The organism is Megasphaera massiliensis (genome assembly GCF_036305205.1).
Lineage (GTDB): Bacteria > Bacillota > Negativicutes > Veillonellales > Megasphaeraceae > Megasphaera > Megasphaera massiliensis.
The window spans coordinates 1-57,671 of the sequence record NZ_JAXIXE010000042.1 but is presented as its reverse complement, the minus strand read 5'-3'; the positions used below and the strand labels follow the sequence as shown (position 1 = coordinate 57,671).

Here is a 57,671-nt window from a genome sequence, read left to right as displayed (position 1 = left end):
CCGGATTTGGTCGTCATGGATACGGTCTATGCTCCGCGTCAGACGAAGTTGATGAGATGGTGCGATGAAGTGGGCTGCAAAAACTTCAACGGCCTAGGCATGATGCTCTATCAGGGCGCCGCTGCCTTCAAACTTTGGACGGGGAAAGAAATGCCCGTAGACTTCATTAAAGACGTCCTTTTCTAAACCGTCCTAACCCCCGAGAGACGTTGTCAGGCTGCCGGCCGTCCCCCTGACGATAGGGCCAGCTGCCGGCCGTCCCCCTGACGATAGGGCCAGCAGCCGCCGGCCCTGACAAGTTTTCTCATTGTCTGCATCATCAACGTGCGTTATAATAGCGTCATGAAAGCATAGGAGGATTTAAAATATGGTTAAAATTGGCAACGTCACTCTCGACAACGGGATGCCTAAAATCTGCGTCCCCATCGTCGGCCATTCTGTCGATGAGCTCGTTCAGGAGTGCCGTTATCTCCAAGATAAAATTTACGATGTCGTCGAACTCCGTATCGACTTCTTAAAGGACGTCACGTCCCTCGAAGCCGTCGGCGAAGCCCTGGATGCCGTTCGCCGGGAACTTCCCAACGGAGCCATTCTGTTCACCTTCCGTACAAAGGAAGAAGGCGGTGAAACAGCCGTTCCGGAAACTTACTACTTCGACCTCATCAACTACGCCATCGAAAGCGGTAAAGTCGACGCCGTTGATGTCGAATACTTCCGCAGCCGCGAAAGCATCGAGAAGACCTTGGCTGCTGCCAAAGCCCACAACGTCACCGTCATCATGAGCAACCATGATTTCGACAAGACGCCGTCTTTCGATGACATCACCGGCCGCTTGACGGGTATGAAAAAGCTCGGCGCCGACGTGGCAAAATTGGCCTGTATGCCGACGTCTGCCAAAGACGTCCTGACCTTGCTGTCGGCGACGGAAGCCGTAAAAGCCCAGTATCCGGATGAACCGATCATCACCATGTCCATGGGAAAACTCGGTGCCATCAGCCGTATCAGCGGCGAAATCTTCGGTTCGGCCCTGACCTTTGGTTCTGCCAAAAAAGCATCGGCTCCGGGCCAGCTCGAAGTTACGACACTGCAGCAAATACTGCGAGCCCTTCACTAATAGAATAAGACATAAAATAACGAGCCTGTCATGACAAGATTGTCGTGACGGGCTCGTTTTCGTTTGCAAAGATGTTTTTAAGGTAGGGTTGAAGATGAGGTGTCCTTGGTTTCCAAGCGGTGAATATCGCCGACGATGAAGATGAGCGACAAGACGCCGACAGCGGCAACGGCACTGATAAAGACCATGGCACCGACAAAAGAACCGGTAAGCTGGACGATGAATCCGATGACGATGGGCGTTACGATACCGGCCAAATTACCGGCAAAGCTGAATACACCACCGGCCAGGCCCAACGATTCCTTGGGAGCAACGTCCCCAACGGTACTCCAAATGATGGCGGCCATGCCTTGGCCAAAAAAGGATAAGGCCATGATAGCAATGATGATGTCCAGTGAATCAAAGTAATTCGCTGCCATGATCGACATGGAGCAGATCAAGCCGCAGGCAATAGGCAGCTTTCTGGCCTTCGATAAAGAAGCGCCTTTCTTCAACATGTGATCGGACCAGCGACCGCCGAGGAGGACACCGATGAGGGCGCCGAAATAAGGGATGATGGCATAAATCCCGGCTTTTAACATAGGAAGATTTTTTGCCATAATCAAGTACGTCGGGAACCAAGTCAAGAAGAAGTACATCGTGCTCGTATTGGCAAACTGGCTGATATAAATGCCGATGAGCTGGCGATGGCGAAACAGTTCTTTGAGTTGAGCCATGGTGATTTTTTTAGACGTACCGGCCTCTTCAGCCTGTCCCCCACCTTGACGAATATAGTCGAGTTCAGCCTGATTGACGCCTTGGCAGTCCTTCGGGTCCCGGTATAGCCAATACCAAATGACGCTGACTCCGATACCGATGACACCGGTAATATAGAAGACTTCTCGCCAGCCGAAGGTATCCAAAATCCAAAACAAAACCGGCGTTAAGAAAGCCAAGCCAATAAATTCAGCAGCCGTATAGATAGACGTCGCCGTCGCCCGTTCATGATCGGGGAACCAGGCCGCTACGACGCGGCTATTGGTCGGAAAAGCCGGCGATTCTGCAGCCCCGATGGCCAAACGAATGCCGAACAAAGATAAAAAGCTGTTGCCAAGGCCCATGATCATGGTAAACAAGGACCACAAAAACAGGGAAATCGTATAGGTAATGCGCGGACCGACTCGTTCCAGGAAATAACCTCCCGGTACCTGCATCAAGGCATACGCCCAGGCAAAGGCCGACAACAGCATGCCCATCGTCGCTGCGCTGAAGCCGAGTTCAGCGCTCATGCTCGGAGCCGCTACGGCCATATTCGTCCGATCCAAATAGTTAATCGCCGTCAGCACAAAAATCAAAGACAACATAAACCAGCGTTTGCCAGTCGGTTTCTGCCCCTTTTCCCGGGGCGCCTGAAATCGATTGGTATTCATTGTACAATCACCTCAAATTTATTAAGTTCTATTATTCACATAGTTTGATAAAAAGATAGGAAAATATCTCTGCCAGATTTCATTCTGGCAGAGATTATCTATCCTAGCGAGCTGCTTTTTTAGCCGAGATATTGACGAACAGGGCCAACAAGACACTCAACAAGGTAATGGCCGCATCAAAGATAACGACGTAAACCGGGCCATTGGCACCGCCGGCTGTTGCAATCGAACCGGCTGCCGATACACCAACCCAAGTACCGATACTGGAAAGGATCATGACGATACTGATGATCGTCCCTTTTACCTGCGGGAAGAGGTCACTGACCGTAGCCGTAACCAGCTGCAATACGCCGCCGGCTGCCGCAAAGCCGATGACAAAGCCGCCGATAATGGTTACCGTCGGATCTTGGACGAGAGCCAAGATGACGAACATGACGAAGGCAATCAAGGGATACCAGAATACCAAGCGAATGGACTTGATGACCTTGTCGGCAATGACGGCCGTAAGCAGGACGGCAACGATGACGCCGATAGAATAATAAGACTGGATGACCGACGGGTTGGACATGCCGACCCATTTGCCGTATTCCTGGTTGCAGTTTACCCAAATCTGGAAAGTAGCCGTCGTCGTAAAGCCCATGATGATCAAGGCGATGCTGCTGGCTGTAAATTTCAGATTTTTCAGGTTTTCCATGAAAGACGGTTCATCCCCCTTATCCGATACACCGGCCTGTTTCGGGAAGGGCATGATCATCGTCAAGACGGCGATGACAGCGCAGATAACCGGGAACAAGTAAAACAGGGTCGTGTGCGGCATCTGAGCCGAAGCCGTAAACATGATCATGAACGGCAGGATGAACTGGCCGATAGCGATGAACAATTTCGTCATGATGCTGGCAAAAGCGCTGCGGCCGACGAAGATTTCCATAGCAGCCGGAATGACACCGCCGTTAAGGCAGGCATTACCGATACCGCCGATAAGGCCGGCAATATAGGCCACCGTCAGATTATCGGCAAAGGCGACGCCTAAGAAAAAGACGGCATAGAGAACGCTGCCAAAAAAAGAAACGATACGGCGGCCAAAGCGGTCGGATAAGGGACCGGAGAAGAAACTGCCGATGAGGCAGCCAAGGCCGAGAGAAGCCGATACCCAGACGACGCCACTGGCATCATAGAGGCCGCCGGCAAGCTGTGCCGACCCCCATTGCTGGGCCAAAGCTTGTTTATAATGGCCGAGAATGGATGCGGCCACACCAAGGATCAGATAGTTAAGATATAATACGATAGCTGTAAGATACAACTTTTTACTGGTCTTTGTTACTTCCACGTTCTATTCCTCCTGATAGCACTTTATGTCTCCCAAATCAAGGATTCGGGAGACACGTTGCTATTCGCAATAAGTGCTTAGATTTCTAAGGCTGCATTGAAGGCATCGGTCGTCGCCGTAAGGGCGCTGCCAGGTGCTTTGAAAGCTTCGCCAATGACGAAGGTCTGCGGCACGAATTTAGAGACTTCTTCATTGAGCGGGTTGTAGCTGCGGGAGCCCATGGCCAAGACGATGCTGTCGAAGCCGCGTAATTCGCCTTTCGTTCCGTCAGCCATTTCATAGTTGACGCCGTCTTTAAAGAATTCCGTAACTTTAGCGCCCGGTACGAGTTCTACGCCGTGGCGTTCGAAATCGTTGAAGATGAAGACCCGGTTTTCTTTGGAAACGTCAGCAGCGAGCTGCTCTTTCATTTCGATGACCGTGACTTTGTGATCCCGTTCGCAGAGGAATTCGGCAGCTTCACAGCCGACCATACCGCCGCCGACAACGAGGGCTTTTTTGCCGATTTCATAGCGGCCGCTCAGCATATCCTGTGCCGTAATGTAGTCCGAGTCAGCCAGGCCCGGGATATTCAGGATAAGCGGTACCGAACCGGTCGCAAAGATGACGGCATCGGGAGCCATGTCTTTCAGCAGTTCGACCGTCGCTTCGGTGTTCATCTTAATGGTGACACCGGCTTCTTCAGCGCGGACGATGTAGCTGCGGATAGCCGAGGTCAGATCCCCTTTATCAGCCGGGAAAGCGGCTAAGCGGAAGTTGCCGCCGAGTTCATCGCCTCGTTCGAGAAGGGTGACCTGATGACCGCGCTGTGCGCAGATGCGGGCAGCATAGAGACCGCCGGGGCCGCCGCCGACGACGACGACTTTTTTGCGCTTGTCGGCCGGCACGATTTCTGCTTCACGACCGCATTCAGGGTTCAGTGCGCAGGTAATCGGTTCGCCGCGGAACATGTAAGGTACACAGCCGAGAAGACAGCCGATGCACGGCGTCATGCTGTCGAGGTCGCCGTTTTTAGCCTTGTTCGGCATTTCCGGATCAGCCAGACTCTGACGGCCAAAGGCAACGAGGTCGATACGGCCTTCACGGACCAAGAGTTCAGCATACTGCGGTTCCGTATAACGGCCGACGGTAATGATAGGAACGTCGACGGCCCGTTTGATTTCTTCGACCAAAGGAGCGCTGAAACCGCCGTGAACGGCACCGGGAGCCCACATGAATTCGTCATGGACGTGGACGGCACGGCTGACATGGAGGGCGTTGACGCCGCATTCTTCGACAAGATATGCTGCAACGGCTGCTGCATCCTGAATCGTCTGACCGCCTTCAATGTCATCGCTGGCGTTAATACGGCAGAGGATCGGCATCTTGCCGCCCGTCTTTTTGCGGATGTTTTCAATGATCAACCGCGGCAGGCGCATGCGGTTTTCAAAGCAACCGCCGAATTCGTCGAGACGATTGTTGGTACGGGACGAAATGAAGGTGCTGACCAAGTAACCGTGGGCACAGTGGACTTCGACCATATCGATGCCGGCACGCTGAGCGCGGGCAGCCGCATCGCCATAGCATTCGACCAACTTATAGATTTCTTCACGAGAAATAGCGACCGGTACTTCGCGGCCCGACGAGGGAGCGATGGCACTGGCGGCTTTTAAGGGAAAGCCCGTAAGCGCCGAGTTGCCTTCCGGACCGGCATGCTGAAGCTGGATAGAAGCAATAGCGCCATTTTCATGGATTGCATCAGCGACTTTGCGGAAGCTGTCGACTGTATCATCGGAAAAGAGGCACGGTTTGCGCGGGCCGCCTTTAGCTTCACTGTAAACGACGGTAGATTCAATCGTAATCAGACCGAAGCCGCCTTTGGCACGAGCTGCGTAGTAAGCAGCCGAGCGGTCGCTCAATGTACCGTCCGTATTGGCAAAGTTGTTGCCCATGGGCGGAACGACGAAGCGGTTGGGAACGGTAACAGAACCAATCTGAATCGGTTGGAACATAGCGTTGAATTTCATATCGATAATCTCCTTGAGTATGAATAAACTTAAGCGAAGAATTTTTCAAAAACTTCTTCATGAGGCATATCCTTGCCAGTGAAGAGTTTAAAGGCAGCTACGCCCTGCCAGAGGAGCATGCCGATGCCGCCGACAGCCGCTTTGCAGCCTGCTTCCTTAGCATCCAAGATCATCTGCGTATCTTTCGGATTATAAACCGTATCGGCAACGACTAAGTCGGAGCGAAGGTATTCTTTCTTAATCAGGCTCTGGCCGTCGAGGGGTGCCATGCCGACTTTCGTAGCATTGACCAAGATATCCGTTTTGGCAATGGCTGCTTTCAAGGCTTCTTCATCGGCTAAATCGGTGACCGAAACCTTGCAGGAAAGGTCCGCTGCCGTAATCTTTTCGACCGTCTTTTCGGCATTGGCAAAAAATTCGTCTTTACGGTTGAAGATGGCAACTTCAGCTGCGCCATCGAGGGCAGCCTGGCAGGCAATGGCCGTAGCGGCACCGCCGGCACCGAGGAGAACGATTTTCTTGCCTTTGATGTCGACTCCATTTTCGTGGAGGTTATGGACGAAGCCGACGCCGTCGGTGTTGTTGCCGATCAACTTGCCGTCCTTAACGACGACAGTGTTGCAGGCACCGATTAATTCAGCAGCCGGAGACAGTTCATCGAGGTACTGAGCAATGGCCGTCTTGCAGGGCATGGTAACGTTAAAACCGCCGATATTCAAGGTGCGGACAGCTGTGATGACGTCCGGCAGCTGATCGATTTGTACATCGAAAGCCAAATAAGCCGCATTGATGCCGAGGCGGGCGAACGTATAATTGTACATGACCGGGGATCCGGAATGACCGACCGGTGAACCGAATAAACCGAATAATTGTGTATGTCCATCAATTCTTGCTTCCATGTTTAAAACTCCCTTCTCTTACTATATCACAGCCGATTAGCCGCAGATTTCAGGCCAAACCTGTTCTAATACTTTCTTTGTGCCTTCAAAGTTTTCTTTGGCAGCTTCCTTAACGCCTTTAGCAACGATGACATCGCTGATGACTTCGACGCCGCAGACCTTCGGTTCAATGCCTTTGTCGCGGATCATCTTGACGAAGCCTGCCGTATCACCGTAGCCCGTACCGGGAATCATGCGGTCATGCATCGATTCGTCACGGAGAATAGTCGGTGCATAAGGATGCTGCTGAACGTCGTTGATCTGGATGGAGATAATTTTATCTGCCGGAATGTCGGCCAGGTACGACGGATCGTAAGACTGGTTAGCGCGGATCCAGTGCCAGCTGTCAAGGATGAGTTTGGCATTGTCGCAGCCGCTGCCTTTGACGACAGCCCAGCCCGTTTTGACGTCGGGGATACCGGAGTACGGCATGGGTTCAACGCCGATGATGTATTTGCCGGCACGGTGGCACAATTCTTTCAATTTCTGAGCCGTATGTTCAACGGAGTATTTTTCCATCAAACCGATATTGATGTGCTGGACGTTGAAGAGGTCGCACATATGGAAGCAGATCTGTTCTTTATACTTCTGTTCATACGAGCGGTGGTCTTCAGCCCACATAGTGATGTATTCGACTTCCGTAACCTTCATATCGTATTTGTCGAGGATGGCCAGGATGTCTTCGTCATGAAGGCCTTCCGCTAAGGCATCGACATAGGTTTCAGCACGGAGGCCAATGCCTTCAAAGCCGGCTTCTTTCGCAGCGCTGACGCGTTCTTCAAAGGTACACTGATCGCCAAGGGTCCAGGAACTTATTGTAATCGGGGATTTTTTAGACATAATAGATACACTCCTTAATATAATATAAATAATGTGTTATATATTCTCATCGCTGCCTACGCAGTAAAAAGCTATTTATAGAGCAAGTCCTTAATTTCATCGACGGGCATCGTTCCGCCGGTATAAAGCCGGTAGGCTTCAGCACCCTGGAAGAGCAGCATGCCAAGGCCTTCAAAGGTTCGGCAGCCTGCGGCTTTAGCCTGTTTCAGGAGCTTCGTTTCAGCCGGCGCATAGACGACATCGGTAACGATCAAATCGGGACGCAGTACGTCGAGACCGTCGATGATGCTCTTATCTTCAAAGGGCGCCATTCCCAAGCGAGTGGCATTCGAAAGGATATCGCTGTCGGCAATTTCACGTTTCAGCAGGTCTTTATCACCCAAATCATCCAAGGTGATCTTAACGCCGGGCACGCACTGACAGATAGCCTTTACATTGGCTTCGGCCCGAGACCAGAAACTATCCTTCAAGTTAAATACGGAAATCTCCCGTACCCCTTCTAAGGCACATTGGATCATGATGGCTGAGGCAACGCCGCCGGCACCGACTAAGGTGATCTTCTTCCCTTTTACCGACACACCACCGGTTTTAAGATTGAGCGTATAGCCTGCGCCGTCCGTAATGTGGCCGGTGAGGACACCGTCGTCGTTGACGATGGTATTGACGGAACCGACTGCCTTGGCTGCCGGCGATACCTTATCGAGAAAGGGAATGACGGCATTTTTTAAAGGCATGGTCACATTAGCACCGCGAAAGTTCAACGTTTTCAGAGAATGAAGGGCTTTTTCGACATTGTCTGCATTGACATCGAAAGCAAAATACGCAAAGTCCTGATTGAATTTCTGAAAACAGTAATTATACATCTGTGGAGACTTAGAATGATCGACCGGGGTCCCGATGAGACCGAGCAGCCGGGTATGTCCTGAAATATGCACGAATAAACGCTTCCTTTTCATAAGTAAGTGTAAAAATCAAAGATGCGGCAGGCTCCGTTGTTTTTCTTCGACGCCTGTCCTTCGATGGGTCTATGGTACCGCATTGTGAATCATTTAACAAATCAATAATTTTCATGTTTTCATAGACTAAAACTATCGGCGATGATAAAATGGTCTTATATGTAACTAAATGTAATAGCTGCGGCGACGACAGTTCGCCAGGAGGACGACCATGAATCTTTCCCATCTCAGATATTTCGTCAAATTAGCCCAGATAAAACACTATACCAAAACCGCCGAATTGCTCTGTATTACCCAGCCCAGTCTGAGTCACGCCATTTCCCAACTCGAAAAAGAACTCGGTGTCCCTCTCTTCGAAAAGGGGCCTCACGGTACGGACTTGACCGGCTTTGGCAAGCAGTTTTTCGCCAGCGTCAATTCATCACTCAATATTCTCGACAACGGTATCGAAACGATAAAAAGCGGCTCCCGCGGCAACGGAATCATCCGTATCGGCTGTCTGCGGACACTGGGGATCCGCGAGGTCCCGGAACTGGCTGCCGCCTTTAAAGCGTCCCGCCCGGATAAGGATATCCGCTTTACCTTCCACATCGGCCTGTCCAACCGCCTCATCCAATCCTTAGCAGAAGGCACCTTCGACGTCGTCTTTGCATCACGCCCCCAGACCATGTCTCAATTTGAAGCGACGGCCATTGCCAAACAGGAGCTGGTCCTGATTGTCCCCAATGACCATCCCCTGGCTCAAAACTATGTCGTCGACCTCAGAGACACCTTAGATTATCCCTATGTCTTCTTCGATAAGACGTCGGGCCTGCGTCCCATCGTAGCCCATATGTTTGCAGAAATCAACGAAACTCCCAAAATAGCCTATGAAGTATCGGAAGATCAGGTCGTTGCCGGACTTGTCGCACAGAACTTCGGCATCGCTGTCGTCCCCTTCATGGATATGCTCTTACAGCTAGACGTCAAGATTCTGCCCATTTCCCATCCTTCATACGAACGAAAATTTTATATGATTTCCAATAAGAACCAATATGCCCCGCCGGTCGTCCAAGATTTCAAAAAATTTGTTTTAGATAAAGTTCGTAATACCTAATATTTTTTCAGATATATGCCTAAACAGCAGTCCGGATACTAAAATTTTATCTATGGCATTATGCATATTTTCAATGAAAAACCAGTGGAATCGATATCGCCCGTCTGTCCCCGGATTTACCGAATTAAGAATGTGAAAATTTCACATAGATAAACAGATATCCCCTTAGGGAAGAATCCTTCCCTAAGGGGATATCTGTTTCGGGAGTTATTCAATCGTTTCAATAAGGGTCTCAAAGGAATCTAATACTTCCTCGATGGTTTTATCATTGAGGACCCGGTAATCGGCGGCATTGCGATAGAGGCCAATGCGTTCGTCGTAAAGGTCGTATACTTTCTGTTTTCCGTCCTTTAAGAGGGGCCGCGTCGATACGTCGACATCACTGACGATGTCATCAGGTGAGCGGTCGAGGAAGAAGACGATTCCCGTCTGTTTAAAGATTTCGATATTTTCCGAGCGCTTGACGACGCCGCCGCCGCAGGCGACGACCGTCCCTTCTTTAGCCGCGAGCGTCTTGCTGGCCCGTACTTCGGCATCGCGGAAGCAATCTTCACTGACGGCAAAGAGTTCGGGAATCGTCTTTCCTTCTTGGGCTACGATGACGTCATCGGCATCGAAAAAGTCCCGTCCCAGACGCTGTGCCAAAGCTCGTCCGAAAGTCGTCTTACCGCTTCCGGGCATACCGATGATGATGATGTTCTGTTTATTTTTCATAATAATGTTCCATCTCCTTTGCAATCTGTTCAATAACGGTCGAGGCAATTTCCTGATCCATCCAAATTTCTTCAGAGCCTATGGCCTGGGCAACGAGCATGTACATGCCGTTTAAGGTCTTGGCACCATGGCGCTTTGCGGCCTGCAAAATGCAGGTATCTTTCGGATTGTATACGATATCGACGACGGCCGGGAACCTGGCCACAGCCGCTTCCGATATGGGACAACCGTCGATATTGGGAAACATGCCGACAGGTGTGCAGTTTACCAGGATATCGCCGCGGCAAGACGTTTCAAAAGTATGATAATCGATAGTTTCGACGCCGATGCGTTTCGTAAAGGCTTCAAAGTCCGTCTTTGAATGAGGTCTCCGCGATACGACGACGATGGATTTTGCCCCGTAATCAAAGAGGTATTGGATGATAGCCCGGGCTCCACCACCGGAACCGAGGACGACGCACTCCTTATCTTTCACAGAGATGCCGGCATGGGCCAAAGATCTTCCGAAACCGCAGTAATCCGTATTGTATCCGAAGGTACCGTGATCGGTAAAGTGGATCGTATTGACGGCGCCGATGATACGGGCTTCTCGAGAGATATCCGTCAAATAGGGCATAACGTCTAATTTATAAGGAATGGTAACGTTGGCCCCGGTATAGCCTTCATGGCGAAGGCGCCGCAGTTCATTGGGAATGTCGTTGCGGTCCATTTCTAAGACGCCGTAGCGAGATTTATCCTGAACTTGTAAGATGCGAAACAGTTTGTCGTGGATTGCCGGAGAAGCCGTATGGCCCAGTTTAGCTCCGATGACGCCTAACTTCATCTATATCCCTCCTCGGTCGGATACGTAGTTGCCTAGAATTTTAAAGTAGTTGCAGTGTTCTGCCAGATTATGCAGTACCCGGGCCGTTGCCGGATCGCTGAGATTTCCCATGACATCGATGTGGAAAAAGTATTCAAAAGGCCTCCCTTTAAGGGGCCGTGACTCCAAGTGAGTCATATTCATACCGTTGTAGAAAAAGTAGCCCAAGACGTGATACAAGGCACCGGGGCGATGCTGCGTCGTCAGGACCAAAGTGATTTTATCTGCCTCCGGCACTTCTTCCCGGTCAGCCGTAATGATGAAAAAACGAGTATAGTTCTGGGTATTGTCGTTGATTGATTCTGCCAGTACGTCCAATTCGTACAGCTTGGCTGCTGTCTTATTGGCAATGGCCCCGATATAGGGATTTTTCATATCCCGTACCTTTTCGGCGCTCTCTGATGTGCTGAAATAAGGGTGGAGCTGCCACTTTGGGTGATGTTTCAGATAGTCCCGGCACTGATTCAGGCCCTGAATATGGGAATAGACTTCACGAAGGTCGTCAATCCTTGTCCCCGGCAGGCCGAGCAGGCAATGGTCTATCTTGACGTATTTCTCTCCGACGATACAACAGTCATAGCGATGGATGAAGTCATAGACATCGGTGATTCCGCCGGTCGAGGAATTTTCAATGGGCAAGACGCCGTATCGGACCTTCCGGGAAGCGACGGCTTGGATGACGTCTTCAAAATGCGGGACATACGCCGCCGTAAAATCCCGATCGTCGAAATAGAGCCCCATGGCTTCATCCGTATAGGAACCGGGCCGGCCGAAACAGGCGATGCGCAGTTCTTTCTCGCCAGGTTCCTCCATTACAGACACCGCCCTTTCGTCGACAGCCAAACGTCGAGGATGGCCCAAGCAGCTGCCGCTTCGACGACGGGCACGGCCCGTTGGACGATACATGGATCGTGACGCCCTTTGATGACCAGTTGGCAGTTTTCCTGCGTATCCGTATCAATCGTGTCCTGGGCCCGGCTAATCGACGATGTCGGCTTGACGGCCAGGCGGAATACGAGGGGCATGCCGTTGGTAATGCCGCCGTTGATGCCGCCGTTGTGATTGGTTTTGGTCTTCACCACACCTTCTTGGTCGTAATAGAAAGCATCGTTGGCCTGAGATCCCCGAAGGCCGGTTAAAGAAAAGCCGTCGCCAAACTCAATGCCCTTTACAGCCGGAACAGAAAACATCATATGGCTGAGACAGCTTTCAACGGAGTCGAAAAAGGGATCGCCCAGACCCGCCGGAAGGCCGGTAACCATACATTCGATGACGCCGCCGACGGAGTCGAGGTCATTTTTAGCGGCTACGATTCGTTCTTCCATCGCCGCGGCCTTTTTCTTATCGAGGACGGGAAGGGTTTCCGCTTTTAAGGCCTGCAAAGTTTCTGCCGATTCACCGAGGGGCGAAAAGCTCGCATCCGTGACATCAGCCACGCGCAGGATATGGGATCCGATGACGACACCTTTACTGGCCAACATCTGGGAAGCGACGGCACCGGCAAAGACCAACGGCGCCGTCAGCCGGCCGGAAAAATGGCCGCCGCCGCGGTAGTCGTTGAAGCCGCCATAGCGAATCTTACCGGAGTAATCGGCATGGCCGGGCCGCATGATATGACGCAGCTGATCGTAATCCCGCGAATGCTGATCACCGTTGCGAATCATGGCACATAAAGGCGTCCCCGTCGTATGGCCGTTAAAAAATCCGCTTTGGATTTCAAAGGCGTCTTTTTCCGACCGCGTCGTCGACAGCTTATTCTTTCCCGGTGCCCGCCTGGCCATTTCCTGCCTGACGGCCTCCCAGTCAATGGCCATTCCGGCCGGAAGGCCGTCCAGTACGGCGCCGATGGAAGCGCCGTGAGATTCCCCGAAAATCGTAAGGCCGATGGTCTGTCCAAAGGTATTCATCTTATCCTTCCTCCTTTTCAATGATACCGCCTAAGGTCTCGAAATCCTGCCAGAAGTCGGGATAGGATTTACGGACGCAGTCAGCACCTTCAATCCGAAGGGGCCGGCTGCAGCGCTGCGAGGCGACGGCCAGGGCCATGGCGATGCGGTGATCATTCCAACCACTGACTGTACCGCCCGTAAAGCCGTCGACGCCGTGAATAATGAGTCCTTCTGCTTCTTCTTCGACGTCGCCGCCGATTTTATTGAGCTCCGTCGCCATGGCGTGCAGGCGATCGCATTCTTTCAGGCGTACCCGACCGGCGTGGATGATGCGGGTAATCCCTTTGGCACAAGAGGCCAATACAGTCAGGACCGGCACCAGATCCGGGCAGTCCTTCACGTCGATGACTCGACCGACAAGGTCCGACGGGCAGGCCGTCAATTCCGTCTTACCTTCAATTTGGCCGCCCATGTCGCGGATGAGGGATACGATGACTTCGTCTCCCTGAGAGGAGTTCTGACGAAGGCCGGTGCAGCAGACGGCCCGTCCCAAGGTCCCGGCAGAGAGCCAAAAGGCTGCCTGGGAGTAGTCCCCTTCGACAGTATATGTCCCCGGCTGATAAGACTGGTTGCCGGCAATGCGGTAAGAACCGTCCCATTCTTTATCGATGACGACGCCGTGCTGGCGCAGGCAGTCGATGGTCATGTCGACATAACTTGCCGATTCAAGGGGCGTCGTACTGCGAAGGTGCGAATCACCGTCGAGAAGGGGCAAGGTCATGAGCAGTCCCGTAAAGAACTGAGAGCTCACATCCCCTCGCAGCGCGTAGGATCCGGCTGTAAGACGGCCTTCTACCGTCAAAGGCAGGCCGCCGTCTGTCGTATCATAGGCGAGGCCTTTTTCATCAAAGAGTTGATAATACGGAGTCAATGGCCTTTTTGCCAGCCGGCCTCTTCCGGAAAAGGTGCAGCGGTTGCCGCTTACCACGGCGACGGGAACGAGGAATCGCAGTGTCGACCCCGACTCATTGGCATCGACCGATAAAGTCCCGGACTGTTTCCGTAGCCCACCTTTGACGAGGTAAGCCGATCTTCCGGGATGAACCGAAGCCACCGGTGTAATATCGGCACCTAAGGCATTCAGGATGTGGCAAGTCGCCTCGATATCCTGTGATAAGGAGATATTGTCAACGAGACTCTCGCCGTCTGCCAGGGCTGCGCAAATGAGGTCGCGGTGACCGATGCTCTTCGAAGACGGAGCTTCTACCGTCCCCTGCAGGGCCTGTGGTTTAATGGTTACATTCATGGAGCGACCTTCTTTCGGATGTATTTCGGCAACTCCTCTGCCTCAATGGGCAGCAGTCGTCCCTTGCCGATTTCTTTCAAAATGATAAGCGTCATGTGATTGCCCCTCATCTTCTTATCATTACTGATATAGGGGATGAGGTCGGCTGCCGAGGCATCGACGTCGACGGGCAGGCCGTAGCGGCTGAGAAGTTTTCGAAGCCGCATCGCCGTGCCTTCTTTCGTAAGGCCCATCGCCTCGGTGACGCCGGTCAGCATCGACATGCCGGCAGCAACACCTTCACCGTGCGTATAACAGCCAAAGCCGTAGCAGCCTTCGATGGCATGGCCGATGGTGTGTCCGAAGTTTAAAATCATGCGTTCCCCCATGTCGAGGACATCTCGTTCGACGAGATCGGCTTTACTCTTACAGCAGCGCTCAATGATTTCTTCCCAATGATCAAAAATAGCTTCATCATCGAGGTTTTCTAACAGTTCAAAAAGCTCCAAATCGCGGATACAGCCGTATTTAATGACTTCACCCATGCCGTCGTGGATAAATCGTTTGGGCAAGGTCTGCAGCAATGCCGGGTCGATGAGAACGCCTTTGGGCTGATAAAAATTACCGGCCTGGTTCTTGCCGCTCGGCAAATCGATGCCGACTTTCCCGCCAACGCTGCTGTCGACCTGGGAAATGATAGTTGTTGGAATTTGAATAAAGGGGATGCCCCGCAAGAAGGTCGCAGCTGCAAAGCCGCCTAGATCACCGACGACGCCGCCGCCAAAGGCGATGACATAGTCGCTGCGGGTAATTCCCGAATCGGACAGGGACTGGTATAAGGCGAGAAGGGATTCTGCACATTTATGTTCTTCTCCGGCCGGGAAGACCAGTCGATGAACCCGAAATCCTGCCGACTTCAGAGAATCCTCCAACCGCGGTCCATAGAGGGCATCGACATGGGAGTCGGTAATGACGGCTAAGGTCTGCGACTTGGTCAGGCTGCGGATGTAGTCGCCGGCCCGGTCAAGCAGTCCATTTTCAATATGGATATCATACGAATCTTTACCTAATTCAACGTGAATGTGTTTCATAAACTAAGTCCCTTCTCCGCGCAGCGGCTTGCTGTAAAAATCGGGTCATCCCTTCGGCATCTTCATCAGAGAGCATGTCTGCAAAATCTTGTAAGGCCTTACGGAAGCAATCGATTTCATGGACGAGATTCTCTTTATTGGCTAAGAACAGGCTGGTCCACAAAGCGGCATTGATGTCGGCTACGCGGGTGCTGTCTCGAAAACTGCCGGCCACGAAGTATTTGGTCATCGTATCCATCGATTCGCTATTGACCAGAGCCGTCGCCAAGACATGGGGCAGGCAGCTGGTATAAGCAATGAAGCGATCGTGTTTTTCCGGCGATACGCGAACGACATGGGCACAGCCCAGAGCCATGGCCATACTGGTAACGGCCAGGATGTGATTTTCCTTATTTTCCGGCATCGGTACGAGGATATAGTTCGCATTGTTAAAAATATCGGCACTGGCCATGGCATAGCCCTTCCCTTCCCGACCGGCCATGGGATGACCGGGGATGAAGTCGACGCCATCCGGGAGAAGCGCCTTAATCGCATCGGCCGTACCGCCCTTGATGCCGGCTACGTCAGTTACGATGGTCCCCGGTGCAAAGAAGGTCTTATGTTCCGCCAAAAATCGAATCATGACCGCCGTCGCCGTGCAGAAAATAATCATCTTAGCCCGTTTCAAAGCGACGCTGCCCGTCGTATAGACTTCGTCGACCATCCCTTCCTGTTTAGCCTTTTGGAGGGCCTTCTCATCGGGATCGACGGCGATGATATGCTTTACGCCGATGCGCCGCAGGCCGCGGGCGAAAGAACCGCCCATGAGCCCTAAGCCGATGATAGCTACCGTCTCGTTCGTATTAAAACCACTAGCTTCCGTATCCATTACACACCCAGCTTTCCTTATAATTCTCGTCCGACAATGGGCGCTAATTTACGAAGTGAATCCATGAGCTCCGTAAACATGGCCGGTGTAATCGACTGCGCACCGTCGCACAACGCCTTATCGGGATTATTATGTACTTCAATCATCAGCCCATCGGCACCGGCAGCCACGGCGGCTCTGGCTAAATCAGCAACCATCCAGCGTTTTCCCGTCGCATGACTGGGATCGACGACAATGGGTAAATGGCTTTGCCTTTTAACGGCAAGGACAGCACTTAAATCCAGGGTATTACGGGTATAAGTCTCAAAGGTCCGGATGCCGCGTTCACAGAGGATAACGTTGCGGTTGCCTTCAGCCATGATGTATTCCGCCGACATGAGCCATTCTTCGATGGTCGCGCTGAGGCCTCTTTTTAATAAGACAGGCTTTCTCGTCTTGCCGACCTCCCGAAGGAGGTCGAAGTTCTGCATGTTGCGGGCCCCGATTTGGATGATATCGACGCCGTCTTCGAGAAAGACCGGTAATTTATCGGCCGACATGATTTCCGTGATGACCGGAAGTTTTGCCTTGCGGCCGGCCTCACGCAGCATATCGAGCCCCTTATTTCCGAGTCCTTGGAAGGAGTACGGCGACGTCCGCGGTTTAAAAGCTCCGCCGCGAAGAACAGCTGCCCCGGATTTTGCAACGTCACAGGCGACGCCTTCGATCTGCTCCGGTGTTTCAATGGAGCAGGGACCGGCAATGACGGCTAATTTTTTACCGCCGATAGAAACACCGCTGCTGCCGACAGGAATGACCGAATCCTGAGGATGAAAGGCACGGCTGGCTCGTTTGTAAGGGACTTCGACACGCATGACTTTATCAACAAATTCATAGCTTTGCACCCTTTCGACATCGATGACACCGGTGTTTCCGACAAGGCCCATGACGGTCTGGCGGGTACCTTTACTGATGTCAATCTGCATCCCCTTGGCTTTGAGGCTGTCAATCAATGGTTTTACTTCTTCTTTTGTCGCATTTGCTTTCAACACAATAATCATTGTCGTGTCTCCTCCCTTTCAAATAAAAAAAGCAGGCTCCCATGAGCCTGCTTCAAAAAGCCTTTATTTCTCGCCTGTCCCTCGTTCCTTTCTTATCCGGCTAAAGCCGGCTTCAAGGGAACAGATAGAAGTCTCCTCATGTCTACATCGGTCGTATTGAATTCGTCGCACCAAAAATAGCCAGCGCTAAAATACAGGTAGCCCCAGCCAAAATAAGTAAAGACGTATTCAATTGCCTGACGTAAGCATGGCATATTCATAATGATCTCCTCATTTAAAAATTCGTTGTCGTCATTGTATACCTCAACGAGATAGTTGTCAAGGCTAAAAAAACAAGGATTCTCTGTATAGATATGAGAATCCTTGTAGATAATCGTTTAACCAGTCGATATTTTACATACTTTATACACATACTTCGTATGCTTTTACCAGGACGGCGGAATGGCCGTCGTGACGACACGGAAGGCGTAGCCCCTATCTTTCAGGAGCTTTATGATTCCCGGCAGTGCCTCTACAGTCGCACCGTGCCCCGAGGCATCATGCATGAGGATAACCAGATGGCGGTGAAGGTACGGCCGCAGTTCGAGCTGCTGTTTAATATTCTCAACGGCCTTTCCGGCAGACTTCCCGGTACCGTCGGCATCGCCGGTCAAGGCATTCCAACCAACTTCGACATACCCGAGTTCTTCAATAGCCGGCCAAAAAGCATCAGTAAAGTGCCCTTTTGTTCCGCCCGGTGCCCGGGAGATAATCGGCCGGACACCGATGATATTATAAATTGCCTCTTCGGTCTCCATCATTTCACCGATATACGCCTTAGGCGATTGGTATATTTTTTTATAATCATGGGTATAGGAGTGAAGCCCCATGGCATTGCCGGATTGATAAATCTGCTTGACCACATCAGGGTAACGGACGACGTTCTGACCGGTCAAGAAAAAGGTGGCCTTTATATTTTCTTTTTTCAGGATTTCCAAGATCCGCGGCGTATTCTTATCATTCGGTCCGTCATCGAAAGTCAGGTACACGACGTTGTCGCCGTAATAGTAATCCCGCACCCCGCCATACGTCGTCGGAAGGCCTTTTTCCTGACGCTGACGAGTCGTATATTTATCATAAACCGGTTTATCATTATCCACAGCAGGCAGAGAAAAATCGTCGCCGACGAAGGCCACATCGGGTTTTGAAGAAAAAACTTCCTTCACCGGTGGGACGTGGCTCTCTTCCGCCGCAGCAATGACTTCATCGCGGTCGACATTCAATAGAAAGCCCAAGGTTACCAGGGCAGCGCACAAAATACATCCAAAAAATAATCTTCCTGTTTGTTTCATTCGTACTACATCCGTTTCTTTCTTACATTATCATAATTAATATACTGCCGTATCGTGCAGGTTTCTCGATAGCCGTCAGCCAGGACACTGGCCGTAAGGTCGAAGTCTTCAAGATCGTCGAGGAGCGCTTCCGTCATACGGTGCTGGACAGAATTATAACCCGTGCAGAAAAGGATGCGCGTGCAGCGCGTACCGCGGAACAAGCCGCGCGGATGCCGGATGAGCTTAGCCAACATGGCCGGCGTAATAACGGCACCGCAAGGACGCCCCATGATAGCCGCCGCCGTTTCGACACCCTCTATCTTATCACCGCTGATGACATTTCCCAGCATTTGCAGATTGAGGACACCGATGACCGTATCGCAGCTTTCAGGCAGGGGGATATCGTCAGCCAGGGGTGCCTTGAGCCATTTATCACGACCGGCATCTCCCTCGATGAGGATATACCAAGCCGGATGACGCTGTTTAATTTCATCGATGACCTTAGGATCAAGGCCGATATAGCAGTCCTGATCATCGAGACCGGCAAACCAGGCCGGCACGTGTCCGGCTGCGATTCGTTCGGCACAAAAAGCTTCACCCTTTTCGACATCTTTCGTGCAGATGACGTCAAACGGCTCGACATTGTCGACGCGCATGCTGTCCATGGGAACGATACTGCTGACCATCATAGGCAAATGGCCTCCGTGGCCATACGTGCCGAGACGCTCTAATACTGTCGTCTTTCCGCCGGCACCTACAATGGCCGTAATTCCAGGCTGCAGCATACGCCGCCAACGATTATCTTTAAACATGAATGAACCCCCTTTTATACGCCTAATTTGCAATATGACGGCTGTATCCCTTCGAAGCCGCTTTAATAAGACTGCGAACCATTTCAATCGTCAAACTCCGCCGTTCCGCTTCCGAGCAGGTACCGAAATTCCCAAAATCCAGTTCTTCACTGGCTAAGTGGGCTACATTTTCCTTAACCGCCATGCCCTTTTCCGTCAATTCATCACTGGCCGACCGGGCAATGGCAGCTGCTCCGGGACGGCCGCCGACGACGATGCGCCATGAATCATCCCGAAGTGACGCTGCGCCAACCAAATAAGGTTCATCCGACGGCAGCCGCCGATAGGCCTTATAAGCAGTATACACTTCTTCTCGGGCAATGGAAATACCCGTAACCAATTCGCCCATGGGAGGGCACTGCAGGTAATCTTCTAAACTCATGCGCCCCTTATCCTGGAGCAGCACGTCGACGTGCAGAGACAGAAGAATCGGCAGCAGCACGGAAAAAGCACCTTTCCCTGAAATAACGCCGCCAAGAGTTCCGTAGCGCTGAATATCTTTATCGGCAATATCACTGATGGCACGGCTGACGGCTCCACCGGCCAATTTCTGAATGACCGGGGAAATCTTAATCTGCCATAAGGGCGTCATCGCGCCGATATCGATTTCATCGCCTTCCTCTTCAATGTAGCTGAGCCCGGCCTTCGATAAATCAACGGCCAACTCATAATGCTCTTTTCTATATTTCAACCCCTGCGTTCCCGCTAAAAAAACAGCGGACGCAGCCTGACGATAGGCATCATAGGCAGCAGCCGGACTATCTGGAACGAGCGTCGTCGTACTGGTAATCACAATCGTCCATCCACCTTTCTTTAAGGCCCCGTATCGTCCTCGAGGGCGATATTCGGCCGATCTTTATTGAGCAGGAAAGAACCGCCGCATTCATCGAGAACCGCATCGACCAAGCTGTCAATGCCAATATCGCTGCACAGATCCATTTCCTCCTTATATAAAAGGATAGGCATGAGAAGTTCCACTGCCGTCCCATCGGGCATCTTAACGCCTCCCAGCTGTCCTTCAAACTGAACGATGACAATGCCGGACAGCGCTGTATCCTCAGCAAAAGACTCCGGTTTTTCCCGATTGGGCAGCAAAAAGCCATACCCCATCCATACGTCGTGAACGTGGGGAAAGCGGCCTAATTCCATGAGCAACCAAATCGGCCAGGCCGCCTTATCATTCAGTGACAGGCCCCGCTCTCGCCGAAAAGGCCAGCGAGCCGGAAGGATGAGACACAATTCACTGTAGCTTTCGTTCGCCGCCGCAAAGTTACCGGACGGATAGCGCATGGGCGCCGCACTCATGCCCATGGTATGAAGCAGGTAAAATGGCTCTTCCTCCGTCGGGTACAGGATTTCTACATCGATGGACAGCGGTGTGCCAATGGGATCTCGAAAAACCTGCCAGCGGCGGTGAGGAAAAAGGCGGTGGAAATACTGTTGGACAGCCTGTCCGTATTCATGGTGCAGCCCATTAATTTTTTTTGTATCCGTTAAGGAAAAAAATCGGGGCCGACAGGCGGTCTGTAACGGTAAGGTATTCATGGAATCTCCCCCCTTTGCGTTATACTCAACTTCATTATAACATAAATATTCCGTCTTTTGGCAATCAAAAAAGGGGCGGCGCAAATGCGAAGCCCCCTCTTTCACGATTATGACGATAACCGTTTCAGAGTCGCCAGCCTCCTTGTCGGAGAGATTCCCTGCGGACCGTATCGCCTGTTCAATTGACGGGATATATCATAGCAACAAACCTCAAAATTGTCAACTCAGAGGGCCGCAAACTGTCTTGTAAAAGGCCGGGCGGTATAGTAAAATAAGAAGTAACGAACCGAACTATATTAACCGCAAAGGGATGACTTACATTGAAGGTACGCTGGGTAGAACTGAATCGTTTCGAAGCTGAATTGATCGTTGAATTTACCTGTCAGCCTAAGGATGCTCCCATTTCTGCCCGCCTATGCCGAATGATTTACCGCCGTCTCGAGGGACAGCCGGCACTTGCACAAAACCGAGCAGAGATAAGGGAAAAAGAGTAGTACAGGAAGAGCCGGAAAGACTGCCTATGGGCAGTCTTTTTTCATGGCCCGAATCTCCCTGAAAGCGTTTTTTTATGCTTCCATCGCCTTTTCCAATCGGGCAGCAATGGCCTTCCCCGTTTCCGTCCGAGCGAGTCCCCCGTCGGACGTTTCCTTTAATGCCACCGGCATGATTCGGCCGATTTCAGCCATAGCCGCAATGACTTCATCCGGCGGGATAACGCTCTGAATCCCGGCCAGCGCCATTTCAGCTGCTGCCAGCGCTTCAACGGCAAAGACGGCATTTCTCTTGACGCAGGGTACTTCCACTAATCCGGCAACGGGGTCACAGGCCAACCCCAAGGTATTTTTCAGGCACAGGGCAAAAGCCTGTAAGATCATATCGTTACTGCCGCCGGCCATGGATGCCGCCGCTGCGGCTGCCATAGCGGCTGCCGTGCCACATTCAGCCTGACAGCCGCCGACGGCGCCGGCAACGGTGGCATTGTGAGACACGACGGCGCCGATGCCCGATGCAATAAACAAGGCGTTTACCATGGCTTCTCGGGAAATATTCAGTGTTTCGGCCTCGGCCATCATGACGGCCGGAACGATACCGCAGGACCCGGCCGTCGGGCAGGCGACGATTTTAAACATCTTGGCGTTCGCCTCACTGACCGCCAAGGCATAGATGGCTGCTTTATGGGCCAGTGCTCCCAAAAGCGTCGGCGTGCTCCCGGCCAATTTATGGGCATCGCCGCCGACAAGGCCGCTGACCGATTTTCCCGGGTCGTTCATACCGGCATCGATGGATTCCTGAAAAACATCGAGGCGGCTGTCCATCATGGCCCGTACTTTTTCTTCCGAAACTTCCGATGACTCTACTTCATGACGGACGACGATATCGGCCAAGGTCGTTCCTTCTTTTTCGGCCAGAGTCAGCAGGTCATGAAGGCTATTGTATTCATATTTATACATTTTATTCCTCCTAAATAGGACGCAGTGTCACGACGCTCTCGATGGCCGTAATGTTCTCAATCATATGAACGATTTCCGGCGGCACGGCACTGTCCGTGCAGACGATCATGACGGCCGTTGCATTTTTAGCGCTGCGAAATACACGCATATTCGATACGTTGATATGGCCGATAGCCAGGACCGTCGTCGCTTGAGCAATGATGCCCGGCTGGTCGCGATGAACCGTAATCAGTGTATGTTCTTCCCCATTTAAGGCCACTTCGGCTCGGTTGATTTCACGGATTTCAATTTTACCGCCGCCGAGAGATACGCCGAGGACTTCAACCTGCCTTCCCGAAGCACCGGTCATGGCAATGCGCACCGTATTGGGATGGTGGACTTCGGCATCAGAACGCTGAAAATCGATTTCGAGCCCCGCCTCTTCCGCCAGGCTGAAGGACGTTCTCAGGCGGACATCATCCGCCGAAAAACCGAGCAGGCCGGCGACCAGAGCCCGGTCGGTACCATGGCCCTTATACGTTTTAGCAAATGAACCGTAGACGGTGATGACGGCTTTTTTCGGCTCGTCTTTCAAAATCTCTCGGGCCATGAGCCCGATGCGGGCAGCCCCTGCCGTGTGGGAACTGGAGGGCCCGATCATAACCGGCCCGACAACATCAAAAACACCCATGAGAAAACCTCCTTTTACATCATAATTTCACGCTGTAAATGAAAACTATAAATATAGGTTTCCCGGACGGGAATCCCTGTAATCTGCTCAACAGCCTGTTTGTACAAAGCCAGCTGTACGGCATACCGCTCCTTAAAATCATCATCTTGTTCCAACCGGTCCGACTTATAGTCGACGAGAACCCAGCCGTCGTCTTCGCGGAATAAACAGTCGATGACGCCTTGAATCAAAAAGCGTTCTCCCCCTTCGATCTCCGGCAAGGGTCCTCCGGCCAACAGAACCGTAAAAGGATATTCACGGTGCAGCACCGGCGAGGCCGCCATCCGTCGTCCCAGAGAGGACCGCCAAAAAGCGGCTAAGACTGGAACATATATCAGTGACGATTCTTCCGGACTGAAGATTCCTCGTTGAACGAAGGTCGCCAATTCCCGGCGAAGGGACCCTTCTGTATGATCGGCAGCCGGCGTAATATACTGCATAGCCTTGTGAAGTGCTGTACCGCGCTGAGCTCCGCTGACACCGTCCCCTTCATCTGCCAGCCAGGGCGGCAGATCGTCGAAGGGGTTCTGAGCTTCATGCTCCGGGGGAAGAATCGTGGCCGGAGAAAGGGCCAACCCATTCTCTTCAGCCAGTTCTTCACTCTGCATTTCATGATACCTTCGCTTGACTTCAGATACAGAAAACTTGGCAGCTGTCGTAACGGCCTTAGGGAAGGCGTACTGCCAGGACAACTGCCGATCGAGCCAGTCGGGAATAGGCGTATCGGTCATATCCCCGCGGCGCAGGGCCTCTAATCGAGGTTCTCCGGCCAGGACTTCTTCCGTCAGACCGGGAGCCGGTTCCGAATAGACGATGCGAAGCTGCCAGCGGTCCCCTTGCCAGAACGCCCCGGCTCGGATAGTTTCGGCATTGACCTGGTTTCCAAAATAGGCCGCCACCGTAGGCATGACCCAATCAAAGTACGAATTGCCCTGAGCCGGATCGAGTCCGTCAGCCCAGCGCGCCCAATGATCGGCTGCTTTAGAATCATGCCCAATGAGGATCAGCTGATCCCGGGCCCGGGTCATGGCTACATAGAGGACCCTTTCTTCTTCGGCCGTCCCTTCCCAGCGAAGTTTCGCTTCAATGCCGCTCCAGATGAGGGTCGGATAAAACATTCGCCACGTCGAATCATACTGCTTAAGGCCGATTCCCAGCTCATTGTGGAAGAGAATCGGTTCCTGCAGATCCTTGCGGTTGAATTCTTTTCCCATGTCGGCGACGATGACGACGGGGAATTCGAGACCCTTGCTCTGATGAATGCTCATGATACGGACGACGTCTTCTTTTTCACTGACGACCTTAGCCGGCGCCAGATCGAGTCCATCTTCCATCATCTTATCGATGAGCTGCAAATAGCGGAAAAGGCCGCGGAATCCGGCATCTTCGTATTGCTGTGCCCGGTCATAGAGAGCCTTCAGGTTGGCCTGACGAAGGTCACCGCCGGGCATGGCGCCGACGAAGTCGACGTAGGCCGTATCGGCATAAAGCCGCTGAATAAGTTCAGCAACGCCTTGGCGACGACTGTAGGTGCGCCATTCTTCAAAATGGCTGATAAAATCATCGATATCTTCTTTCAACGGATCCGCCTCGTCAAGGGAATCGGAAAAGGCCGGCAAATTCTGCCACAACGTCTCATCGCCCATAAGGCGCAATTCGGCTAAGGCCGTCTCATCGAGGCCGACCAGGGGTGAACGCAAAACGGCGGCCATGGGAAGGTCCTGCTCCGGATTATCGATACAGCGTAAAAGCGCCAGCATGACCTGGACTTCAACAGCGGCGAAATAGCCGCCTCGCTGCTCAGCATATGACGGGATGCCCCGTTCCTGAAGGGCCTCAATCAATTTATCGGCTTTATTTTTCATCGACCGGACGAGGATAACGATATGGCGATACGATAAAGGCTCTAAGGTCCCGTCTTTTCGGGCCGCCATCTTGCCGCTTTCCAAGAGTTCACGGACACGGGAAGCCACAAAACGCGCTTCCTGTTCAAAGGCCGTCAGTCCTTCATTGTCACCGGACGTGTCGACTAAATCGACTTCCGTCGGGCCGCCCAGCCAAGACGGATCTTCCGGCGCCGTCCGACCGGCGTAGAGCTTCTCTCTTTCACCATAATCCATGCCGGCTGCATCCATCGTCATGGCCCGGGAAAAGACATCGTTTACCGCATCGAGAACGAGGGGTACACTGCGAAAGTTCCGACCCAAGTCGATGCAGCGCTGACGGGCCTCGGCATCGCGGCTGAACATGCGGTATTTATCCATGAACAGCGTCGGATCGGCCAGGCGGAAGCGATAGATGCTCTGCTTGATATCGCCTACCATGAAGCGATTGTCATCGGATGAAACGAGGCGTGCAATCAATTCCTGTACGCCATTCGTATCCTGATACTCGTCGATGAGGACTTCTTCATACTGACTGCGCAATTCTTCGGCTGCCGCCGAGCGTATCGGATTATCCGGCGTCGCTTCGGGACTGAGAAGGATTTTTAAGCACAGATGTTCAAGATCACTGAAATCGAGCCATCCCTTGTCCCGTTTCGCCGCCGAAAAGGCCTTGGAAAAATCCAAGGTCAGCGTGACCAAACCGTCCATGATCGGCTTCATGGCACGGATTCCGTCCAGCCAGTCTTCCGATGATGCCGAAAAATAGACGGGCTGCAGTGTTTTCGTAACGTCTTTCTTGACACTGTCCCGCAAGGCCTTACACTGCTCCCAAACGGCCTTGTCGTCATCCGATAAGCCGCGCAGCGTCTTTAAGCGAGAAAATTCAACGGCATTGATGCGGCATCTTAAATCGTCCCAACGACTTTCGCCGGCAGCCGCTTTGAGCGACTCCTGCTCCGATGAAAACTGATCGCAAGCCGCCGAAAAAGCATCTCGCTGTCTCAGATGATACAAGGCGCGTTCATAAAGGGAAATATCCTTTTTTAGAACTCGCTGCACAAAATCTTTTACCGGCTGTACCCAGGGCAGGTCATCGAGAGTCGTATCAGGACCGGTTTCATAAGCCAGTGCCGACGCTTTCAGCCAGTGTTCCGGCCAAGCCAAACTGCGGGCATAGGTATACATGCGGCTTACCGTATCCATCAGGACGTCATCGCCGCGGTCACTACCGAACATATCGGCCAAGGGATAGAGAATGGCCGCCCGGTCCTCGTCTTCGTAGTAAGACAAAAAGACGTCCGATAGTACTTGGCGGCGCAGGAGATTCAATTCTTCCTGACCGGCAATGGAAAAGGTCGGGTCCAAGTCGATAGTATAGAAATACTTGCGAATGACGTACTGACAGAAGGAATGAAGTGTCGAAATATGAGCCGACGGCAATAAGGCCAGCTGCCGTTCGATTCGCGGATCCTTCGTCTCTGACAAAGCTTTCATCAGCGCTTGTCCGACACGGTCCCTCATTTCAGCCGCAGCGGCGTTGGTAAAGGTAACGACCAACAGTTCCGTAATGTCAATGGGATAGGTCTTATCCAACAGGCGGCGAATCATACGCTCGACCAGGACGGCCGTCTTCCCCGAACCGGCCGCAGCCGACAGGAGCAAGGTTTGTTTTCGGCTGTCAATAGCCGCCTGCTGTTCATTAGTCCACGCCATGGTCGTCATCTCCTCTGTCAAAAATAGTCCGTATCATGTCATCCGTATCTTCCTTGCCGGCTGCATCGTAAGTATTACCGACCATCGAAAGGTCGAAGCGGCAAACGGCCCGATACGGACAGTACTGACACGGTGTCTGCTGCTTCAGCATGACCGGATGAATGGAAATATCGCCATCACCGATGCCGCCGGCCAAATCCTGAAGCTTCTGTGAAGCCCAAGCCAGGAGGTGACTCCAACCGGATTCGTCGTAAATCGTTTTCGACTGTTCACTCAAGGTCCCGTCTTTCTTCAATCGTAAGTTCAAAAAGTCCGAAAATCCTTCCATAGAACGGTCCAACTGCTTCATGACGTCACCGTCGTTCAGATAAAACCCGGTCAACTTACCCTTAGCATCGTACTCCTTCTTTTTATCGGCCTCATCGATACGATACGACAACGACACTTTGTCATTACGGACGTAGCAGTAGAGCACGGCTGCCGGAACGGCATCATCACCAATATTGAGCAGGGCGACAAACATATAGGTCAAGAGCTGCAGCTCCAGTCCCATAAAAATTTGACTGATATCAAGCTGTTTCCGCCCCGATTTATAGTCTATGACGACGACATACGTACGATCGTCCTGGCGCAGCATATCGATGCGGTCGATTTGACCGGTAACGACGACGTCGAGGCCATTTTCCAAGGTAAAATGAAGGGCTTCCCAAGGGCTCCCGGGACGGCCGAAGGATTTTTCCAGACCCGTCATCCGGAATCCCGAAGCTGCGCTGAAAGCACAGAGACGGCGGACCGTGCGAGTCAGCGTTTGGATGAGTCGCTCTTTGATCTGTGAAAAGTAAGCATTCGACATGAGAATGTCGTGCTGGACCTGCGGTGCCAGCTCATCCGTCGCCTGACGGCAAATCGCCGGCACCTCGTCGTCGGGAATATCCTGCCACTGCTTCTTTTCTCGAAGCAATTTTTCACCGATAATGCGCAGCGCCCCATGGACGAGCATCCCCAGGTCCGGGGCGGCAAACTGATAGCGCCGCCGTTCTTCAAGATTAAGTCCATAGCGGGAAAAGTACGCAAAAGGGCAGTTCCGATACTGTTCAAATTTCGTAACCGACCCGCGCAAAACACCATCCGGTGCAAATAAGCGGCGTACGAGGTTAGCCGGCAGTGTTACCGGTAAGTTCGTATGGAAGAGTCCCTGGACAGCCCGTACGGCCTGATGGTGCCAGCCATGCTTAAAGGCCCAGTCATAGAGGGCCCACCACGTATCGTCCACGGCCTGCCCCGCTAAGGCCGGCCGCAGCTGACCGGGCAAGTAATGAAGTCCCGCCGGCAGGGCCAAAACCGGCTTTTCATCCTGAGAAAAATCCATCGAATCATCCCGGCGAATGATATCTTCTACATATCCCTTATCACAGAGTTGATGAATCCACGACGACTTTTCCACAGCACTGCCGTCATCGTCGGCTACCATATAGGAAAGTACAAAGCGTTCACGGGCCCGGGTCGCTGCCAAATAGAACAGGAACCGTTCCTGGAAGGAACGAAACCGGCTTCCCGGCCCGAGAACGATGCCGAGATCAGCCAGACTGCGCCGTTCCTTATCACTGAACAGCCCTTCTTCACTACTGTGCTGCGGAAAAATACCGTCGTTGACGCCGCATAAAAAGACGACCGGTGCCTGCATCGTATATCCTCGTTCGACTGAGGTAAGGGTTACATGATCCAAAGTCGGCGGAATGAGGCTGAATTTAAGCGTTGCCAAGCCGCCCTCGATAATCTGAGAAAATTCATCGATATCGGTCACATCGTCACCGCAGAAGTCGACGATTTCCGTAAGAAAATCCATGATTCTTTTCCAAACCTGTTCGTGCTCTTTTCCGGCTTCGGTCTGCCCTGCCGCTTCATCGTCTTCCTGCCAGCGAGAAAGGGCAGCCGGGACGCCGAGAGTCCGCAGCCATTGGTACAGTAAGGTACACCAATCGCGGAGGCGGTGTACCTCCTGAGATGCCTCCCAAGCCGGCATCAAGATATCTCGCACGGTTTGACAGATGGCTTGAATCCGCTGGAGCTGAACTTCTTCGCGTTCCTCAATAATGGCTTGGCCTTCATGACGACGGCCATAGTTCCACGCCTTACCACTCAGCCAATGATAGCCTTGTATGCCGTAGGCCAGACAATAGTTCTCCAAGTCATCGACATCGCGGCGGCTGATGGGAAAGAGGTCGCTTTTAAGCAGGCGGAACAAGGCCTCATGAGACCAGCGGCTGCGAAAAACACTGAGCAGTGCCGAAATGGCCTCGGCGGCCGGATGGCTGGTCATGGGACGCCGATAATCGCTGAAACAGGGAATCCCGTAACGGCGAAAGATGCGTTCCATCCGATGGTGGTACATGTCACTCGACCGAGCCAGGATAAGAAAATCGCGGAACCGCCGTCCCTTGCGGCACTGGCAAAGGATTTCCCGAGCAATATTTTCTATTTCACCGTCTTTATCCTGACATTCCCAGATGGATAGGGCCGATACCGGATGGGACTGTACCGCCGGAACAACTTGGAAGAAGTCCTCCTGAAAGGCCGTCAAGGTTTTCGGTGGCTGTTCCGGGACGACGGCCGTTTCCAGATGCGGAAAGAGGCGCTGTAAATCGCGGTATACCTCATAGGCCCGATGAAAGAGGGCTGTTTCCCGCCGCTGCTGCAAAAGGTGGTCGGCATCGATGGTCAAGGTAATGGTCAATCGGTCGGTCACCGCTTCGATTTGTTGTAAAATATTCATCTGCTGCGGCGTAAACCATTGGAACCCATCGACCCAAACGCGGGCGCCCTGCAAAAACGAATCCTTATCGACGGTCTTCGCCAATAGCGTCATGGTATCATCAGCTGATCCAAAATGGTCGCTTAAAAAGGCCTGATACATCTCGTATAATAAGGCCATATCCTGGAGCTTATGGGATAAGGTCGTACTGGAAACAGATTCAGCCGCTTTACGCAGGTCATCCGGGGATACACAGAAAGAACGGCATTCCCCTAAAAATCGACCGGCCGTATCGGCAAAATTAGGCTGTCTGGCAGCTGTCTGCAAGAGGGAAAAATCTTTTTCGCCCTTGTGAAGCAAGCGCTGTAAAATAATCTTCCGAGCCAACTCTGACAGCGATGCATGAGAAAGGCCCTGCTCTTGAAACACATTGTAGGCTAATCGGGAGAAGCCGACGACCTGTGTTCCCACAAAACCCCGCCCTTTAGCGTGTTCAGCCAACCGCCGTTCAGCGCCGTATGTCGCCTGGTCCGGGACTAGGAGCATCGCCTTTCCGCCCCCTGCTTCCCAGTCCTGCAGCTCTTTAAAACATTGGGACGATTTGCCGCTTCCGGCCTTGCCCATTAAAATGGTAACTGCCATAAAAGTGCCTCCTTACGCCAATCTGATCTACCCCTATTATACCCGATTTCCACTGGAAACGGACTGATAAATTATCGTATCCTCAGACAAACAAATAAAAAATAGGTCCTATTGAATATTGGCGCCTTATAGACACATTCGATTCATAAGTGCCTCTATTTCATATAAAATAAGACATATCTAATCCTATCCGTTCTCTCAACTACCACCAAGAACCGAAGGCGTATAGATATGTCTCTTACTTATTTATCGAAAGTCTTTCCACTGGGACTAGGCCTCGGTGAAAGAAATAGACAGGTAGACCGCAATACCATGAGGACACCCGAGACACTTCGGTCTGAAGCTTCAATGCAATATCATTGTAAGTCAATATATGGGGATGTAATTCGTCAATCCAGTATTCGAGTCAGCTAGACGCTGTAACGTTATTATCACTGCGTCAGCTCCGTTTAAACAATGAATTATCGGACAAGGTCGTTCTAGTTTTCATTCATACCTCATTCAAAGAACGAACACGGATATGCGCCTATCGTAAGTTCTGAAAGGGATTCCTCAGGTCAATCAAATTCACGTTTCATCTAAAGGAAAGGACTTAATCGGCTCATATAGCCGAATTCATTATACAATCAACCTCTTACTATTTTTTATAATTCCCTGTCAAATTGACATAACCATTTATGACATTATCCTCAATAGCCGTCACAAAAGATTCCTTATCCTTTTTCTCTAGTGACTCAATGATTTGCTCATGCTCATGGATAGCTGCAATGGCTCGACCTTCCATTTCACTTCCGATGATTCCAAGCATCAAGGCCTTATTATATAAATTGTCAATGATATTTTTAAATTTGCTATTTTTGTAAATGTCTAAGATATACTTATGAAAATCCACATCCTCTACCATAAAGGATTGATAATTTTCATCGTCTAGAAATTTCTTTTGCTTCTTTACACTTTCTTTTAGCCATTCAATGTTTTCCTCATTAATCATGTCGAAAGCTCTTTTAGCAGAAAAGGTTTCTATGGCAGCCCTCAATTCATAGATTTCTCGGGTTTCCGTTATTGTAATCGGTTTTACAAAAACCCCCTGTTTCGGAAGTACGGTTACAAAATCCTCTAATTCCAATTTTTGAAAGGCATTGGTAATGGGAGTCCGACTTATACCAAGTTCATCACTCAAGGCATTGATGCTGATTACCTCGTTCTGTTTAAATTTACCATATAAAATGTCATTTTTTATGATCCGATAAGCTTTCTCGGTGAGAGTTTCTCTTTCTTTTTTCAAAGCATACTCCTAAATAAGTTAGTACTAACATCATAGACAAGTTGTCACTTAATATTATAACAAATTTATTATCAATATCATAATCAGAAACTATTTTCTAAAATCAACCTATTTTCTGTTCAAAACAATGAAATACGGTGAAAAAGCCAGCCGCTTTAATAATAAAGCTATACAAGACTTTAATAGAATCGTTGAATCATTCGCAAAAGTTGATTCCTAAATCTAACATTTTAGAGGGGCAATTTATCTCAATGCCCCTCTAACGTTAGACCCAGTCACCGCAGCAGAGCCTTTACGAATCCCTAAACAAGATCTAAATTGTACTTTTTCGAGCTGCTGCTTGACGGACATCCGTTAAAACCCTAAGGAGGACTATAGATGGCTAATATTTTTCTATAATTTGGCTACCGCTTTTCTAATTCTTTCAATGGCTTTTTCAATATTTTCTGTCGATGTTGCATAGGAGAGTCTTAAATGACCTTCACCGTATTCACCAAAGGATTTGCCGTCCAGTACGGCAACATTGGCTTCTTCCAGCAAGTAGTCTGCCACTTCTTCTGAACTCATGTTGAGTTTAGTAATATTGGGGAATACATAGAAGGCACCTTGCGGCGTTTTGCAACTGATTCCATCAATGGAATTCAGCCCGGCAACGATCAGGTCTCTTCTTCTCTTAAATTCAGCGACCATCTTATCGACATCGTCTTGGGGTCCTTCCAGGGCTTCTTTCAATGCTCTTTGCGTGAATGCAGCCGTGTTCGAGGTTACGTTGGCAACTAATTTTTCAACTTTTTCGCCAATCAAGGGATGCATGATACCATATCCGGCCCTCCAACCTGTCATGGCATAGGTTTTTGAAAAACCGTCCAGGATGATAGTTTGATCTTTCATTCCTTCAATACTTGCGATAGAGGTCGGTTTCACACCATAACTAATTCTTTCATAAATTTCATCAGATAAGATATAGATATCTTTGCCTCGAACTAAGTCGGCAATATTCTTCATATCTTCTTCAGTCAGGACTCCGCCCGTAGGGTTGGCCGGCGAGTTCAGAACAATTAATTTTGTCTTATCATTGATTTTACTTTTTAAATCTTCAATATCAACCCTAAAATCATTTTTTTCAACCAATGGCATGGGAACCGCCTTGGCTCCGGTAAAACGGATTAAGGATTCATAGATAGGATAACCCGGATTGGGATAAATGACTTCATCGCCCGGATTGACCAGCGCCATAAAGGTATAAAACATGATGGGTTTCCCGCCGGGAACGATAATGACTTCCTCCGCATTGGTGTCGATATTTTTAGTTTTTTTAGCATATTCTGCAATGGCTTCTCTGACATCCATCATCCCGGCATTAGGCGTGTAATGCGTGTAGCCATCTTTCAGAGCTTGTCTGCCGGCTTCTACGATGTTTTGCGGAGTGGCAAAATCGGGCTCACCAATTTGAAGGTGGATAATATCAGCACCCTTGGCCTCTAATTTTCTACACTTAGCCAAGACTTCAAAGGCTTTTTCTGTTCCAATGTTATTCATCCTATCTGCAAATTTAAAATTTTTCATGATATCCTCCTATGCACTCTTATAGATTTGCGTATCTAATTCTCCCTCTGATTTTGCAACCATGACCGATGTAGCTGCATCGCCGACGATATTGAGCGGTGTCAAAACCATTTCTACCGGTTTATTGATGGCCAATATCAGTGAATAGGTTAACAAGGCCGTATCATTGGTAAAACCTAACCCATTTACAACGGTAAACAGTAATACCGTTCCTGCTGCGGGTATTGAAGGTGTTCCGGCAGCGGCCAGCATGGATAGGAGCCCCATGAGTGCTACTTGTCCCAAAGTTACATGGTAGCCCGACACGGTAGCAATAAATATCGTTCCGATAATATGCATGATGCTTGTGCCATTCATGTTGATTGTCATTCCGAGAGGAAGAACAAAGTTTGCAATTTCACCGCTGACACCAAACTTTTCCTGGTTGATTTTTATATTCAAGGGAAGGGCTGGTGCACTAGCAGCCGCTGAAAAGGCAATCAAAACCGGTTGGATCAGTTCTTTCATGAACTTCTTTGGATTGAGTTTTGTAACTGCAGCAATGATGACCGGATATGCAACAAGCAAGAAGAAAATCAAGGTCACGATCGTTACGGATATGTAAGTCAGGACCGGTCTGATTTGATCAAAACCATAGAGAGCAAAGGCCCGAACAATCAAAGCAAAGATTGCATAGGGTGCCATCTTATTCATCAAAACATCCAGACAAATTGCAACGATTTCATTTAAATCTTCAATTAATTTTTTTAAAGTTGCAACTTTGGATCCCAAAAATCCGATAGATACACCAATGACTACAGCGATGAATACCACTGCAAAGATGGACTGGTTACTGCTGAATGCAAAAACTGCATTTTCCGGTATAAACGCTAAAATGGTAGCCAAGGGATTCGCAGTTTCTACCAACTGCACATCTGAAGTACTTCCTGCAGTTAAACCTGCTCCGAATTGGAAAATTCCAGTCTGTACGGCAAACATACCTACGCTGCCGGCAATGACAGCGGCACAGACATATAACCCCATAAAGGTGAATACTGTTTTAAAAGCAATTCTTCCCAGTTTCTTTAAGTCCGTGATACTGCTCATGGCCAAGGCCAGAGAGGTAAATACCAGTGGAATGATGGACAGCTGCAAGCCCTTAAGAAAAACTTGGCCGACTAAAAACAATATCCCAAGCCCGCTGGCACCAGGCTCCCTTATATCGACGAAAAAGATTGCATCGATGATGTCCCAAATGGCAGCATTTCCAGTGTTGTTCAAATGGACCTTTAGGAGCATTACGCCAATACCTACTATAAAAGCAGATATTAGCGCGATGCTCATTTTTTTGATCATAGAAGATTCTTTATTTTTTCCCATATGAGCCTCTCAATTTCACTTACAGCTTGGCAACTTCCTGAGCGATTTCAAGGAATTTATCAATGTCTTCCAAAGAATTGCAGTGCAGCGGCGATACTCGAAGGACACCATCTTTGATAGAGAAGGATTCGAGCATACGTTTCGCATACTCACTCGTTTCTAACCGCGGAGCTACAATAACGCCTCTTTTTTCCAGTTCTTTGGCAGCATCAGCACAGGGTAAATTCTTAAAGCCAACACCGACAATCAAATCTCTGGAAGTCAAATCTTTATTATCAATAAATACAATCACATTATCTTGGTGTCTAAGGCCTTTGATTTTGTCCGTACCTTCCAGAAGTCTATAGAGCAGTGCTCGTTCTTGAAGTTTAATCCGTTTAATCCCTTCTTCAAACAAGGCCTTTCGATCTGTCTGATCCGTGAATTTCGACCCAATCCAAGCAACATAATCAACGATTGCGGTCATGGATGCAAACTGCGCCGGAGTCGGAGTTCCCAGTGCCCATACTTTTTCATCTTTATGAATCAATTTAATATGTCTCAAATGAGAAACTCGGTCCGATACCCAGCCAATACCCGAACCTCTGCAGCCAAAGAACTTATAGGGTCCGATGTTTAAGCCATCGATTTTTAACCGATCGATATCGATTCGGCCATGAGGAGCATGTTGAACGGCGTCTACAACAATATATAAATCCGGTTTAATCTTGCGGGCTTCTTTAACTATTTCTTCGATATCAAAAATTGCACCCGTTAAGTTTGAGGCATGCATGATGCTCAAGAGAACCGTATTTTTATCGATCAATTTGGCGACTTCTTTGGGATCAACCTTGCCTGTTTCTTGGTTACTTTGAGCAACTCTTAATTCTCTTCCCGTCTTATCTGCAAAGTATGCAGCCGCATCAAAAGCTGACGGATGTTCCAGGACACTCGTTACGATATTATCGCCTTCAATAGATTCTGCGATGGTTCCAACGATATTAAACATAACCTGTGAGGCAGTAAGACCCGTAAGAAGAGATCCTTCCTGTGTGTTGAAGACAATTCGGATATCCCGTTGTCCGTTTGCCATATGTTCTTGGAGTTTCAAGCTCATATTGTGAGTTCTTTCCGGGCAGTCCGGGAATGCTTCCAGTTTTCCTTGAATTTCAACGGCTGCTTTTAGTCTAAAAGCGCCACCGGCATTATCAAAGAAAAGTCGTTTCCCAAAGATGGGATCTTCATCAACGTAATAAAATTTATCTTTAACTTCCTTAATCATTTCATCAGAAAATGCCAAGCCATTCGGGTATTCGTTCATGATAATTCTTCCTTTCTTTTATAAAACAACGTTGCCATCTACCAGAATCTTCACTCCATCAACGCTCATATTCGGATTTTTGATGATGAGATCCAGATGATATTTACTTTTAACTTTTCCACCAAAACCAATATTGTCGCCGGCTCCAAAATGCAAGGTCCCATAGCAGCCTTCATCTTCAAGCATCTTGCCGATCAAAGCACATTCATCATTTAAACCGATGCCGATTTCTCCAATATTGTATACATTCGGGTCGTTAGCTTCTTCCCAAATTTTCTTAAGGATTTCTGCTTCTTTTCCGCCCTCAACTTTTGTAACAAGACTGTTTTCAACAGTAAGTGTAATCGGTTCTTTGATTACGCCAAGTAAGGGATGGGGAATACTGCCATCAACTACGATAATTCCGTTGCCGGTATTTTCTACGGCACAAGTTGCACATTCGATATCCGGAGGAGATGATGAAGAATTCTTCTTTAAGCTCCTGCCGTACTGCGGATTAGGTGCTCTGTCAGCGATAGAACAAGTAAAGTTTGTCCCATTCTTGCTAGTAACCGTACAAGTTTTCTTACCTTCTAAAACTTCAGCAATCTTTGTGCAAGTTTCGCCGATTTTTTCAAAATCAGCAAACAGTCCGCCAGATTTAAGCATATCAACATCATAGTCTGCCATATTTACAAATCTGGCTCCGGCTTCTACTGCTTTTCGTCTTGCATTTGAATGGAAAAGAGAGAACTTAGTAGCACCAAAGATTACATCGGCTTCAAGCATGGCTGCCGCAATGAGATCCGTCGGTTCTTGCCCATGCATATTTCTTTCGTCCATCAGTAATAATGATTTGTTCTTGAAATCCTTTGCAGCATCATACAAAGCTTTTGCCGCTTCATAGCTCGTAGGATCAGTAACGATAGCGATCTTTTCGTCCTTACCACAATTCGAACACGTCGTAAGAAGAACTTCCGCTCCTTTTAAAAGTTCCATATTGCCTCCTTGTCTTGAATCCTATTTACATTCTTCTTGCATGCAAGTTTAATTCATGGTTAAAGCATAAGGTAATTATGTTATTTTGTCAAATACTTTTTCTAATAAAAGAATAGGATATTATAAAATATAATCAAGATAGCATCAATATCTTTCATTTTAGTCATTAATATGGTCTCCGACATCTGTCCCTGTCCGTAAAGTCCCTTTCGCTAAGTCAATTCAATTAGAGATGAAGCGTCAGATAAGGCCGCTATGTTTTTCATTCGTCCCTTATCAAAAGGACGAATATGGCCCCATATAGCAAATCATAATTTCCAGAAAGTTTTCCTTGATTTAGCAATTCACTCCCCACATCTGAAACAAGGACCTTAAACACTACCGTTTTATGGTCATAACACGGTAGTAAAATTTTTCTATCCCAATTTTCCAACCTCAACCTACTCACTTGCATTTTTTATCATATGCCATTGTCAGATTGTTCATTCATCTAATAAAAAAGATTTTGCTGTGAACGTCCTCTTATCCCTAACAAAAAAATGGACGAGAGCAAGAAAAACTCACTCACGTCCATTCGCGGTGGATGATTTAGTTGGCCACCCCACCATTTGACAAAGAGCCAAAAAAAGGGACTGCTGCCGCTCAGCAATCCCTTATCGGTCATACAAAAATATTCAATTAATGAAAAACAGCGCAAGCGGTCTTCAAGAAAGGCAGATGTTTGCCAATCCCCGTCCGCGACGGTTGAATCCAGCGGAGATCATACGGTTCAAAGACGACTTTACGGTAAGCTTCAAGATCAAGGGGCGTCCCATCCCAGTCAGAATGAATGGCACCATTCTGCTTGATCAGGATGTCATAGAGGATATCGTAATTCTTTCCGTCTTTTTCATCCCGTTCAATGACCGTGCTGTATGGCAGGGTCTTGTGGTAGGTCAATTCCATCCCTTGATAATCGAAATGAAAACCGCAGCGCATACGGCAACCGTCCAGGCCTGTATACTCGGCAATATTTTTTAAGTCGTGAAGAATCTGATCATTTTCTTCTTCGTACAAGTTTTCCGGCGTCGTTTCCGTATAGTCAAAGCGGAACTGGATCGACGCACCTTCGAGTTTAATAAACCGTTCCAAATACGGTTTTATCTGATCGACGGGGTACTTCTTATACAGGACGCAGTTAATGCGGAAAGGAACGGCCAATCGCGTCAGAAGCTGATCATTCGATTCTTCCACATAATGCTGCATATGACGAGAAACGTTAATGCACGTAATTTTATGACGATTCCGCTGAGTAAAAGCGACGATATCGTCTTCCGTCTGTGTTTCAAAAACCGGAAGGGTGGTGTTGATATATACCTTATGTGTCACGGGAATGCAGTCCAGCATGCGCTGCAGTGATTCCATATCAGCAAAAGGTTCGCCTCCTGTAAAAACAAAATCACAAGAAGGCGTAATGCTGTCCATCAAGCGAATACTCCGGCAGATGGCTTCTTCCGAAAAGCCGGTCATGTCTTCATATTCAGCCTTATTGATACAAAAAGGACAATGATTATGGCAATTGTAAGGCACAAAAATGGTAACAGTAGCGCCCCCATTGCGCGTTTTATATGGGTAGGCCACACGTGGCACTGTCGTTGCAGCCATACTGATTGTAGTTTGCATTCTTTTTCGCCTCGAATCATGGATAAGATCCCAAGCTGTTCCCACACTGCTGCAATTGAAAAGGAAAGATTTTTTCATTTCACAACAGACAATCTTGTGACCCGAATGTAGTATCCATGCCTATTGTACCATAAAAGTCTATTTCTGCAAATGCATGTAGTATATTCCCGTTTCGCATGATTTTTATACCAAACAATTCACATCGAAGAACATTTTACATTTGCGCAAGAGAAATGACTCCGTCCTCAGTCCAAGGCCTGGCTGATATCACCGGCCGTCTTGACCACAGCCTGAATCGTGGTCTCCCGATTCGCATCTGCCACTCGTTCGGCCGGTCCGGAAACACTGATGGCCGCGATAATGCGACCGCTGCGAAAGATGGGTGCCGCCACACAGGCCATGCCGAGCTCGACTTCCTCCCGTTCGATGGCATAGCCGCGATTGCGGATTTCGTCCAATGCCGGCAAGAGTTCTTTCCAGTCAGTAACGGTATATTCTGTAAATTTTTTCAAGGTACAGCCCGTATAAGCCTTTCGGTAGTCCTCTGAAAAGGCCAGCAAACACTTGCCCGATGCCGAGCAGTAGGCCGGGCGGACGGCGCCGATAGGCGGTGCCGTATCGATGGTCCTGGGAGACTTAATCTTTTCCAAGATGATGTGCTGCGGATAGGAGGCGCCATTATGGGCAAAGGTCGTGATATGAACGCCTTCATTGCATTGCAGGGACAAGGCCTTGGCATACGGATAGGCCACTTTATGAAATTTATCCTTTTCGCGAAACAACATTCCCAAGGCGTACGCCTGCAGTCCAAGCCAGTACTTGCCCGTTTCTTCATCCTTTTGAATAAATCCGCGGTGTTCCAGCGTCTCCAGCGTACGGCTTACCGTACTTTTATGGAGTTCCATGACTTTGCTGATACGCGTTACACTGAGGGGCCGCTCTTCCTTTAAAAAGAGCTGTAAAACGGCCAAGGCCCGGTCAATGGATTCAATCATAAGCGCTCCCCCGATCCGGCATCATCACGACGCCAAGAATAATAATCTCATTATATGGGATGCACACATAATGTCAAGAAAAAAAGCCTTCAGAAGAAATATCAGTGGCTGACAGCTTCACTTGCAACTTGCTGCAGCCGATTGTGTTCATAAAGGCACTGCGACAATCTCCGAATCAAGACATCGCATTCCAAATTGCAGCTCCAGCTCTTGGGGATAGCCTTATCGCCAAAGATGGTCCCCATAATGTTCCCGCAGATAGCCCCGCAGGTATCGCTGTCGCCGTCCTGGTTGCAGGCCATGAGGACCGCTTCTTTCAAGGTTCCCGTCTTGAGTACGCAGTAAATGGACAAAGCTAAAGCCTCATCGGCTTTTTTCCCGAGACCGATTTTCTTCATAGACCGGACGGGATTACGGTCGGTAACCGCTTCATCAATAGATCGCAGGAGCAATTTCAAAAGACGCGTCCCCTCTGGCTCACGCTGCAGAATATGGAGGGCCCCGCCGAGAGCCGTACTAATATCCTTGCCCACTGCCAAAGAAGCGATGATGGCGCTTATCGTTGCCGTCGACAGAAATGCTTTGGGATTGCCGTGCGTCAGACTGGCAGCCTGAGAGCCGACAAAAAAGGCCTTCTCCGGATCGCCTTCATAAAAGAGCCCGATAGGAGCTGCCCGCATGACCGTACTGTTGCCGCTGCTGTGATTGATGGTTTCATCACGGGACAATTTTTTCCCTGACGCCAAGGCCGTCAAACAAGTTTTCCCGGGAGAGCGGCGGGCAAATAAAGCCTGTTCCCCCATCATGTCGTATTCCAGTGCGACTTCATGGGACTGGCGATTCATCCATTTTTCCTGTTCCGGGCGGATGATGCGCTCCGTCTGCGTATAGTACCAGCGCATATAAGAGCGGTACAAACCTTCCGTCGGTTCCAGTCCGTCGTGATCGGCCCACAGCATCCCGTCAGCCGTAAATAAGGAAAGCTGTGTATCATCCGAAATGATACTCTTATTGCCGTTCTTTGCCGACTTTAGCACCGTGCGCAATCCATAAGGGCCGTACTTCTTATGAATCGTCTTTAAATCGTCTTTACCAATGACAAAGCCCAAGGCATCGCCGACGGCTCCGCCCAACATACAACCCATAAATCGATTCAATCCATTCATGCAGCTCACTGCTGCTAAAACACAGAATACAGGAGAGCTTTTGTCCTATAACAAGATGTTCGCAACGAAGGCAGATGTATCCTCCATATGCAGTTGTTTCCCCCGAAGTGAAAAGACTTGCCAATCCTTACACGGACGCGGTCTTCCGATCTATGTCTGCAGAGGCAGCAGCAGTTGTCCCACCTTTCTCAATTTATAAAGTCACACGCAGCTCAAGGGCCTCTGCCTATGCTTGAACTTTGCTCCATATGGAATAAAAAAAGTTGCTCCGATGTTCCATATGCCGTGCCAATAACGCTGCCCTCTGTAGAGAGGACCCCGTCCATTACCCGTTCTACTCACAATCTTTACAACTTCATATAAATAGTATATAATTATAAATTTATACTTACATTATACAGGTTCTGAGAGAATTTTGCAAATGAAAAGGATGACCAACACAAAAATTTTGGTCATCCTTTTGTCTTTTATTGTAAAAAATTATTTACCGGCCATGGAGAGGTTATTCATTCCCTCAAGCCCATCGACAGCCTTCTTGATTCTCCCTGCCAATCCCTTCATCTTGCTTTCGGCAATGGAACAAATGCCCAGGCGCACGCCTTCGGCTAAAGGAACAGCAAAGATAAGATCCTCTTGAAGGGCCTGACAAAGGGCAGTCGATTGATCCGTCGGAACGGAAATGAAGAAGCCGCCTTGATAGGGAACGTGCTGCAGACCGCAGCGTCGGGCTTCCTCAACGAAGATGGCTCCGCGGCGGTGAAGCTTATCGGCAAAAGCCAGGCGTTCGGCATCGAGGCGGGCTTTCAGTGATTTATCGCCTCGTATTTCCGTCAGCAGCGTCATGGCCGCCCGGTTGACATTGGACCAGGCTGTCCTGGCTGAATACTTTCCGAGGTCGGCAAATTCATCGATAACAGCCTTGCTGGACGACACGCCGATAAGGGCTCCGGCCCGCTGACCGTACAGGGTATAGCCTTTCGACATGCTGAAAGCAAACATCGAAAAAATATGGGCCGGGAGGTTCGAGAACTGCTGCATAAAGGAGCGCACTTTATTCTTTTCACCGGCATAGGCAATGTAGGCGATATCAACGAGCAGACTCAGTCGTTTTCCGCTCTTTTCATGGAAGCGACAGACGTCGAGAACCTGATTCCATTCTTCGTCGGACAAGGCAAAGCCCGTCGGGTTATTAGCCGGCGTGTTGAGAATGATCAGCAGCGAGTCTTGTTGTTCAAAGGCCTGTGATACAGCTTCTGAAAAAGCAGAAATATTAAAATGCCCTTCTGAATCAATCATGGAAAAAGGCCGGAGCCGACGGCCGATTTCCTGGCACAAGGCATCATAAATATTCCAGCGCCAGTTCGTCGTAAGGACGACGTCACCCACTTCAGAATAGTTGGCGATAGCAATGTGAATCGCTCCGGTACCGCCGGCCGTTGCCACGGCATCGGCATACCCTTGCGGACGGCAGTCTTCAAAGGCTTCGTCAATGGCCCCTTGACGATAAGACTCTAAGCCCAAAGGCGGCGCATAGGTGATAAAATCGCGCATTGGCAAGGCGCGGTAGATTTCTTCTACGACGGGCAGACAGGCCAGTTTCTCATCATCACCGGCATAACAGCCGATAGCTGCATTCACGACGCGCTCTGCCCCATACCGAGCGGCCGCTTCCCGGGCGGCGGCACTGGCGGAAAATACGACGTCGCGCAAAACCTTTCCTTCTCTACTTGCTGCTGCCATAATCGTCATAGTAAAAACCCCTCTCTCTATCCATTACCCCTTTAGCACATCTAAAGGTTCCAACGCTCTGCATTATAGCACCGGAAGGGCTATTTTTATATAGAAAAGGGCGCAAAATACTGTATACACATGAAGTATATTGTATACAGTATCTCTAAGGACCGACAAGGGCTTTTTTCTGACCGTCATCGGCATAAAAATCGGCTTCCTTGATTCCCTTCACCGCCAAGAGCTCACTGATGATTTCCGGCGCATCCACATGGGACAGGGCCGTCAATTCCAACTCTATTTCCGAAAGGGGAGCCTCATCGTCACTGTAATTGTGGAACTTTTTAATATGGAGCTGATGGTCGCTGACAAAATGGGACAGTCTCCGGGCTTGGTCGATATTGTTTTTCATGACGACATGCATGATGTATTTTTTCCGGAACTGCCCTTCCAGTCGGGCATCTAAGCGGACGAAGACGGTCAGGACCAAAAAGATAAGCGCCGTCGCCACAATCGCTACCACCAGATATCCGGCACCGACGACAAGGCCGATAGCCGATACGGCCCAAATGCCGGCTGCCGTTGTAAGCCCGCGGACACTGCGTTCTTTCTGATTCGCTAAAATCGTCCCGGCACCGATAAAGCCGACACCCGATACGACCTGGGCGGCAATACGCCCGGGATCGGCATTGCGGTAACCGAACTCAAAAAAATACTCCATGGCGACATTGATTGAAATAATCATACACAGACAAGAACCGACGCACACCAGCGTATGGGTTCGAAGCCCGGCCGACTTACTTTGGGACTGCCGTTCATAACCGATGATGGCACCCAGGATAAGGGAGATTACCAAGCGGATAATGCTGTCTTCTGTAGAAATCATAAGTACTTCACTTCTTTCAAAACATTATTTTTATCTGTCAATACCTCATAACTATGGTATGATGAGTCCATAGAAACATAAATATTGTCATCCTGCCCTTCATTCATCATAGAATGAGGCCTTACGCCGATGGCATCAAACCAAAAGGATGTGACTCGCTCCGGAATCAGGGCAAAGTCACCCTGATCGGATACGGATGACAGTAAAGAAGTCACCGAGCGTCAGCACAGGCTTCTTCCAACAGTGTATCATATCTAGGTTCCTTCGTCAGGCCTATTCCAAATCCGAAAAGAAAGTTATTTTCAGAATATTTTTTACATCCGTTAAGAAAACGTTATAATATCACTATAGTATATAGAAGCAGTTTGAAACAAGCGCTTCGTTTTTACTGCCGAGAAGAAAGAAGGTCTGAACTATGAATCGACTCATTTATTTCGATAACCTGCGCAGCTTATCGATTATATTGACCCTGGCTGCCCTATTGCTGCCATTGGGAACCGTCTTTTATGAAGGAAGTACGACCATTGCCATTGCCGTCATCTTTTTTATCAGTGCCTATTTCGGAGCCTCAAAACTTCGGATACGTACGATTACATTCTTTCTCAAAGATCGATGGCACCGCTTGGGCCTGCCCCTCATCGTACTGGTTCTCTTTGGTATTGAAGAAAAAATAGTGACCGGCACCCTCCCTATCGTCTCTTGGGCCTTGGCCTGGCTGCTGTTGTTATTTGCCTTATTGAGCCTGGTAAAACGGGGCGCTCACAGTTTCCTGCAGCAGCGAAAGCTCGCGCCTCCTTCCATTCCTTTTCTGACGTTGTTTTTTCTCTTATTAGCAGCGGCCTTATACGGCTGTCGACTCTTCCTGCCGCAGTCGCTGATCATTCCCTTCATCGCTGTCATCCGGCCCGACTGGCTGATTCTGTCTACATTTTCCTTTATCATGGGACTTCAGGCCTTTCGCAGCCGCTGGTTTACAGCCAATGGCTACCAGCCTTCACTGGGAATATTCATCGCCTTTATCGTCATCCTGATTGGCAATAGTCTGATGCTGAACGGTACGCTCCCGGCAAATCCCTGGATGACAGCCTTCTTGTCCGCCGCCCTTCCCATGACAGCCATTTTGGGACTGACAGCCTTCTTTCATCGGTATTTCAACGGCCATCGCCCGTGGTCGCATACCCTTCATCGACTGGGATACGGCTTGTTCTTCATCAGCGAACCGATTATCCTTCATACAGCCTGGTTTCTCCATCCCCTGGCGGCTGCCTCGTGGTTGAAAACCTTATTGACCGTCCTCATCCTGGTCGTTTACAGTTATCTCCTTTGCCGATACGCACTGCTCCACCTATCATGCTTTAAAAGCAAGGGTTAATTCGCATAATTACTAGCCCGCACAGACCATCTATGCTATTATATATCGTAAAGTTTATTTTTTTAGTCACCCTAAGGAGAGTGCCTCATTGGATACGCTATTACAACTCATGGAATCGTATGGCTATATCGCCCTTTTCGTCGCTATGGTCTTAGAAAATGCCAACATCCCCATCCCCAGTGAAGTCGTACTGGGTTTCGCCGGGTTTCTCATTTCTCAGCAAATTTTCTCTTTTTGGACGACCTTCATCGTCGCCTGTCTGGCCGGCCTCGTCGGCTCTGTCTTAAGCTACTGGCTCGGCTCGTACGGCGGCCGTCCCCTGCTCTTAAAATACGGCAAGTACATCTTCTTTAACGAGCACAAATTCCAAATGGCAGAAAACATGTTCAATAAGTACGGCGGTGCTGCCGTCCTCATTTGCCGCTGCCTGCCCGGCGTCCGGACCTTTATCTCGTTCCCGGCCGGTATCGCTCGTTATCCCTTCTGGAAATTCACGATTTTCACCATCATCGGCACCATCCCCTGGACGCTGCTCCTCGTATGGGCCGGCTCGCTCCTCGGCAGTCATTGGCGCGATCTCATCCAGTACAACCACATCTTCCTCATCGTCATCGCCGTCGTCTGCGTCATCGCAGCGGTCGTCTATTTCTGGCATAAGCGCCGCCGGAGAAATGCCGCATGAAACAATGGCTATATGACAATCGCTACGGCCTTATCGTCGCCTTGGTGGCAGCAATCATTTTGCTGCCATTTTTAGGTGCGGTACCTCTCATGAATCCGGATGAACCCGTATACGGGGAAACGGCCAGAGAAATGCTGGCTGCCGGAGACTGGCTCTCGCCCCGCATATTCGGCAATTATTGGTATGATAAGCCGCCTTTCTTTTACTGGCTGGAAATGATTTCATACAGCCTATTCGGAGCTACGGACTTCGCCTCCCGTCTGCCCAGCGCCCTGGCCGCCATGGCAACGACGATCTACGTCTATGCTGCCGGTCGCGACATTTTCAATAAGCCCATTGCCGCCTTATCGGCACTGCTCCTGGTAACAAGCTTCGGTTTCATGTATATCGGCAAGGCTGCCGTCACCGACATGACCCTGATCCTGACCTTGACCGTCGCCATGATGTCCTTTTACCGGAAAAAGTATTATACAGCTTATCTCTTCTGCGGCCTGTCGCTGTTGGTCAAGGGCCCGGTAGGATACGCCTTTCCGGCCCTCATCATGCTGATTTATATCGCCTGGACCCGGCAATGGACGCTGCTCAAAGAAATGAAGATTCCCCAGGGCATTCTCTTAGCCTTTGCCGTCGGCCTGCCTTGGTACGTCCTCATGTACAAGGTTCACGGTGAAGTCTTCTTAGACACCTTCATCGGCTATCACAACCTCACCCGCTTTGCCGCCCCGGAACACCCCGGTCAGAACAGCCTGGTTTTCTTTATTCCGGTCTTATTGGCCGCTATGATGCCTTGGACGGTCTATCTCGTCCCGGCCCTTCGGCGGCTGTTTAAAAAGAGGGACCCCTTTCGCGACGCGCTCCAATTCTGTTTCGTATGGGCCGGGTTCATCTTCCTCTTTTTCTCCTTTTCAAAGACTCAGCTCGTCACCTATATCGCTCCCATGTTTCCGCCGACGGCGTATCTCATCGGCTGGTATTGGTATCGGTCTTATATTGAACGCACCTTTCCCCGTGCCCTTCTGGCCGCCTCCTATGTCCTGGGCCTCTTGCTGCTCGCCTGCAACGCCCTTCCCTTAAGCCCCGGCGCTGAATTCTTCCGCCCGGCCATCGTCTGGGTATCGATTGGTCTTGCCGCCGCCCTCTTTCTGCCGACGTACTTTTTATGGCACCGACGCTTCCGAGCATCCTTTATTGTCGCCGCAGTCACCATGATCTGCTTCTCCTGGGGCATTTTCGGACACGTAATCCCCCAACTAAAAAGCTATGTCACGTCTTATGATACAGCCCAAATCCTGCCTGACGTCTACGACGGCCACTCCCAATTATACGTTGAAAAATTTCTCCGCCCGGGCATTACATACTACAGCGGGATGTACGGGGAAGAATGGGACCCTGTAAAAAATCCGGAACTGGAATCCCTGCTTACGCAGAACGATAAGATTTTCCTCATCATGACTAAAGCGACCTTCCATAAGCTGGCCCGCTCAAAACCGTTGATCGACCACTTCGGCATTGCCGGAGAAACGCCGTCACAAGTCATCCTCATCAATCATCCTTAGGAGGTACTCATGAAACAGTCATCCCTGCTCACGCTCGTCTTTGCAGCAACCTTTCTGTTTCTGGCTGCCGGGATATCGACACTGGCCGTCACCGACCCGGTCGAATCCAATTACGCCCTGACAGCCCTCGAGATGGTCCGCAGCGGCAACTGGATTTCGCCGCAGATTTACGGCACCTATTGGTACGACAAGCCTATTTTTCTCTACTGGCTCCTGAGCCTGTCCTACAGCATCTTCGGAGCCACGGACTTTGCGTCCCGCCTGCCGGCCGTCCTGTTCGGGGCCATGTCCTGCACACTGGGCGCCTGGTTCGCCCTGCGGCAAACCGGGCGGACGGCAACGGCCCTTCTCTTTTCAGCCATGACGGCGACGTCCCTGATATTTTGGCTCATCAGCCGATCCGTCATCACCGATCAGCCGCTCTATTTCTTTAGCGGAGCCACCTTATTTTTTGCGTATATCGGCCTGACAGAAGCCAAAAAGAACTACGTGATCGCCGCCTACGTCATGGCTGCCGGCGCGGTTCTCACCAAGGGTCCTGTCGGTCTCGTCCTGCCCGGTTTATTTCTCCTGATTTTTGCTCTTGTTCAGCAAAAGGCAGCCTACGCCAAGCGTCTCTTCCCACCGGTCGGCATCATCCTCTTCCTACTGCTCTGTCTGAGCTGGTACGGTTCGATGTACAGTATACACGGAAAGGATTTCATCGACGGTTTCTTGGGCTTTAACAACGTCACACGGGCCACCGTATCGGAACATCCGGAATACGACGTCTGGTACTATTATCTGGTTCTCGTCCCGGTCAGTCTCCTGCCCTGGACCGGCCCCTGCCTGTACGGCCTATGGAAGCGCCGCCGTCATGACGATACCTACGTTTTCATGGCCCTTTGGGCTGTCGGAACGATTTTATGCTACAGCCTCGCGGCCACGAAATACCCGACCTATGCCTATATCGCCAATTGGCCTTTACTCTATCTCGGGGCTTGGGCCATCGATTCTTTCCACGAAAGAGACAGTCATCGTCTGTGGCTCACGGTCATCATTCCGACTCTGCTTTTCGGTCTGCTGTTTGCCTCCTTGACCTTCTTTACCGATAAAGCTCCTTTCCCCGTCGACAGCCTCACGATACTGACCGTCTTCATCGCCGTCATGGCCGTCCTGATTCTCATCGCCTGGTGGCAGAAGGCTTACATCGCCCTGCCGATTTTCATCACGGCGCTGACAGCCGTCACCTACCTTATGGTAACCTTCCAGGTTTTGACCCCCTTTTATCAGTACCGTTCAGCGAAAAACTTGATTACGGCAAACATCTCGGGGCAGGCCTACTTCTTTGAAGAATACCGGACCTCTTATCCTTATTACACAGGGAAAACAGCCATCTGGACAGCGCCGGCATCATACGATGAAAATGCCCGTCTTAAGCGCGATGAAGTCTGGTCTAAAAAGCATCTCTACCCGACAGAAGAAGAAGCTTCGGTCATCAACCGCCTGAAAACCCATCAGGCCCTGACCATCATCGTTCCCAAGAGCCGCTACCGAGATTATCTGGCATCGGACTTCTTCCCCTTGACTCATGAAACGGGCCAAGTCGGCTCGTACTATATCTTTACGCCGGCACCATAGCCAAAAAGGAGTATCATGAAAAATCTTATCCAGTCACTTTGCGCTTACCATGAACCGGACGTCTTCAACCCCTGGTCAGACTACGACGAACAGTGCGACATCGGTCCGGAAGCGCCGGATATCCGCTGCCGCCAGCTTCAGGATTACTTGGAACCCCGCCTGAGCCGCGCCCGCATTTTACTCATTGCCGAAGCTGCCGGTTACCAGGGCTGCCGCTTTACGGGAATCCCCATCACCTGTGAACGGATGCTCCTCGATGAGCATAAACAGATATCCTCAGCCATCATCCTCGGCCGTCGCGGCGAGCGCACGAGCCGTCCGGACTGCACTTTCATGACCAGTCGACCTCAGCAGGAAAAGGGCATGAACGAGCCGACCGACACCTATGTTTGGGGCGCCATCGTCGACAACGGGATTGATCCTAAGGATGTGCTGCTGTGGAACATCTTCCCCTTCCATCCTCATAAAAAGTCGCCCTTCTCCAACCGCACACCGAGCGATGCCGAACTGGCGGCCGGTCTTTCTTATGCCAAAGCCTTGCTCAACCTCTGCCGGCCGGACATCCGCGTTGCTGCCATCGGCCGAAAGTCGTCAGAAACGCTGGAAGCCGCCGGCATTCCGGCAGTCGCCATGCGTCATCCGGCCAATGGCGGTGCCTCTCTCTTTAGAAATCAGTTTTCACGTTTCTCTCTTTAATATCTTTTAAAAATAACGATAAATTCGATTTTTACATTAAAATTATCGGTATTTTTGTTCATACATTCAAAAAAGTCATTGCATCGCCCCTATAAATCGTCTATAATCATAAGTGCACCACAGTATCCACGAGCCCTCTCTCATACAGTGACGGCTCGTTTTTATATACGCAAAGGGGGACTTGGCTATGAATAAAAAAATGCGTGATTTGCCAGAGCCGCAAGGCCTGTATGATCCGTCATACGAACACGATGCCTGCGGCATCGGCATCGTTGCCAATATAAAGGGGATAAAATCATACAGCATCATCGACGACGCCCTTACGATTTTAGAAAATCTCCGCCATCGCGGCGCCGAAGGGGCCGATGCCAACAGCGGTGACGGCGCCGGCATCTTAGTTCAGATACCGCACCAATTCTTCTGCCGCGAATGTGACGTCCTCGGCTTTTCGTTGCCCGACGAGGGCGACTATGGCGTCGGCATGATTTTTGCACATCGTTATAAAACATTTCGTAAGGAACAAATGGATGCCTTTGAAGACATCGTCCGTGCCGAAGGCCTTTCTATCCTCGGTTGGCGCGACGTCCCTGTCGACGAAAGCCTGATCGGCAATATCGCCAAAAAAACGTGTCCCCATTTTCTGCAAGTCTTTATTCGCAAAGACCCGGCCATGAAGACCCAGATGGACTTCGAACGGAAACTATACGTCATCCGAAAATTAGCCGAAAAAGCCATCGTTCCCAAAAGTCAGGAACAGGGAACGGATTTCTATATCGCCAGCCTGTCGTCGAAGACCATCGTCTATAAAGGCATGCTGACATCGGTGCAGCTGCGCCACTTCTTCCTCGATTTGTCGGACCTGGACTTCATCACATCCATGGCCCTCATCCACTCGCGCTTCAGCACCAATACCTTCCCCAGCTGGGCCAGAGCTCATCCGAACCGCTATATCGTCCACAACGGAGAAATCAACACGATTCAGGGAAACATCAACTGGCTCAATGCCCGCGAAGGCAAATCGAAGTCGGCCTTCTTCCCGGATTTGGAAAAGGTATTTCCCGTCGTCGATGACACGGGCAGCGATTCTTCCATGTTCGATAACTGCCTGGAATACCTCTACATGACCGGCCATTCCCTGCCCCACGCCATGATGATGATGATTCCGGAACCGTGGGAACGGGATCCCTTGATGAGCCCCGAAAAACGCGACTTCTACCGCTACCACAACTTCATGCTCGAACCCTGGGACGGACCGGCAGCTATCGGCTTCTGCGACGGCACGGTCATCGGCGGCATGCTCGACCGAAACGGCCTGCGGCCGGGGCGCTACTATGTCACCCGCGATGACCGGGTTATCGTCAGTTCTGAAGTCGGCGTCGTCACGGTCCCACCGGAAGACATCCTTTATAAAGGTCGCCTCGAACCGGGTAAGATGCTCCTCGTCGATACGAAAAAACAACGCATCATCGGCGACGATGAAATAAAGCACGAAATCGCATCCGAACAGCCTTATGCCGACTGGTACAAAGAACATATTACCGACCTCGACGACCTCATGGATACCCAGGCGCTTCCCCACAGTGAAGCCATCATCCCTTACGATTTAAAGGAACAGGAAAAAGTATTCGGCTATACTCAAGAAGACATGGACAAGGTCATCCTGCCCATGGCCCGCGACGGACACCATGCCATCGACTCCATGGGTGTCGACGTTCCCCTGGCCGTCCTGAACGACAGGCCCCAACTCTTATATGACTATTTTAAAGAAAATTTCGCCCAAGTCACCAATCCGGCCATCGACGGCGTCCGCGAAAAGACGGTCATGTCGTCATCGATCATGGTCGGCAACGTAGCCAATATCATGGAGCCCAATGAAGCCTCGACGGCAGCGTTGTACTTAAAGACGCCCATTCTGACCAATGAACAGCTGGCCGTCATCAAGTCGCTCATGACGCCCAAGCTCCACACAGCCACCTTATCCATGCTCTATCCCGTAAACAATGGGGCTGAAGGCATGGAAACAGCCATCGAATCGCTATGTATCGACGCCTTGAAGGCCATCAAAAACGGGGCCAATATTCTGGTCCTATCGGACCGAGGCATCAACTCCCGCATGGCCGCCATTCCGGCCCTCTTGGCGTCGGCAGCTTTGCACCACTACCTCATCGACAAAGCCGTCCGTTCCGACGTCGGACTCGTCCTGGAATCAGGAGAACCGCGGGAAGTCCATCACTTCTGCACCCTCATCGGCTATGGCATTACGGCCATCAATCCTTACATCGCCTTAGAATCGATTAAAGAACTGATTGCCGGCAAAAAGCTGCCCCGCCTCGATTATGAACAGGCCCGGCAAAACTATATCGACGCCTCCGTAAAAGGCATCTTAGCCGTCATGTCTAAGATGGGGATTTCAACCATCCACAGCTATCACGGCGCCCAGATTTTTGAAGCCGTCGGCATCAGCCGCGACCTCATCGACAAGTATTTCTGCAACACCCCGTCGCCCATCGAAGGCCTGGGAATTTCCGAAATCGCAGCCGAAAACGCCTTGCGCCATAAAGAAGCCTACCACTCGGGGGATGCCTTAGACCGCGGTGATTTCTACCAATACCACAAAGGCGGCCAGCCCCATATCATCGACCCGGAAACGGTACAGCTTTTGCAGAAAGCCGTCCAGACCAATGACTATGCCACGTATAAAAAGTACGCCTCTCATGTCAACAGAGAGACGATTTTCCGCCTGCGCGACCTCCTCGAATTTGAATATCCTGCCGGCTGCAGCATCCCTATCGAAGAAGTCGAATCGGCCGATTCCATCGTCAAGCGCTTCCGCACCGGCGCCATGAGTTACGGCGCCCTCAGCAAAGAAGCCCACGAATGCATCGCCACGGCTATGAACCGCCTCGGCAGCATGAGCAATACCGGCGAAGGCGGCGAAGATGCCGCCCGCTTCCATACCGAAAAGAACGACGGCATCAAGCAGGTCGCTTCGGCCCGATTCGGCGTCACCAGCGACTACCTCATCCATGCCGACGAGCTCCAGATCAAATGCTCCCAAGGGGCAAAACCGGGGGAAGGCGGCCATCTGCCGGGAAATAAAGTCTACCCGGACATCGCCAAAACTCGTCACGCCACGACGGGCGTCGCCCTCATTTCACCACCGCCTCATCACGACATCTACTCCATTGAAGACTTGGCCGAACTCATCTTCGATTTGAAGAATGCCAATCGCCATGCGTCCATCGGCGTAAAACTGACGTCCGGCGCCGGCATCGGCACCATTTCTGCCGGCGTCGTCAAGGCCAAGGCCGATTCCATCGTCGTCAGCGGCTACGATGGCGGTACCGGAGCCTCACCGCGGACGAGCCTGCGCCATGCCGGCCTGCCCTGGGAAATCGGTTTGGCCGAAGTCCAGCAGACCCTCCTCCTAAACAGTCTGCGAGATCGTGTCACCTTAGAAGTAGACGGAAAGCTCCTCACCGGCCGTGACGTCGCCATTGCCGCCTTATTCGGCGCCGAACGCTTCGGCTTCGGCACGGCACCTTTACTTGCCATCGGCTGCCACATGCTTCGCGTCTGCCACCTCAACACCTGCCCGTACGGCGTCTGCACACAAGACGAAAAACTGCGCAAACGCTTTAAAGGCAAACCGGAATACATTATCAACTTCATGCATTTCGTCGCCGAAGATCTCCGAGAAATCATGGCCCGCCTGGGCTTCCATACAGTAGAAGAAATGATTGGCCGCTACGACTGCTTAAAACAGCGGGATCATATAAGCCACTGGAAGGCCCGGACAGTCAATTTAAAGAACCTCCTGTACCGGCCGTATACGGATGCTTCCGTAGGCCATCACTTCACGACGCCTCAAGACCATAAAATCAACACGACCCTCGATATGTCCAAACTGGTCCGCATGTGCCGACCGGCCTTGGAACAGCAGAAGCATATCCGGGCCCGCCTGCGCATCAAGAATACGGACCGCGTCACAGGGACCATCCTCGGCAGTGAAATCACCAAAGCCTATGGTGAAAAAGGCCTCCCGGAAGATACGATTGCCTTGTCCTTCGTCGGTTCAGCCGGCCAGAGTTTCGGCGCCTTTATTCCTCATGGGCTGACCTTAACCCTCGAAGGCGATGCCAACGACTACCTGGGTAAGGGACTCTCCGGCGGGAAAATCATCGTATCGCCGCCGCGGGAATCGGTATTCCCGGCAGAAGACAACATCATCATCGGCAACGTCGCCTTTTATGGAGCGACCGCTGGTGAAGCCTACATCAACGGCACGGCCGGCGAACGGTTCTGCGTCCGCAACAGCGGTATCGACGCCGTCGTCGAAGGCGTCGGCAACCACGGCTGTGAATATATGACCGGAGGCCGGGTCCTCATCCTCGGTCAGACGGGACACAACTTTGCAGCCGGCATGTCCGGCGGCATCGCCTATATCTACGACTTAGACCCGCAAAAATGCAACACCGACTTAGTAAAATTGGAACCACTGGCCGATGAATCCGAAAAAGAAGCCGTCAAGATGATGCTTGAAAAACACGTCCGCTACACGGACAGTAACTTAGGCCATATTCTCCTGGAAAATTGGGATGACACGGTAAATCACTTGACCAAAGTCATTCCCGAAGCCTATGAAGAAATGGTTTCCCTCATCGAAAAGGCCAAGGCCGACGGCCATTCCGACGAAGAAGCCCATATGATTGCCTTTGAAAAGAAACATGGGAAAAATGGCAAGAAATAAGAAAAAAGAGCTGCCTCAGCAGCTCTTTTTTCTATGCCCATATGCACCTCCCTTGCGGGAATCGGACTCCCCTTGCCCCGCTATTAGCTCTCGTGTATACTTAAAGGATAATATACACGGCAAAGGAGGTCTTAGCATGACCAAAACGCAGCATGGTATCATAGCTTGTGTCATCGGAGCAGTGACGTGGGGCGTTAACGGCGTCGCCAGTCAGTTTTTGCTCTCCAATTATCCCGTAGAACCCTCATGGGTAGCATCGATTCGCATGGCTCTGGCCGGCCTTCTCCTAACGTTCATGGTCATACCGAAAAAAAGCCATTTAATTCGACAGATGCTGCATGACCCGATCAGTCTGCGGCATTTGGTCATTTTTGCGATTTTCGGTCTCACCCTAAGCCAATTTTCCTATTTATCAGCCATAAAAAATTCCAACGCCGGCACGGCGACGGTCCTGCAGACCCTCTGCGTCGTCTTTATGTCCTTCTACTTAGCCGTTCGCTTCCATAAGCGGCCGACGACGAGAGAAATCATCTCGGTCTTCCTGGCCTTTGGCGGCGTCTACTTATCAGCAACCCAGGGCAACCCGTCGACGATGGTCCTCTCGCCCCTTGGCCTGACCTGGGGCCTCATGGGCGCCGTCGCCGGTGTCGCCTATCCCGTTTTATCTCAAGGCCTGGCCGCCCACTGGGGTGCCCTCATCACCAACGGCCTGGGCATGATTACCGGCAGTATCGTCTTAGGCCTGTCGACACAGGTTTGGACCCACTGGCCGGCCCTCGACGCTATGGGCTGGTTTGCCGTAGCCTTCATTGTCATCGTCGGGACGGCCATTTCCTTTACGGCCTTTGTCACCGGCATCAGTGAAATCGGCCCCATGAAGGCTACCTTAATAGGAACCTTGGAACCGGTCATCGCTTCGGTGACCTCAGCCCTCGTCCTGGGAACGACCTTCCATCCCGTCGAACTCGTCGGCTACGCCTGCATCATCGCAACGGTATTCATCATCATCCTGCAGAAAAAAACGCCGGCTGAGTCTATTTCGTAATACGTATTTTTCGTGTATAATAGACCATGTATTGATAATCTATCTGCTTTCTTTTGAAAGGTGTGATTTATATGATCATTGACGACGCCGGCGGCCTCGTTTTTCGTCCGCCCAGTGAAGCCCGCAGCTTTATCCTGCGCGTAACCATCGGCTGTTCCCATAATACCTGTCGTTTCTGCAATATGTATAAAGCCTCGAAATTCCGCATCCGTCCCCTCGAAGAAATCGAAGGGATCATCGAACGCGGTGCTGAAGCCCTGCCTTTTATTCGGCGCATCTTCCTGGCTGACGGCGATGCCCTGGTGCTGCCGACCGATACCCTAGTCGCCATCATGGAAAAATGCTACGAAAAGTTCCCCAAGCTCACCCGTATCGGCGCCTATGCGACGCCGGCCGATTTAATCCGCAAGACGCCGGAAGAATTGAAGCGCCTCCGCGAAGCGGGCCTTGCCATCGTATACATGGGTATCGAAAGCGGTGACGACGACGTCCTGACCTATGTCGACAAGGGAACGACGGCAGACCTTACCATCGAAGCCGGCAAAAAAGCCTTAGCCGCCGGCATGAAGCTGTCGACGATGATTCTCCTCGGCCTCGGCGGTCAGGAACGGACAAAAGAGCATGCCCTCCATACGGCCAAAGTCGTCTCGGCCATCAACCCGACCATGCTCAGCGCCTTGTCCCTCATCATTCCCCATGAAGTCCCCCTCTACGACGATGTCATAAGCGGTAAATTCACGCCCCTTACGGCCCGGGGATTCCTCAAAGAATTGGACATGATCCTGCGCCATACGGAAATGACCAATCCCTGTATCTTCCGCAGCAATCACGTATCGAACCTCTTCCCCGTCGGCGGCACCCTGCCCATGGACAAGGAAAAGATGTTGGCCGCCTTGGAACAATATATTCCACAAGCCGACGATACGCGTCCCCTCTTAAACGATAACGGCAATTTCTAATCTGACGGGAGGTGCCTTCATGAAAAAAATATTTCTCCTTCTCCTGTTCTTCCTGCTGACCCTTACGGTCGTCAATGCCGACAACGTTCGCTTCGACAATATGCGTACCGTCGTCATCGCCGATACGACGCAGGACAATTACGCAGCCCGATATATGAAACGGGCCTTGATACAGCCTTTCCGCATCCCCTATTGGGACCGCATCGAATCGTCAGCCATCCTGTCTCCTTCGGACGTAACCGAAGAAAATCTGCGGGCAATTTCCAGGCAGTATAACGCCGATGTCGTCCTGGTCCCGGTCGTACAGACCTGGTACTGGCGTCAGTTCATGGGAAGCTATCGCTTCCGCGACGGCGGCGAAACGTATACCGAATACCGCTACCGTCTGACAGTCTATGCCTACGACAAGCGCACCGACCGCATGAGCAGCTATTCCGACAGCGGCTACGACATCGAATCGACGTCGATTCTAAACAATCCCGACGACGTCCTCTATCCGGCCATGACCCGGATCTTACGAAAGCTCCCGTATAAACGCATTCCGACGGACCTCGAAACGACGGGCAATACCATTCCGGGACTGCAAACCAAAACGACTGACGGAGGTGCGAAAATTCTGACCAACACCTTCCCGCAGTCGATTTAAGCATGCCCTCTGGGGCTTAAAAAGTTCATATCTTTTGAAAATTTCTGATTGGCAGCACAAAGCACCATTCCCTCATAGAGAATGGTGCTTTTTTTTCGTACAACGATGACCCTGCCACCTAATGATTTCCCGGTACGGCATCCATGACGGCCTGCGCCTTGATGGCCTCACGTTGTTTCTGTTCCCGAGCTTCCATATGACGGGCAAAGATTCCCGCCAAGATAGATCCCGTTACTTGATGGATGGCGGCTCCGACAGCAGCCGGAATGGCGACAGCCGGGGCAAAGAATACCGATACTAAGGAAATGGCCAGGGCATCGTTCTGCATTCCGACTTCCAAAGTAACGGAATGCTGCTGCTTTTTCCCGAGTCCCAATTTACCCGTAACGACATAACCTAAGAGGAAACCGCCGAGGTTATGGAGGAGAACCATGAGGATGATGAAGATGCCCATATCTAAAATCTTAGCACCATTGATAGCGATGACGCCGCCGACGATGACCAAAACGCCAAAGGCTGAAACAAGGACCAATACCTTCGATAAAGAAGCGATATGCTTTTCCCCCATGAGACGATGAGCCAAAAGACCTAAAACCAGGGGAACTAAGATAACTTTCATAACCGTCATGGCCATGGCGGCAAAGGAGACTTCAACCCACTGACCGGCGAGGCCCCAAACGATAAAAGGCATCATGATCGGCGCCAACAAGGTCGAGCAGGTCGTAATGGAAACGGACAAAGGAACGTCAGCTTTCGCCAAGAAGCCCATGACGTTCGACGCCGTACCACTCGGACAAGACCCGAGGAGAATCATGCCGACGGCGATTTCAGGCGGCATTTCAAAGGCCAGGACCAGGCCATACGCCAAGAGGGGCATGATCGTATAATGAGCGGTACAACCGACGAGAACTTCCTTCGGCCGCTGGAGGATCAATTTAAAGTCGCTGGCATGAAGGGTCATGCCCATGCCGAACATGATGACCCCCAAGAGGAGGACCGTATGCGGCACGGCCCATAAAAAGGCACTGGGCATAAAGTAAGCTGCCACAACGACGACGAGGACGATATACGTTAAATTCTTCCCAACAAAACCGCTTAATTTTCCGATGAAATCCATCATAGT

At 50.7% G+C, this 57,671-nt stretch carries 46 protein-coding genes (1 of these 46 running past the window's edge); 12 read left to right on the top strand and 34 right to left on the bottom strand.

Annotated elements, in window-relative coordinates; all coding sequences use genetic code 11:
- Positions 1-186 carry the end of a shikimate dehydrogenase gene (locus tag UCI88_RS09625; RefSeq protein ID WP_044505381.1) on the top strand. Its footprint begins 693 nt before the window's first position, so the window shows 186 of its 879 coding nt (coding positions 694-879); its start codon lies off the left edge, out of view; it ends in the stop codon at positions 184-186.
- 181 nt (positions 187-367) lie between these two features.
- Positions 368-1,114, top strand: coding sequence for a type I 3-dehydroquinate dehydratase (gene aroD, locus UCI88_RS09620; RefSeq protein ID WP_044505380.1), 747 nt, complete (start codon positions 368-370; stop codon positions 1,112-1,114).
- Positions 1,115-1,191: 77 nt separating this feature from the next.
- Here aroD and UCI88_RS09615 read toward each other — a convergent pair whose 3' ends face one another.
- The 6 genes from UCI88_RS09615 to UCI88_RS09590 all read right to left on the bottom strand — a co-directional run bounded on the left by UCI88_RS09615 (position 1,192) and on the right by UCI88_RS09590 (position 8,569).
- Complete coding sequence (locus tag UCI88_RS09615) at positions 1,192-2,523, bottom strand: MFS transporter (protein WP_256179645.1); 1,332 nt, start codon at positions 2,521-2,523, stop codon at positions 1,192-1,194.
- 103 nt (positions 2,524-2,626) lie between these two features.
- Entirely contained in the window at positions 2,627-3,850 is a 1,224-nt protein-coding gene (locus UCI88_RS09610) for an MFS transporter (RefSeq protein ID WP_256179644.1), read from the bottom strand.
- Positions 3,851-3,927: 77 nt separating this feature from the next.
- Positions 3,928-5,856: an oxidoreductase gene (locus UCI88_RS09605; protein ID WP_044505377.1), complete on the bottom strand. Its 1,929-nt coding sequence runs from the start codon at positions 5,854-5,856 to the stop codon at positions 3,928-3,930.
- Between the two features lie 29 nt (positions 5,857-5,885).
- Complete coding sequence (locus tag UCI88_RS09600; protein ID WP_256179643.1) at positions 5,886-6,755, bottom strand: shikimate dehydrogenase; 870 nt, start codon at positions 6,753-6,755, stop codon at positions 5,886-5,888.
- 36 nt (positions 6,756-6,791) lie between these two features.
- Positions 6,792-7,634 carry a sugar phosphate isomerase/epimerase family protein gene (locus tag UCI88_RS09595; protein WP_225068817.1) on the bottom strand — a complete coding sequence of 281 codons (843 nt, stop codon included), beginning with the start codon at positions 7,632-7,634 and terminating at the stop codon, positions 6,792-6,794.
- Positions 7,635-7,705: 71 nt separating this feature from the next.
- Positions 7,706-8,569 carry a quinate/shikimate dehydrogenase gene (locus tag UCI88_RS09590; RefSeq protein WP_230198151.1) on the bottom strand — a complete coding sequence of 288 codons (864 nt, stop codon included), beginning with the start codon at positions 8,567-8,569 and terminating at the stop codon, positions 7,706-7,708.
- A 232-nt stretch (positions 8,570-8,801) separates the two neighbouring features.
- Between UCI88_RS09590 and UCI88_RS09585 the strand changes: the two genes are divergently transcribed.
- Positions 8,802-9,686: a LysR family transcriptional regulator gene (locus UCI88_RS09585; RefSeq protein ID WP_044505373.1), complete on the top strand. Its 885-nt coding sequence runs from the start codon at positions 8,802-8,804 to the stop codon at positions 9,684-9,686.
- A 207-nt stretch (positions 9,687-9,893) separates the two neighbouring features.
- Here the strand turns inward: UCI88_RS09585 and UCI88_RS09580 are convergent, their stop codons facing one another.
- The 27 genes from UCI88_RS09580 to UCI88_RS09450 all read right to left on the bottom strand — a co-directional run bounded on the left by UCI88_RS09580 (position 9,894) and on the right by UCI88_RS09450 (position 43,222).
- Positions 9,894-10,400 carry a shikimate kinase gene (locus tag UCI88_RS09580; protein WP_044505372.1) on the bottom strand — a complete coding sequence of 169 codons (507 nt, stop codon included), beginning with the start codon at positions 10,398-10,400 and terminating at the stop codon, positions 9,894-9,896.
- Positions 10,390-11,223, bottom strand: a complete 834-nt coding sequence (locus tag UCI88_RS09575) for a shikimate dehydrogenase family protein (protein WP_225068814.1) — start codon at positions 11,221-11,223, stop codon at positions 10,390-10,392. The genes UCI88_RS09580 and UCI88_RS09575 overlap by 11 nt, the downstream gene beginning before the upstream one ends.
- Positions 11,224-12,075, bottom strand: a complete 852-nt coding sequence (pheA, locus tag UCI88_RS09570; RefSeq protein ID WP_044505370.1) for a prephenate dehydratase — start codon at positions 12,073-12,075, stop codon at positions 11,224-11,226.
- The gene (gene aroC, locus UCI88_RS09565; RefSeq protein WP_044505369.1) at positions 12,075-13,169 is read right to left on the bottom strand and encodes a chorismate synthase; all 1,095 of its coding nucleotides are present in this window, start codon (positions 13,167-13,169) and stop codon (positions 12,075-12,077) included. The genes pheA and aroC overlap by 1 nt, the downstream gene beginning before the upstream one ends.
- A gap of 1 nt (position 13,170) precedes the next feature.
- Positions 13,171-14,457, bottom strand: a complete 1,287-nt coding sequence (aroA, locus tag UCI88_RS09560) for a 3-phosphoshikimate 1-carboxyvinyltransferase (protein ID WP_044505368.1) — start codon at positions 14,455-14,457, stop codon at positions 13,171-13,173.
- Positions 14,454-15,527: a 3-dehydroquinate synthase gene (aroB, locus tag UCI88_RS09555; protein ID WP_044505367.1), complete on the bottom strand. Its 1,074-nt coding sequence runs from the start codon at positions 15,525-15,527 to the stop codon at positions 14,454-14,456. The genes aroA and aroB overlap by 4 nt, the downstream gene beginning before the upstream one ends.
- Positions 15,508-16,395, bottom strand: a complete 888-nt coding sequence (locus tag UCI88_RS09550; RefSeq protein WP_256179642.1) for a prephenate dehydrogenase — start codon at positions 16,393-16,395, stop codon at positions 15,508-15,510. Before UCI88_RS09550 ends, aroB begins: the two co-directional genes overlap by 20 nt.
- Before the next feature lie 17 nt (positions 16,396-16,412).
- Positions 16,413-17,435 carry a 3-deoxy-7-phosphoheptulonate synthase gene (aroF, locus tag UCI88_RS09545; protein ID WP_256179641.1) on the bottom strand — a complete coding sequence of 341 codons (1,023 nt, stop codon included), beginning with the start codon at positions 17,433-17,435 and terminating at the stop codon, positions 16,413-16,415.
- Positions 17,436-17,527: 92 nt separating this feature from the next.
- Positions 17,528-17,695 (bottom strand): hypothetical protein, encoded by a 168-nt coding sequence (locus UCI88_RS09540; protein ID WP_176698867.1) that lies wholly within the window; start codon positions 17,693-17,695, stop codon positions 17,528-17,530.
- A gap of 165 nt (positions 17,696-17,860) precedes the next feature.
- Positions 17,861-18,766 carry a polysaccharide deacetylase family protein gene (locus UCI88_RS09535; RefSeq protein WP_256179640.1) on the bottom strand — a complete coding sequence of 302 codons (906 nt, stop codon included), beginning with the start codon at positions 18,764-18,766 and terminating at the stop codon, positions 17,861-17,863.
- Positions 18,767-18,771: 5 nt separating this feature from the next.
- Entirely contained in the window at positions 18,772-19,560 is a 789-nt protein-coding gene (gene yqeC / locus UCI88_RS09530) for a selenium cofactor biosynthesis protein YqeC (protein WP_044505363.1), read from the bottom strand.
- 22 nt (positions 19,561-19,582) lie between these two features.
- Positions 19,583-20,392: an FAD binding domain-containing protein gene (locus UCI88_RS09525; RefSeq protein WP_065360951.1), complete on the bottom strand. Its 810-nt coding sequence runs from the start codon at positions 20,390-20,392 to the stop codon at positions 19,583-19,585.
- Positions 20,393-20,412: 20 nt separating this feature from the next.
- Entirely contained in the window at positions 20,413-21,144 is a 732-nt protein-coding gene (locus UCI88_RS09520; protein ID WP_065361031.1) for a suppressor of fused domain protein, read from the bottom strand.
- A gap of 566 nt (positions 21,145-21,710) precedes the next feature.
- A complete protein-coding gene (gene sdaAA, locus UCI88_RS09515; RefSeq protein ID WP_044505362.1) occupies positions 21,711-22,595 on the bottom strand; it encodes an L-serine ammonia-lyase, iron-sulfur-dependent, subunit alpha in 885 nt (294 codons plus the stop codon).
- Positions 22,596-22,605: 10 nt separating this feature from the next.
- Complete coding sequence (sdaAB, locus tag UCI88_RS09510; RefSeq protein WP_065360952.1) at positions 22,606-23,265, bottom strand: L-serine ammonia-lyase, iron-sulfur-dependent subunit beta; 660 nt, start codon at positions 23,263-23,265, stop codon at positions 22,606-22,608.
- A 14-nt stretch (positions 23,266-23,279) separates the two neighbouring features.
- Positions 23,280-26,903 carry a helicase-exonuclease AddAB subunit AddA gene (gene addA / locus UCI88_RS09505; protein ID WP_256179639.1) on the bottom strand — a complete coding sequence of 1,208 codons (3,624 nt, stop codon included), beginning with the start codon at positions 26,901-26,903 and terminating at the stop codon, positions 23,280-23,282.
- Positions 26,890-30,297, bottom strand: a complete 3,408-nt coding sequence (locus UCI88_RS09500; RefSeq protein WP_256179638.1) for a PD-(D/E)XK nuclease family protein — start codon at positions 30,295-30,297, stop codon at positions 26,890-26,892. Before UCI88_RS09500 ends, addA begins: the two co-directional genes overlap by 14 nt.
- A 637-nt stretch (positions 30,298-30,934) precedes the next feature.
- Positions 30,935-31,582 carry a GntR family transcriptional regulator gene (locus tag UCI88_RS09495; protein ID WP_044505358.1) on the bottom strand — a complete coding sequence of 216 codons (648 nt, stop codon included), beginning with the start codon at positions 31,580-31,582 and terminating at the stop codon, positions 30,935-30,937.
- Between the two features lie 393 nt (positions 31,583-31,975).
- The gene (locus UCI88_RS09490) at positions 31,976-33,148 is read right to left on the bottom strand and encodes a pyridoxal phosphate-dependent aminotransferase (RefSeq protein WP_044505357.1); all 1,173 of its coding nucleotides are present in this window, start codon (positions 33,146-33,148) and stop codon (positions 31,976-31,978) included.
- 9 nt (positions 33,149-33,157) lie between these two features.
- The gene (locus UCI88_RS09485) at positions 33,158-34,507 is read right to left on the bottom strand and encodes a dicarboxylate/amino acid:cation symporter (RefSeq protein WP_256179637.1); all 1,350 of its coding nucleotides are present in this window, start codon (positions 34,505-34,507) and stop codon (positions 33,158-33,160) included.
- Positions 34,508-34,526: 19 nt separating this feature from the next.
- The gene (locus UCI88_RS09480; RefSeq protein ID WP_044505355.1) at positions 34,527-35,807 is read right to left on the bottom strand and encodes an aminotransferase class V-fold PLP-dependent enzyme; all 1,281 of its coding nucleotides are present in this window, start codon (positions 35,805-35,807) and stop codon (positions 34,527-34,529) included.
- Between the two features lie 18 nt (positions 35,808-35,825).
- Complete coding sequence (locus tag UCI88_RS09475; RefSeq protein WP_256179636.1) at positions 35,826-36,785, bottom strand: aminopeptidase; 960 nt, start codon at positions 36,783-36,785, stop codon at positions 35,826-35,828.
- A 678-nt stretch (positions 36,786-37,463) separates the two neighbouring features.
- A complete protein-coding gene (locus UCI88_RS09470; protein WP_225068796.1) occupies positions 37,464-38,429 on the bottom strand; it encodes a hypothetical protein in 966 nt (321 codons plus the stop codon).
- A 263-nt stretch (positions 38,430-38,692) separates the two neighbouring features.
- Complete coding sequence (locus tag UCI88_RS09465) at positions 38,693-39,442, bottom strand: IclR family transcriptional regulator (RefSeq protein WP_044505353.1); 750 nt, start codon at positions 39,440-39,442, stop codon at positions 38,693-38,695.
- A 101-nt stretch (positions 39,443-39,543) separates the two neighbouring features.
- A complete protein-coding gene (locus tag UCI88_RS09460; protein ID WP_287770420.1) occupies positions 39,544-40,587 on the bottom strand; it encodes an ADP-ribosylglycohydrolase family protein in 1,044 nt (347 codons plus the stop codon).
- Between the two features lie 501 nt (positions 40,588-41,088).
- Positions 41,089-42,357, bottom strand: a complete 1,269-nt coding sequence (locus tag UCI88_RS09455) for a pyridoxal phosphate-dependent aminotransferase (protein WP_256179634.1) — start codon at positions 42,355-42,357, stop codon at positions 41,089-41,091.
- A 145-nt stretch (positions 42,358-42,502) separates the two neighbouring features.
- A complete protein-coding gene (locus UCI88_RS09450; RefSeq protein WP_256179633.1) occupies positions 42,503-43,222 on the bottom strand; it encodes an MgtC/SapB family protein in 720 nt (239 codons plus the stop codon).
- Between the two features lie 415 nt (positions 43,223-43,637).
- Here UCI88_RS09450 and UCI88_RS09445 point away from each other — a divergent pair, with 415 nt between their 5' ends.
- From UCI88_RS09445 to UCI88_RS09405, 9 genes are all read left to right on the top strand, one after another.
- A complete protein-coding gene (locus UCI88_RS09445; protein ID WP_044505349.1) occupies positions 43,638-44,594 on the top strand; it encodes a hypothetical protein in 957 nt (318 codons plus the stop codon).
- A gap of 88 nt (positions 44,595-44,682) precedes the next feature.
- Positions 44,683-45,276: a DedA family protein gene (locus tag UCI88_RS09440; protein ID WP_044505348.1), complete on the top strand. Its 594-nt coding sequence runs from the start codon at positions 44,683-44,685 to the stop codon at positions 45,274-45,276.
- Complete coding sequence (locus UCI88_RS09435; protein WP_256179632.1) at positions 45,273-46,832, top strand: ArnT family glycosyltransferase; 1,560 nt, start codon at positions 45,273-45,275, stop codon at positions 46,830-46,832. Before UCI88_RS09440 ends, UCI88_RS09435 begins: the two co-directional genes overlap by 4 nt.
- A gap of 9 nt (positions 46,833-46,841) precedes the next feature.
- Entirely contained in the window at positions 46,842-48,452 is a 1,611-nt protein-coding gene (locus tag UCI88_RS09430; RefSeq protein WP_044505346.1) for an ArnT family glycosyltransferase, read from the top strand.
- A 15-nt stretch (positions 48,453-48,467) separates the two neighbouring features.
- Positions 48,468-49,148 carry a uracil-DNA glycosylase gene (locus tag UCI88_RS09425; protein WP_256179631.1) on the top strand — a complete coding sequence of 227 codons (681 nt, stop codon included), beginning with the start codon at positions 48,468-48,470 and terminating at the stop codon, positions 49,146-49,148.
- A 187-nt stretch (positions 49,149-49,335) separates the two neighbouring features.
- Positions 49,336-53,898: a glutamate synthase large subunit gene (gltB, locus tag UCI88_RS09420; protein ID WP_256179630.1), complete on the top strand. Its 4,563-nt coding sequence runs from the start codon at positions 49,336-49,338 to the stop codon at positions 53,896-53,898.
- A 136-nt stretch (positions 53,899-54,034) separates the two neighbouring features.
- Positions 54,035-54,943 (top strand): DMT family transporter, encoded by a 909-nt coding sequence (locus tag UCI88_RS09415; protein WP_044505343.1) that lies wholly within the window; start codon positions 54,035-54,037, stop codon positions 54,941-54,943.
- 71 nt (positions 54,944-55,014) lie between these two features.
- Complete coding sequence (locus UCI88_RS09410) at positions 55,015-55,902, top strand: radical SAM protein (protein WP_256179629.1); 888 nt, start codon at positions 55,015-55,017, stop codon at positions 55,900-55,902.
- Positions 55,903-55,921: 19 nt separating this feature from the next.
- Positions 55,922-56,548, top strand: coding sequence for a hypothetical protein (locus UCI88_RS09405; protein ID WP_256179628.1), 627 nt, complete (start codon positions 55,922-55,924; stop codon positions 56,546-56,548).
- Positions 56,549-56,666: 118 nt separating this feature from the next.
- On the opposite strand, the gene UCI88_RS09400 is transcribed toward UCI88_RS09405, so the two are convergent.
- The coding region (locus UCI88_RS09400) for a bile acid:sodium symporter family protein (RefSeq protein WP_330024182.1) at positions 56,667-57,671 on the bottom strand (1,005 nt) is incomplete at its 5' end.

Excerpts from the sequence above, each read along its gene's own strand:
- aroD (WP_044505380.1), top strand. The coding sequence starts at position 368 with ATGGTTAAAATTGGCAACGTCACTCTCGACAACGGGATGCCTAAAATC.
- UCI88_RS09615 (WP_256179645.1), bottom strand. The coding sequence starts at position 2,523 with ATGAATACCAATCGATTTCAGGCGCCCCGGGAAAAGGGGCAGAAACCG.
- UCI88_RS09605 (WP_044505377.1), bottom strand. The coding sequence starts at position 5,856 with ATGAAATTCAACGCTATGTTCCAACCGATTCAGATTGGTTCTGTTACC.
- UCI88_RS09600 (WP_256179643.1), bottom strand. The coding sequence starts at position 6,755 with ATGGAAGCAAGAATTGATGGACATACACAATTATTCGGTTTATTCGGT.
- UCI88_RS09595 (WP_225068817.1), bottom strand. The coding sequence starts at position 7,634 with ATGTCTAAAAAATCCCCGATTACAATAAGTTCCTGGACCCTTGGCGAT.
- UCI88_RS09585 (WP_044505373.1), top strand. The coding sequence starts at position 8,802 with ATGAATCTTTCCCATCTCAGATATTTCGTCAAATTAGCCCAGATAAAA.
- UCI88_RS09580 (WP_044505372.1), bottom strand. The coding sequence starts at position 10,400 with ATGAAAAATAAACAGAACATCATCATCATCGGTATGCCCGGAAGCGGT.
- UCI88_RS09575 (WP_225068814.1), bottom strand. The coding sequence starts at position 11,223 with ATGAAGTTAGGCGTCATCGGAGCTAAACTGGGCCATACGGCTTCTCCG.
- pheA (WP_044505370.1), bottom strand. The coding sequence starts at position 12,075 with ATGGAGGAACCTGGCGAGAAAGAACTGCGCATCGCCTGTTTCGGCCGG.
- aroC (WP_044505369.1), bottom strand. The coding sequence starts at position 13,169 with ATGAATACCTTTGGACAGACCATCGGCCTTACGATTTTCGGGGAATCT.
- aroA (WP_044505368.1), bottom strand. The coding sequence starts at position 14,457 with ATGAATGTAACCATTAAACCACAGGCCCTGCAGGGGACGGTAGAAGCT.
- aroB (WP_044505367.1), bottom strand. The coding sequence starts at position 15,527 with ATGAAACACATTCACGTTGAATTAGGTAAAGATTCGTATGATATCCAT.
- UCI88_RS09550 (WP_256179642.1), bottom strand. The coding sequence starts at position 16,395 with ATGGATACGGAAGCTAGTGGTTTTAATACGAACGAGACGGTAGCTATC.
- aroF (WP_256179641.1), bottom strand. The coding sequence starts at position 17,435 with ATGATTATTGTGTTGAAAGCAAATGCGACAAAAGAAGAAGTAAAACCA.
- UCI88_RS09540 (WP_176698867.1), bottom strand. The coding sequence starts at position 17,695 with ATGAATATGCCATGCTTACGTCAGGCAATTGAATACGTCTTTACTTAT.
- UCI88_RS09535 (WP_256179640.1), bottom strand. The coding sequence starts at position 18,766 with ATGAAACAAACAGGAAGATTATTTTTTGGATGTATTTTGTGCGCTGCC.
- yqeC (WP_044505363.1), bottom strand. The coding sequence starts at position 19,560 with ATGTTTAAAGATAATCGTTGGCGGCGTATGCTGCAGCCTGGAATTACG.
- UCI88_RS09520 (WP_065361031.1), bottom strand. The coding sequence starts at position 21,144 with ATGAATACCTTACCGTTACAGACCGCCTGTCGGCCCCGATTTTTTTCC.
- sdaAA (WP_044505362.1), bottom strand. The coding sequence starts at position 22,595 with ATGTATAAATATGAATACAATAGCCTTCATGACCTGCTGACTCTGGCC.
- sdaAB (WP_065360952.1), bottom strand. The coding sequence starts at position 23,265 with ATGGGTGTTTTTGATGTTGTCGGGCCGGTTATGATCGGGCCCTCCAGT.
- addA (WP_256179639.1), bottom strand. The coding sequence starts at position 26,903 with ATGGCGTGGACTAATGAACAGCAGGCGGCTATTGACAGCCGAAAACAA.
- UCI88_RS09500 (WP_256179638.1), bottom strand. The coding sequence starts at position 30,297 with ATGGCAGTTACCATTTTAATGGGCAAGGCCGGAAGCGGCAAATCGTCC.
- UCI88_RS09490 (WP_044505357.1), bottom strand. The coding sequence starts at position 33,148 with ATGAAAAATTTTAAATTTGCAGATAGGATGAATAACATTGGAACAGAA.
- UCI88_RS09485 (WP_256179637.1), bottom strand. The coding sequence starts at position 34,507 with ATGGGAAAAAATAAAGAATCTTCTATGATCAAAAAAATGAGCATCGCG.
- UCI88_RS09480 (WP_044505355.1), bottom strand. The coding sequence starts at position 35,807 with ATGAACGAATACCCGAATGGCTTGGCATTTTCTGATGAAATGATTAAG.
- UCI88_RS09475 (WP_256179636.1), bottom strand. The coding sequence starts at position 36,785 with ATGGAACTTTTAAAAGGAGCGGAAGTTCTTCTTACGACGTGTTCGAAT.
- UCI88_RS09470 (WP_225068796.1), bottom strand. The coding sequence starts at position 38,429 with ATGGCTGCAACGACAGTGCCACGTGTGGCCTACCCATATAAAACGCGC.
- UCI88_RS09465 (WP_044505353.1), bottom strand. The coding sequence starts at position 39,442 with ATGATTGAATCCATTGACCGGGCCTTGGCCGTTTTACAGCTCTTTTTA.
- UCI88_RS09460 (WP_287770420.1), bottom strand. The coding sequence starts at position 40,587 with ATGGGTTGTATGTTGGGCGGAGCCGTCGGCGATGCCTTGGGCTTTGTC.
- UCI88_RS09455 (WP_256179634.1), bottom strand. The coding sequence starts at position 42,357 with ATGACGATTATGGCAGCAGCAAGTAGAGAAGGAAAGGTTTTGCGCGAC.
- UCI88_RS09450 (WP_256179633.1), bottom strand. The coding sequence starts at position 43,222 with ATGATTTCTACAGAAGACAGCATTATCCGCTTGGTAATCTCCCTTATC.
- UCI88_RS09445 (WP_044505349.1), top strand. The coding sequence starts at position 43,638 with ATGAATCGACTCATTTATTTCGATAACCTGCGCAGCTTATCGATTATA.
- UCI88_RS09435 (WP_256179632.1), top strand. The coding sequence starts at position 45,273 with ATGAAACAATGGCTATATGACAATCGCTACGGCCTTATCGTCGCCTTG.
- UCI88_RS09430 (WP_044505346.1), top strand. The coding sequence starts at position 46,842 with ATGAAACAGTCATCCCTGCTCACGCTCGTCTTTGCAGCAACCTTTCTG.
- UCI88_RS09425 (WP_256179631.1), top strand. The coding sequence starts at position 48,468 with ATGAAAAATCTTATCCAGTCACTTTGCGCTTACCATGAACCGGACGTC.
- gltB (WP_256179630.1), top strand. The coding sequence starts at position 49,336 with ATGAATAAAAAAATGCGTGATTTGCCAGAGCCGCAAGGCCTGTATGAT.
- UCI88_RS09415 (WP_044505343.1), top strand. The coding sequence starts at position 54,035 with ATGACCAAAACGCAGCATGGTATCATAGCTTGTGTCATCGGAGCAGTG.
- UCI88_RS09410 (WP_256179629.1), top strand. The coding sequence starts at position 55,015 with ATGATCATTGACGACGCCGGCGGCCTCGTTTTTCGTCCGCCCAGTGAA.
- UCI88_RS09405 (WP_256179628.1), top strand. The coding sequence starts at position 55,922 with ATGAAAAAAATATTTCTCCTTCTCCTGTTCTTCCTGCTGACCCTTACG.